61 protein-coding genes and 1 pseudogene are annotated in these 57,671 nt (G+C 45.7%); 9 read left to right on the top strand and 53 right to left on the bottom strand.

Annotation, left to right across the window (positions count from 1 at the left end; genetic code table 11):
- The first annotated feature begins 104 nt into the window (after positions 1–104).
- Complete coding sequence (locus B5E64_RS13510) at positions 105–434, top strand: helix-turn-helix domain-containing protein (RefSeq protein WP_087168992.1); 330 nt, start codon at positions 105–107, stop codon at positions 432–434.
- Between the two features lie 16 nt (positions 435–450).
- Positions 451–1,560, top strand: coding sequence for an MBL fold metallo-hydrolase (locus tag B5E64_RS13505; protein ID WP_087168991.1), 1,110 nt, complete (start codon positions 451–453; stop codon positions 1,558–1,560).
- 162 nt (positions 1,561–1,722) lie between these two features.
- Here the strand turns inward: B5E64_RS13505 and B5E64_RS13500 are convergent, their stop codons facing one another.
- From B5E64_RS13500 to B5E64_RS13375, 25 genes are all read right to left on the bottom strand, one after another.
- On the bottom strand, positions 1,723–4,965 hold the full coding sequence (locus B5E64_RS13500) for a UvrD-helicase domain-containing protein (RefSeq protein ID WP_087168990.1): 3,243 nt from the start codon (positions 4,963–4,965) through the stop codon (positions 1,723–1,725).
- A 153-nt stretch (positions 4,966–5,118) separates the two neighbouring features.
- Complete coding sequence (locus tag B5E64_RS13495; protein WP_087168989.1) at positions 5,119–5,649, bottom strand: hypothetical protein; 531 nt, start codon at positions 5,647–5,649, stop codon at positions 5,119–5,121.
- Positions 5,640–6,284 carry a DnaJ domain-containing protein gene (locus B5E64_RS13490; protein ID WP_087168988.1) on the bottom strand — a complete coding sequence of 215 codons (645 nt, stop codon included), beginning with the start codon at positions 6,282–6,284 and terminating at the stop codon, positions 5,640–5,642. Before B5E64_RS13490 ends, B5E64_RS13495 begins: the two co-directional genes overlap by 10 nt.
- Positions 6,265–7,122, bottom strand: a complete 858-nt coding sequence (locus B5E64_RS13485; protein ID WP_087168987.1) for a DUF5685 family protein — start codon at positions 7,120–7,122, stop codon at positions 6,265–6,267. Before B5E64_RS13485 ends, B5E64_RS13490 begins: the two co-directional genes overlap by 20 nt.
- A 4-nt stretch (positions 7,123–7,126) precedes the next feature.
- Positions 7,127–8,512 (bottom strand): diguanylate cyclase, encoded by a 1,386-nt coding sequence (locus B5E64_RS13480; protein WP_162610191.1) that lies wholly within the window; start codon positions 8,510–8,512, stop codon positions 7,127–7,129.
- Positions 8,502–10,787: an EAL domain-containing protein gene (locus B5E64_RS13475; RefSeq protein WP_087168985.1), complete on the bottom strand. Its 2,286-nt coding sequence runs from the start codon at positions 10,785–10,787 to the stop codon at positions 8,502–8,504. The genes B5E64_RS13480 and B5E64_RS13475 overlap by 11 nt, the downstream gene beginning before the upstream one ends.
- Before the next feature lie 132 nt (positions 10,788–10,919).
- Positions 10,920–11,276 carry a molecular chaperone Hsp90 gene (locus tag B5E64_RS13470; RefSeq protein WP_087168984.1) on the bottom strand — a complete coding sequence of 119 codons (357 nt, stop codon included), beginning with the start codon at positions 11,274–11,276 and terminating at the stop codon, positions 10,920–10,922.
- Positions 11,277–11,356: 80 nt separating this feature from the next.
- Positions 11,357–13,369: a beta-galactosidase gene (locus B5E64_RS13465; protein ID WP_087168983.1), complete on the bottom strand. Its 2,013-nt coding sequence runs from the start codon at positions 13,367–13,369 to the stop codon at positions 11,357–11,359.
- A gap of 15 nt (positions 13,370–13,384) precedes the next feature.
- Positions 13,385–16,429, bottom strand: coding sequence for a glycoside hydrolase family 2 TIM barrel-domain containing protein (locus B5E64_RS13460; RefSeq protein WP_087168982.1), 3,045 nt, complete (start codon positions 16,427–16,429; stop codon positions 13,385–13,387).
- 93 nt (positions 16,430–16,522) lie between these two features.
- On the bottom strand, positions 16,523–17,329 hold the full coding sequence (locus B5E64_RS13455) for a carbohydrate ABC transporter permease (protein WP_087168981.1): 807 nt from the start codon (positions 17,327–17,329) through the stop codon (positions 16,523–16,525).
- Between the two features lie 16 nt (positions 17,330–17,345).
- On the bottom strand, positions 17,346–18,245 hold the full coding sequence (locus B5E64_RS13450) for a sugar ABC transporter permease (RefSeq protein ID WP_330616776.1): 900 nt from the start codon (positions 18,243–18,245) through the stop codon (positions 17,346–17,348).
- 86 nt (positions 18,246–18,331) lie between these two features.
- Entirely contained in the window at positions 18,332–19,648 is a 1,317-nt protein-coding gene (locus tag B5E64_RS13445; protein ID WP_087168980.1) for an extracellular solute-binding protein, read from the bottom strand.
- Positions 19,649–19,950: 302 nt separating this feature from the next.
- Positions 19,951–20,463 (bottom strand): hypothetical protein, encoded by a 513-nt coding sequence (locus B5E64_RS13435; protein ID WP_087168978.1) that lies wholly within the window; start codon positions 20,461–20,463, stop codon positions 19,951–19,953.
- 2 nt (positions 20,464–20,465) lie between these two features.
- Positions 20,466–21,410: an AraC family transcriptional regulator gene (locus B5E64_RS13430; RefSeq protein WP_087168977.1), complete on the bottom strand. Its 945-nt coding sequence runs from the start codon at positions 21,408–21,410 to the stop codon at positions 20,466–20,468.
- Positions 21,403–21,849, bottom strand: coding sequence for an NUDIX domain-containing protein (locus B5E64_RS13425; RefSeq protein ID WP_087168976.1), 447 nt, complete (start codon positions 21,847–21,849; stop codon positions 21,403–21,405). Before B5E64_RS13425 ends, B5E64_RS13430 begins: the two co-directional genes overlap by 8 nt.
- A 48-nt stretch (positions 21,850–21,897) precedes the next feature.
- Positions 21,898–22,590 carry a Type 1 glutamine amidotransferase-like domain-containing protein gene (locus tag B5E64_RS13420; protein WP_087168975.1) on the bottom strand — a complete coding sequence of 231 codons (693 nt, stop codon included), beginning with the start codon at positions 22,588–22,590 and terminating at the stop codon, positions 21,898–21,900.
- 41 nt (positions 22,591–22,631) lie between these two features.
- A complete protein-coding gene (locus B5E64_RS13415; protein ID WP_087168974.1) occupies positions 22,632–22,850 on the bottom strand; it encodes a hypothetical protein in 219 nt (72 codons plus the stop codon).
- A gap of 294 nt (positions 22,851–23,144) precedes the next feature.
- Positions 23,145–24,257 carry an alkaline phosphatase family protein gene (locus tag B5E64_RS13410; RefSeq protein WP_087168973.1) on the bottom strand — a complete coding sequence of 371 codons (1,113 nt, stop codon included), beginning with the start codon at positions 24,255–24,257 and terminating at the stop codon, positions 23,145–23,147.
- A 21-nt stretch (positions 24,258–24,278) separates the two neighbouring features.
- Entirely contained in the window at positions 24,279–25,070 is a 792-nt protein-coding gene (locus B5E64_RS13405) for a tyrosine-protein phosphatase (protein WP_087168972.1), read from the bottom strand.
- 36 nt (positions 25,071–25,106) lie between these two features.
- Positions 25,107–25,892, bottom strand: coding sequence for an APH(3') family aminoglycoside O-phosphotransferase (locus tag B5E64_RS13400; protein WP_087168971.1), 786 nt, complete (start codon positions 25,890–25,892; stop codon positions 25,107–25,109).
- Positions 25,893–25,967: 75 nt separating this feature from the next.
- Complete coding sequence (locus B5E64_RS13395; protein ID WP_087168970.1) at positions 25,968–26,951, bottom strand: J domain-containing protein; 984 nt, start codon at positions 26,949–26,951, stop codon at positions 25,968–25,970.
- 38 nt (positions 26,952–26,989) lie between these two features.
- Entirely contained in the window at positions 26,990–27,220 is a 231-nt protein-coding gene (locus B5E64_RS13390; protein WP_087168969.1) for a hypothetical protein, read from the bottom strand.
- Positions 27,221–27,371: 151 nt separating this feature from the next.
- Positions 27,372–28,043, bottom strand: a complete 672-nt coding sequence (locus B5E64_RS13385) for a PHP domain-containing protein (RefSeq protein WP_087168968.1) — start codon at positions 28,041–28,043, stop codon at positions 27,372–27,374.
- Positions 28,044–28,062: 19 nt separating this feature from the next.
- Complete coding sequence (locus B5E64_RS13380) at positions 28,063–28,653, bottom strand: SOS response-associated peptidase family protein (protein WP_087168967.1); 591 nt, start codon at positions 28,651–28,653, stop codon at positions 28,063–28,065.
- A gap of 24 nt (positions 28,654–28,677) precedes the next feature.
- Positions 28,678–28,935 (bottom strand): hypothetical protein, encoded by a 258-nt coding sequence (locus tag B5E64_RS13375; protein ID WP_087168966.1) that lies wholly within the window; start codon positions 28,933–28,935, stop codon positions 28,678–28,680.
- A 206-nt stretch (positions 28,936–29,141) separates the two neighbouring features.
- Here B5E64_RS13375 and B5E64_RS18475 point away from each other — a divergent pair, with 206 nt between their 5' ends.
- Complete coding sequence (locus B5E64_RS18475; RefSeq protein ID WP_242960209.1) at positions 29,142–29,402, top strand: MerR family transcriptional regulator; 261 nt, start codon at positions 29,142–29,144, stop codon at positions 29,400–29,402.
- Positions 29,378–30,016: a hypothetical protein gene (locus B5E64_RS13370; RefSeq protein WP_242960208.1), complete on the top strand. Its 639-nt coding sequence runs from the start codon at positions 29,378–29,380 to the stop codon at positions 30,014–30,016. Before B5E64_RS18475 ends, B5E64_RS13370 begins: the two co-directional genes overlap by 25 nt.
- 82 nt (positions 30,017–30,098) lie before the next feature.
- Here B5E64_RS13370 and B5E64_RS13365 read toward each other — a convergent pair whose 3' ends face one another.
- The 12 genes from B5E64_RS13365 to B5E64_RS13310 all read right to left on the bottom strand — a co-directional run bounded on the left by B5E64_RS13365 (position 30,099) and on the right by B5E64_RS13310 (position 41,808).
- A complete protein-coding gene (locus tag B5E64_RS13365) occupies positions 30,099–30,416 on the bottom strand; it encodes a DUF6442 family protein (RefSeq protein ID WP_087168965.1) in 318 nt (105 codons plus the stop codon).
- Between the two features lie 134 nt (positions 30,417–30,550).
- The gene (locus tag B5E64_RS13360; protein WP_087168964.1) at positions 30,551–31,120 is read right to left on the bottom strand and encodes a hypothetical protein; all 570 of its coding nucleotides are present in this window, start codon (positions 31,118–31,120) and stop codon (positions 30,551–30,553) included.
- 13 nt (positions 31,121–31,133) lie between these two features.
- Complete coding sequence (locus B5E64_RS13355; RefSeq protein ID WP_087168963.1) at positions 31,134–31,610, bottom strand: YaiI/YqxD family protein; 477 nt, start codon at positions 31,608–31,610, stop codon at positions 31,134–31,136.
- A gap of 12 nt (positions 31,611–31,622) precedes the next feature.
- The gene (locus B5E64_RS13350; protein ID WP_087168962.1) at positions 31,623–32,384 is read right to left on the bottom strand and encodes an EFR1 family ferrodoxin; all 762 of its coding nucleotides are present in this window, start codon (positions 32,382–32,384) and stop codon (positions 31,623–31,625) included.
- Positions 32,385–32,424: 40 nt separating this feature from the next.
- A complete protein-coding gene (locus B5E64_RS13345) occupies positions 32,425–33,180 on the bottom strand; it encodes a class I SAM-dependent methyltransferase (RefSeq protein WP_087168961.1) in 756 nt (251 codons plus the stop codon).
- Positions 33,181–33,281: 101 nt separating this feature from the next.
- Positions 33,282–34,349 (bottom strand): PD-(D/E)XK nuclease family transposase, encoded by a 1,068-nt coding sequence (locus B5E64_RS13340; RefSeq protein WP_087168960.1) that lies wholly within the window; start codon positions 34,347–34,349, stop codon positions 33,282–33,284.
- Positions 34,350–34,608: 259 nt separating this feature from the next.
- The gene (locus B5E64_RS13335) at positions 34,609–35,121 is read right to left on the bottom strand and encodes a ferritin (protein WP_087168959.1); all 513 of its coding nucleotides are present in this window, start codon (positions 35,119–35,121) and stop codon (positions 34,609–34,611) included.
- A 148-nt stretch (positions 35,122–35,269) separates the two neighbouring features.
- Positions 35,270–36,244, bottom strand: a complete 975-nt coding sequence (gene hemB, locus B5E64_RS13330) for a porphobilinogen synthase (protein WP_087169014.1) — start codon at positions 36,242–36,244, stop codon at positions 35,270–35,272.
- A 114-nt stretch (positions 36,245–36,358) separates the two neighbouring features.
- The gene (locus B5E64_RS13325) at positions 36,359–38,422 is read right to left on the bottom strand and encodes a beta-galactosidase (RefSeq protein WP_087168958.1); all 2,064 of its coding nucleotides are present in this window, start codon (positions 38,420–38,422) and stop codon (positions 36,359–36,361) included.
- Between the two features lie 152 nt (positions 38,423–38,574).
- Entirely contained in the window at positions 38,575–40,281 is a 1,707-nt protein-coding gene (locus B5E64_RS13320) for a carbon starvation protein A (protein ID WP_087168957.1), read from the bottom strand.
- 567 nt (positions 40,282–40,848) lie between these two features.
- Positions 40,849–41,517, bottom strand: coding sequence for a helix-turn-helix transcriptional regulator (locus tag B5E64_RS13315; RefSeq protein ID WP_242958898.1), 669 nt, complete (start codon positions 41,515–41,517; stop codon positions 40,849–40,851).
- A 99-nt stretch (positions 41,518–41,616) separates the two neighbouring features.
- A complete protein-coding gene (locus B5E64_RS13310) occupies positions 41,617–41,808 on the bottom strand; it encodes an aminoglycoside 6-adenylyltransferase (RefSeq protein ID WP_087168956.1) in 192 nt (63 codons plus the stop codon).
- A gap of 370 nt (positions 41,809–42,178) precedes the next feature.
- Here B5E64_RS13310 and thiS point away from each other — a divergent pair, with 370 nt between their 5' ends.
- From thiS to B5E64_RS13290, 4 genes are all read left to right on the top strand, one after another.
- Positions 42,179–42,376 carry a sulfur carrier protein ThiS gene (gene thiS / locus B5E64_RS13305; protein ID WP_087168955.1) on the top strand — a complete coding sequence of 66 codons (198 nt, stop codon included), beginning with the start codon at positions 42,179–42,181 and terminating at the stop codon, positions 42,374–42,376.
- Position 42,377: 1 nt separating this feature from the next.
- A complete protein-coding gene (gene thiF, locus B5E64_RS13300; protein WP_087168954.1) occupies positions 42,378–43,022 on the top strand; it encodes a sulfur carrier protein ThiS adenylyltransferase ThiF in 645 nt (214 codons plus the stop codon).
- Between the two features lie 41 nt (positions 43,023–43,063).
- Positions 43,064–43,843, top strand: a complete 780-nt coding sequence (locus B5E64_RS13295) for a thiazole synthase (RefSeq protein WP_087168953.1) — start codon at positions 43,064–43,066, stop codon at positions 43,841–43,843.
- 104 nt (positions 43,844–43,947) lie between these two features.
- Positions 43,948–44,535, top strand: coding sequence for a thiamine phosphate synthase (locus B5E64_RS13290; RefSeq protein ID WP_087169012.1), 588 nt, complete (start codon positions 43,948–43,950; stop codon positions 44,533–44,535).
- A 28-nt stretch (positions 44,536–44,563) separates the two neighbouring features.
- Here B5E64_RS13290 and B5E64_RS13285 read toward each other — a convergent pair whose 3' ends face one another.
- The 15 genes from B5E64_RS13285 to B5E64_RS13225 all read right to left on the bottom strand — a co-directional run bounded on the left by B5E64_RS13285 (position 44,564) and on the right by B5E64_RS13225 (position 55,620).
- Complete coding sequence (locus B5E64_RS13285; RefSeq protein ID WP_191427592.1) at positions 44,564–45,037, bottom strand: hypothetical protein; 474 nt, start codon at positions 45,035–45,037, stop codon at positions 44,564–44,566.
- A gap of 106 nt (positions 45,038–45,143) precedes the next feature.
- Positions 45,144–45,863, bottom strand: a complete 720-nt coding sequence (locus tag B5E64_RS13280; protein ID WP_343284073.1) for a DUF2935 domain-containing protein — start codon at positions 45,861–45,863, stop codon at positions 45,144–45,146.
- Between the two features lie 24 nt (positions 45,864–45,887).
- Positions 45,888–46,046 (bottom strand): DUF2935 domain-containing protein, encoded by a 159-nt coding sequence (locus tag B5E64_RS18785; protein WP_330677624.1) that lies wholly within the window; start codon positions 46,044–46,046, stop codon positions 45,888–45,890.
- 149 nt (positions 46,047–46,195) lie between these two features.
- Complete coding sequence (locus B5E64_RS13275) at positions 46,196–46,945, bottom strand: 8-oxo-dGTP diphosphatase (RefSeq protein WP_087168952.1); 750 nt, start codon at positions 46,943–46,945, stop codon at positions 46,196–46,198.
- A 46-nt stretch (positions 46,946–46,991) separates the two neighbouring features.
- A complete protein-coding gene (locus B5E64_RS13270; protein WP_087168951.1) occupies positions 46,992–47,324 on the bottom strand; it encodes a hypothetical protein in 333 nt (110 codons plus the stop codon).
- 84 nt (positions 47,325–47,408) lie between these two features.
- A complete protein-coding gene (locus tag B5E64_RS13265; protein WP_087168950.1) occupies positions 47,409–47,711 on the bottom strand; it encodes a type II toxin-antitoxin system RelE/ParE family toxin in 303 nt (100 codons plus the stop codon).
- A gap of 1 nt (position 47,712) precedes the next feature.
- Positions 47,713–47,961, bottom strand: a complete 249-nt coding sequence (locus tag B5E64_RS13260; RefSeq protein WP_087168949.1) for a type II toxin-antitoxin system prevent-host-death family antitoxin — start codon at positions 47,959–47,961, stop codon at positions 47,713–47,715.
- A gap of 113 nt (positions 47,962–48,074) precedes the next feature.
- Positions 48,075–48,494, bottom strand: coding sequence for a hypothetical protein (locus B5E64_RS18200; RefSeq protein WP_204247069.1), 420 nt, complete (start codon positions 48,492–48,494; stop codon positions 48,075–48,077).
- 23 nt (positions 48,495–48,517) lie between these two features.
- The gene (locus B5E64_RS13250) at positions 48,518–49,045 is read right to left on the bottom strand and encodes a hypothetical protein (RefSeq protein WP_242960206.1); all 528 of its coding nucleotides are present in this window, start codon (positions 49,043–49,045) and stop codon (positions 48,518–48,520) included.
- Positions 49,046–49,068: 23 nt separating this feature from the next.
- Positions 49,069–49,284 (bottom strand): hypothetical protein, encoded by a 216-nt coding sequence (locus tag B5E64_RS18470; protein WP_242960204.1) that lies wholly within the window; start codon positions 49,282–49,284, stop codon positions 49,069–49,071.
- 61 nt (positions 49,285–49,345) lie between these two features.
- A complete protein-coding gene (locus B5E64_RS13245) occupies positions 49,346–50,224 on the bottom strand; it encodes a helix-turn-helix transcriptional regulator (RefSeq protein ID WP_275532818.1) in 879 nt (292 codons plus the stop codon).
- A 344-nt stretch (positions 50,225–50,568) separates the two neighbouring features.
- Positions 50,569–52,044 (bottom strand): glycoside hydrolase family 32 protein, encoded by a 1,476-nt coding sequence (locus B5E64_RS13240; protein ID WP_087168947.1) that lies wholly within the window; start codon positions 52,042–52,044, stop codon positions 50,569–50,571.
- Positions 52,044–53,747, bottom strand: coding sequence for an ABC transporter substrate-binding protein (locus B5E64_RS13235; RefSeq protein WP_087168946.1), 1,704 nt, complete (start codon positions 53,745–53,747; stop codon positions 52,044–52,046). Before B5E64_RS13235 ends, B5E64_RS13240 begins: the two co-directional genes overlap by 1 nt.
- Positions 53,748–53,761: 14 nt before the next feature.
- Positions 53,762–54,661 (bottom strand): carbohydrate ABC transporter permease, encoded by a 900-nt coding sequence (locus tag B5E64_RS13230; protein ID WP_087168945.1) that lies wholly within the window; start codon positions 54,659–54,661, stop codon positions 53,762–53,764.
- Positions 54,662–54,678: 17 nt separating this feature from the next.
- Entirely contained in the window at positions 54,679–55,620 is a 942-nt protein-coding gene (locus B5E64_RS13225) for an ABC transporter permease subunit (RefSeq protein ID WP_087168944.1), read from the bottom strand.
- Between the two features lie 290 nt (positions 55,621–55,910).
- Between B5E64_RS13225 and B5E64_RS13220 the strand changes: the two genes are divergently transcribed.
- The gene (locus B5E64_RS13220; RefSeq protein WP_087168943.1) at positions 55,911–56,948 is read left to right on the top strand and encodes a LacI family DNA-binding transcriptional regulator; all 1,038 of its coding nucleotides are present in this window, start codon (positions 55,911–55,913) and stop codon (positions 56,946–56,948) included.
- A 409-nt stretch (positions 56,949–57,357) separates the two neighbouring features.
- Here B5E64_RS13220 and B5E64_RS13210 read toward each other — a convergent pair.
- Positions 57,358–57,671: pseudogene (locus tag B5E64_RS13210) on the bottom strand (transposase); the annotation flags it as partial.

Below are 57,671 nucleotides of genomic sequence, written 5' to 3'. Positions count from 1 at the left end.
CTATTACTTAGTTACCTTTTTATAACCCCTGGATTCAACTGGCATGTTACATTCAAATCTGATATAATATTTCCAGCAAAACTATTGAGATGAGGTGACGCCAGATGATGACAAAAGAAGAAATGCCGGCCTGTCCTGTGGCAACGACAGTACAGCTGATCGGAAGCAAATGGAAACTGTTGATTCTGAGAAATCTTCGGATGCGGCCGTGGCGTTTTAATGAGCTGAGAAGAGACCTGGAAGGAGTCAGCCAGAAAGTGCTGACAGACAGTCTCCGGGCGATGGAGGATGACGGGATCATCACAAGAACAGTTTATCCGGAAGTGCCGCCGCGGGTGGAATATGCCCTTTCCCCTCTTGGTAAATCCATGGAGCCGATTCTTGATGCCATGGAACAGTGGGGCACCGCATATCAGAAAATGATGAACGAATGATACGGGAGGTACATACATGATCAGAAGTTTTTTACCTGTTGGGCAGGGTGCCTTTTATACAGAACAGTTTGACTGCGGAGTCAATGTTGTCTATGACTGCGGTTCATCCACAAGCAGGTCCGCTATCGAAAAGCAGATTGCCTGCACGTTTGAGCCCAGGGAGAAGATTCAGGCAGTTTTTATTTCCCATTTACACGAAGATCACATCAACGGACTTCCATTTCTGTTATCCCATTGCTGTGTGGAACGTCTGTACCTTCCGTTCCTGACGGAGGAAGAAATCCTTCTGACCAGGCTCATTGCCCGGCTGGAAAATACAGAATCGGAATTTTTATCCAAACTTATCGTGGATCCTTATGGGGCAGTGCAGGATTACACCCTTCCTGTCGATACGCAGACTCCGGAAATCTTTTATGTGATGCCGCAGGATTCCAGCCGCAGACCGGGCGGCAATGTCGGTGCTGTTCCTTCCGGCAAGGCAGTGGATCTGACTGTGTCCGATAGCAACCCGGACTGGGGTTATGTGCCTTACAATTTCCAGAATACCCGAAGAAACAAGGCATTTTTCCGGGGCTTGAGGAAAAATGGATATGATAAAAAGACATTGCAGGCCTACCTTGAGACATCCGATATCTTCTCCTATGACTGGGATGATATCAAACGGATTTACCAGAAATACGCACCGGGAAGTCTCAATTCCAACTCCCTTGTCGTATACTCCGGGCCGCTTACGCCGGATCACCGCCAGATCCGCCCGTACCGCTTTTTCATGCCGGATCTGACAGAACCACAGTCCGGTCGCAGGACCGGCTATCCGGACGGCTGCCTGTATCTTGGGGACTACGATGCCGGAACAAAAGAAAACTGGGACGCACTCACCGGAGAACTCTCTGCCTACATGCCGTCCGTCGGCACCGTACAGGTTCCACATCACGGCTCCATGCACAATTACAACGAAGCACTTTCCTGCGGACAGTTTGTCCTGATCATCAGCGCAGGATACCAGAATAAATACAAACACCCGCACACAAAAGTACTGAAAGATATGCTGATGAAAAAAGTCATACATTTCTGGGTAACCGAACAGGCTGGAAGCATGGTACAGTTCCAGATTGAAGAAAAATAGAGGGATTTTAACCATTTTGGGGACGTGTTCCGATGCACCGGAACACGTCCCCAAAACGCAAAAAACGCCCGAAACCCGCATAAAATAAGGGAAAACTCAAATTGTCAGATTTTTTTCATCGGGGACAGGTTCCGAAACGCCGGAACACGTCCCCAATGAATATCATTCGAACAGGCTCATCTGGTGCCAGAGTTCTTGTTGTTTTTTCCTGCCGGCTGTTTCTCGTTGGAGCAGGTCACCGGAGACTGATTTCAGAAACGGGCTTTCTTCGCCTGCGGATGTGAGGATCAGTTCTTCTTTGGCTCTTGTCATTCCGACATAAAGGAGCCGTCGTTCTTCTTCGAAATCCGTCTCGTAATATTCGTTTTCCAGAGGAATTTTTCCCTGTTCTGCTCCATATAGAATCACTGCCGGAAATTCCAGGCCTTTGGAGCCGTGGAGGGTCATCAGTGTCACTGCTTCTGCGGTGTACTGTTTCTCCCCGCAGCGTTTCAGATCGCTTTCTACTCCAAGTTCCAGCATTGTCAGAAGTTCTTCTATCGTTTCATAGCATACTGCCATCCGGGATAGTTTTTCCATGGCTTTGTTCGTCTCCATTCCCATCTCCCGGATCCATTCTTTCAGAAGTTCTGCCGGGCTCTGTTCCTGGATTTTCTTTTTCCAGACTTGTGCCGTCTCTTCAAACAGCAGACTGCCAAGGGGATTTCCTTCTCCGTCTGCAAACAGAAGGCTTCCTTCTTCTTTTGCCGCCGTCTGTTCCGGATCCAGAAGGTACCGGAAAAAGGCTGCGCTCCGGCGGACGGTCTCGTCTTTCAAAAAGGATTCTCTTCCGGATACCACGTACGGAATTCCTTCTTTTCTCAGACAGTTTTCCAGAAGTTCTCCCTGCCGGTGTGTCCGGTACAGTACTGCGATTTCGTGGAAGCTTCGGATTTTCCGTTCTTTTTCTTCGGACGTCCGCTGGGCCTCCAGCATTCCGATCCCGCCTGCCATGCGTCCGATCTCTTTTGCCACCGCGATTGCCTCTGCCATTTCTCCGCCGGTCTTTAACATCCGGACCGGCCCGACGTCTTTCTGGTTTGGATGAAGAATCCGCTCTTCCCCCGGATTTTCAGAAATCACAGCAAGGGAACTGTTTAAAATCTGCGGTGTACTCCGGTAGTTTTCTTCCAGCCGGATCATGCTCAGATCCGGAAATTCCCGATGCAGTCTTTCAAAACAGCGGGCATCCGACCCGCGGAATCCGTAAATCGCCTGATCCGGGTCTCCGATCACAAACAGGCTTTCTCCGCCCCGGTTCCACTCTTTCATCAGTTCATACTGCACCGGGCTGATATCCTGGAATTCATCGATCAGCAGATGCCCGAACGGCTTCCGCCATCCTTTCTCTTCCGGATGTTCCTTTAACATCCGGACCGTCTCCAGGAGCAGATCTTCAAAGCTAAAGAGTCCCCGGCCTGCCATTTCCTCGCCATAAGCCTCATAAGTTGCTGTACGGTCTGGTTCCTTTTCTCCCTTCTCCCCGGCCTCTTCCGGATGCAGAATCTGCATTTCCTTCCATTTGGCCGCCTGTTCCAGAAACTCCTTCGGCTCTTCGTCGATTCCAAATCGTGCCAGAATCTCTTCTGCCAGACGGATGCACCGGGTTTCATCCGCCAGAAGAACCCGGACTCCACGCTCCTTCAGGAAACGCAGACAGATGGCGTGGAATGTTCCCGTCTGAAGTCCGGCAAAACTGCTGCCCTGCTCTCCAGCCTGCTGCAGCCGGTCCCGGATTTCTCCCGCTGCCTGGTTTGTAAAGGTCACTGCCGTAATCCGATCCGGGTTTATCTTCTGGTCATTCACCAGATACAGAAGTCTCGCAATCAATGTCTTGGTTTTTCCGGTTCCCGGTCCTGCAATGACAGCCGTCCTTCTGGCCGGCGAATGTGCCGCCTTCTGCTGCTTCTCATTAAGTCTGCCCGGATTCTTTCCGGCATTTTCCGCCTGCCGTTTTCCTGTTACTTCTATAGCTTCTTCCTGCTTTTCGTCCGGCTCTTTTCGCTTCGCCGTCACAGCCTCCGAAGCCTTCTCTTTTTTCTCCCGTGTTTTCTCGGATTTTGCCTGCTTTCCTACCTCTTCTTTCACTCCCAGCATACTGAAAAAATCCATCTGCCCGTCTGTCTCATTACGCTCTTCCTCATCGAAAATCCGGACTTTTCCGTATTCTCCGTCAAATCCCGGGCTCCATGTCACTTTCCCTGCCCGGAGCCGTTTGATTCCTTCTGCAATCAGTCTGCCGGACACATGCCGGATCTCTTCCACAGGAATATTCCGCAGAATCTCAAACTCGGCCCCGAGTCTTGCCGTCAGCTTCTGGTACTCCCTCTGCACGCCCTTGCTTGCGGAACTGTGTCCCAGAGCCGCCCCGATGATTTCCGGAAGGGGAATCAGGCTTTCAAACCGCTTTGCTCCCGGTCTTTGATACTGTTCCGGCCGGTCCGCCATCTGCTCAATCCGGTGGGACACTCCGATCGTGATCTTGCGCCCGCACACCGGGCAGATCCCGCCGTACTTTTCAGTCTCTTTCGGGCTCAGGCAAAGCCCGCACTTGCGGTGCCCGTCCATATGATATTTTCCTTCCTCCGGGAAGAATTCGATGGTTCCCAGAAGTCCCGCTCCTGTCTCCACCGCGGTTTTCAGTCCCTGATAGGAAAGCTCCGTATCCAGAAGATTCGCCTCCCGCCCGAGTTTTGCAGGAGAATGGGCATCCGAATTGGAGATCAGCTGGAACCGGTCCAGAGCCGACACTCTCCAGTTCATCGGCGGGTCGGAGGAAAGCCCGGTTTCCACCGCCTGCACGTAGCCGGCGAGATCTCCAAAACACTCTTCCACGGAATCAAACCCTGAGAACGCACCGAACATGGAAAAATGCGGCGTCCAGATATGAGCCGGCACATAGACGGCCTCCGGGCACAGTTCCAGAATGATTTCCAGCAGATCATGGCAGCTGATGCCAAGGATCGGCCTTCCATCCGAATGGATGTTGCCGATTTCTTCCAGCTTTCTGGATATGATCTCCGCTTTCTGAATATCCGGAAGCAGGATCAGGCTGTGTACTTTCCGCACCCTTCCGCCCTGCTTGTAAATCGAACTGATCTCCCCGGTAATCACAAAGCGCGGAATCCTGTCATCCGGCACCGAGTCCTCATGGAGCCGGTATTCCTCTTTCAGGACATAGAGACCGTTTTCATCCTGCCGAAGTTTCTCCTTTAACTCTTCCCGCCATGCCGGATGGGTGAAATCCCCGCTTCCGACGAGGTGGATTCCCTTTCTTCTTGCCCACAGATCCAGATGTTCCGGTGTGCAGTCTTTGCTGGTGGCTCTGGAATATCTGGAGTGGATATGTAAATCCGCAATATACATCGCACAAAACTCCTCATTTGTAAAAATAGAACTACCGAAATTGTAACGCGGTCTGAAGATCCGGTCAAGCCGGACACGGGAAAACAAACTCCCGGGCATTATAAAAAGGCCCCGGTACACTACTGTATACCGAGACCTAAAAATAGCATCCCTCTAAAACATTCTTCCTCTGATTTTCGTCCAGACATGGGCCTGTACATACTCATATGCGCGGTCATAGATAAACAGTGCAATCTGGCCTGCAATCCAGATTCCGGCCGTCATAATCGGGGAAAGTTTCTGCCCGCCCAGAATCAGTTCTTCAAAAAATATCAGCATCGGAATATACATGACATTGAACGCCATATATTTGACTGCCCAGAAAATAGTCTGCCGCTGTGTCCGGCTGGAACGTCCCAGAAATCTCCATGCCGCTTCGATGATCACGATATAAAGCCCCATCGCCGCAAAGGAGAAAACATAAAACTTGTTCGGTGCAATCAGAAGACCGAGCAGAACATCAGCCACATAAAAGGCTCCTCCTGTCCTCATTCCGAACTCCCTGATTACAATACCTACAAAAAATGAAGCAGCTGCAAGCAGGAAGAGCGTATTCGTCTCAATCACGCTTCCGAGAGACATACAAACGACCGACAGTGCAATGAACAGACCGCAGAACGCCATCATTTTCCCTTTTACATGCATGAACAAAGATCTCCTCCCATACATTCACACAGCGTATCCGCCAGCCACAAATCACAGCACATATTTCCCGTACCGCAGGATGAGTTTCCACCGTATCCGCCTCCGTACGGATTATTCTGATATCTTCTGCTGTTCCAGTCAATCTGATTTAGCAGCTGACGGTACTGCACATTATTCGGCTCCATATTCACTGCCTGTGCGGCATGTTCTCTTGCTACAACCAGATTTCCGATCCCCGCATTTGCCGCACCGCTTGCGTAATACCACATCGCGGTCCGGTTCGGCATCCTGTCCAGAAGATTGAGCGCCTCACGGTAGCGTCTGTTGTTAATATAGTTAAAGACTGCCTGCATCTCAACGTCGTTGCTGTTTCCGCCGTAGGAAGAGCCTCCGCCATAGGATGAACCGCCCCCGTAGGAGTAACCGCCGGAGCTTCCGCCCGATGCACGCTCTTTCATAATCTCATCATATGCTTCCTGTACTTCCTTAAACTTCTCCTCTGCAAGATCTGCCAGCGGATTGTTTACATTCGCATCAGGATGATATTTTCTTGTTAACTCTCTATATGCTTTTTTTACTTCTTCGTCAGATGCGTTTGGGGATACACCCAATACATCATACGGATTCTTTGACATGATCCTGTTCCTTTCCTTCCTGCTTTTTCATCTGAATTAATCTATAACGATTCCACACTCCATCATACAGGATATTTCTCAAAATGTCTACATCCAAAAGGCACGGAAGCTTTTCAAATTCTGCGCTGCACTCCGCAATCATCATGCAGAGAATCCCCCGGATCCGCTCTTCAAAATCCTCTTCTTCACAAATTCTGATGAGCGGATTGTAGCAGTGTTTTTTCCTGTCTTCCTCCAGATCATCGTACGCGTCCATCAGATAGATAAACTTTCCGAGAAAAAATCCGATTCTTCGAAGCGTTTTTTCCCATACATCCTTTTTGTAAACAAAAAGCTCTGCCATCATCCGCCCGAAGTACCCGGAGACCCGGTCCAGATCCATACAGTTTTCTTTTTCACACTTTCGGATACCCCGCAGCGCCTTTTTGATCACCCGGCTCTGGCGTGGATATTTTCGAATGATCCTGTCTGCCTTTTTCCGGAGTACTCCCTTTCCGGCGAGGGCCGCCGGTTTCTTCTCGTCCGCCCAGTCATCCTCCAGATGATAATAGGCGAGCAGCAGGTTCATATCCGCCGCATATTCTGTAATTTCATTTCTTCTCATCGTCTGCTTTTTCACCGGATGCACCTTACAGCGCCTCTGTTCTGTCTTTGTCTCAGTCTCATACAGCGAAGTCAGAAGAATAATCGCAAACGTCATATCATAGGTCAATGTCATCTGCCCCGAAAATCCATATTTTTCCTTCAACTCCTGACACAGCCCGCAGTAATACGACCTGTACTTTCGAAAATCTTTCATTTTCAGTTCCGGTTCACAGACTGTCACATATCCAAACATCAAACTACTCCTGTTCTGCTGTTTTTTCTTCCTCTGCATTTACGATGCGAAAGGTTCCTTTACACTGCTGTTTTACCTCGTATAAAATCTGATCCGCTTTTTTGTATAATTCCACGAACGGAATTCCGTGATCTGCATAAATCCCTCCAAAAGATAGGGAGGATTTGCTTTTCGGGTACTCCTGATCAATTTTTTCCTGATATACCGTGCTGATTCCTGCCAGTTTATTCTCGATTGCCGGAATGCTGGTACATGGATGCACAAAAATCACAAACTCATCGCCTCCAAGCCGGATGATCACATCATCCCGCCGGAAGCAGTGCTTCAGTTCCTCCGCAACATACTTCAAGACATTGTCTCCTTCGTGATGGCCGTAGAAGTCATTGACTTCCTTGAATCTGTCGATATCCAGCATCAGAAAAATATAAGGCTTGCCGCTTCCAAGTTTCTGTGTCACCATCACTTCACCGCCTCTGCGGTTGTAAAGTCCGGTCAGCGGATCTGTCACGGATTCTACAAACAGATTGTTTTTTATACGCACATTTTCAGAAATATCGACGATCAGGCTGATTACCGCCCTTCGACCGTCCTGCGTAGTGATCACTCTTCCCCGGTCATAAACCCACACAAAATTCCCGTCTTTTTTCATCATTCGATATTCAATCTCGTATTCCCCATGTTCCTGACATTCTTTTTCTGCTGCGGCAATTGCTTCTTCCTGATCTTTTTTCCAGATCCGGTTCAGCACATTTCCCCCTGTGACCTGCATGAATTCCTCATATGTATATCCAAGCAGGTCCAGAAGCTTATCATTCACCATATAAATCGGAAAGCCATCCTCCATGTACCCTCCTATTACACCACTTGGCATTGTCTCGCAGATAATGTCCAGAAGTTCCCGCCTGGAAATCTGATCCAGTTTTCCAAGGCGGTTTGACAGAATACGGAACGGGAATCTCTCCTCCTTTTGGATATATCCTTCCAACAGTGTCCTGTGAAGAACTGCAATCTTGTATTCCCCGTTTTCCTCCACGACGGAAGCAGTTACTCTGGCAATACTTTCATGTTCATGATGTTCTTTCCCCTGCATGGCAATCTCAATCTGGCAGTAGCAGTCCCAGGAATGGCTTCCCCTCTCCTTTTCCCTGTAGTCCGTAATCTGATAAAGAATCGGCATTTTGACGCTGTTCAGTTCCCCTTCCAGAAACTGACGGAATACCTCCCGCCCGAACACCACCTCGGAGGCACCGAGGAAATAGACATCTTCTGTCACCAGTGCCGCCGCCTTTTGTGCGTCACGCCTGGTCAATGCATTGTTATAAAACTGATTTAAAGTCTGAAAGACCGGATTGTATTCCCACGTCTTTCCTCCTTTTTCCTTACACTTCATGATTTCCGTTCCCCTTTTCCATATACTTCCTGTCGAATTCATCCTCATCAATCGGCCTGCTGTAGTAATATCCCTGACCGTAGCCGCATCCCAGTGTCCGGATCAATGTTTCATTTTCTTTTGTTTCCACACCTTCCGCTACAGTAGAAATCCGAAGCTTCTTTGCCAGATCCACTACCTGTGCCATAATAATCTCCTGTCGTTCATCTTCTTTTCCCGTAATTGCCGACAAAAATACCCGGTCCATCTTCAGCTCATCGATATGGAGTTTTCCAAGTGTATTAAAAGAAGAATATCCGCTTCCGAAATCATCCATGGAAATGCGGAAGCCTTTCTCCTTTAACTGATCGATCTTCTCATTGAGTTCATCAATATTTCCTGCGGCAAGTCCCTCCAGAATCTCAAGCGTAATCAGATCGCCCGGAATCCGGTACCGTTCCAGAACAGCACATAGATTCTCCACATAGTCTTCCTCGTAAAAGAGGATCTTTGACTGATTCACGGAAATCGGAACCGGTGTGATCCCGGCATCTATCCACTCCCGGATTTTCCTGCAGACATTTTCCACCATATACATATCCAGGCTGGAACAGAACCCATTGCTTTCAAACAGCGGGATAAACTGGTTCGGATAGATGATTGTCCCGTCTTTTGGAATCCATCTGACAAGCGCTTCTGCGCCTCCAAGCTTTCCCGTCCTCATATCCATCTTCGGCTGTAAAAACATCCGGAACTCTTTGTCCTTCAGCGCCTGATGCATATGACTTTCGATGTAGTTCTGCAACGTTTCCTGCTTGTGAAGCTCCACGTCATAAAACCAGACATTATTCCGGTCCGTTCCTTTGGCCGTCTGAAGTGCGAACATTGCATGCGTCATCATCATTTCTGCGGAACTGTCATCCCGCCGCACAGCCACTCCACAATAGATCATAATCTGATAGTTGTGATGCTGGCTCAATGAAAAACGGCTGATCTTTTCCATCATTTCATAGAGACGCTCTCTGATCGCTTCTTCATTCTGCCCTTTTAAAATCATCCAGAAAAAGTCACCGGTATCTCTGCAGAAATACTCTCCCGGATTCACACTTTCCTTCAATACCTGACTGATATGACAGAGAAGTTTATCCCCCTGCGCGCGCCCAAATATTTCATTGATAAATTTAAACTGATGAATATTCAGAACGCAGACACTGTACTTTTCCGGTCCTGACAGCGCATCCTTCATTTCCTGCATAAAGCGGACCGTATTATATGCTCCTGTCAAAGAGTCATAGTAAGCAAGCTCAATCAGCTGTTTATGATTCTTTCTCAGCATCTGGTACCCATAAATCAGCAGAAATACGCTCAGACAAAGGACTCCGATAAAAATTGCCCTTGTAACATTGATCATCTGATAAATGGGCGCATTCACCCCCTGCATTGTATCAACACAGAAAAGGTACCAGCCATTCAGGCCGATCGGATTCAGATAAATCTGATACGCCGTTCCCTGATACCGGAATTTACTGAACACGCTCTCATCATTATCGATCGCTTCCCGGATTTTCTCCTTTTCTGCCTCTGTGATATAGTTCCCGTCAAAAATACTCTCCACTCTTCTATTGACGACTTTATTTTTAGAACGAATCAGAAACTTCCCTTCCTTTCCGATCATATGGACATAACCATAACCGTTCATAGCCGTCTTATCATCCAGAATATCTTCAAATGCTTCAATGCTGTCTTTCGCAGTCAGCACACCTGTGATCTCGTCTCCCTGATAGACAGGAACAGCATAGGAAAAAACCTTTTCCCCGGTCCGGGCATCCTCATAGACTCTGGACACCGCGCTCTCCCCCTGCCACGCCTCTCCGATACTCGCCTGCAGTTCCTCTTCCAGATCTTCCATACGGACATTTTTCTTAATCTCTCTATCAACTGTCACCCGGATTCCATCGCCGTCTTCCGTAAAATAACCCATCTGGATAAAACTGTTATGCCGGTTCGATTCATAAAGACCGTTCGCGAAGGCATCCGTATCAATCATGCTGATCGTATTGCTGAACCGGAAGAAACTCGCCAGCGTCTGGAGTGTCTGTTGATCCATCTTGATTTTACGCAGTACATTTGCCTTGTATTCTTCCGCCTCTGAAATCATCTGCGTTGTCATGGTATCTTTCTGCACCCGGCCAAGCGAGGATGTAATAAAGCCTCCCCCGAGGAACAATAGAATGCTGATCACCACAACTACCGCTGTGATTTTCCTCAGCCTTCTCATCAACTGTTTTTCGCTCATATTTCCACATCCTTTAACATGCTTTTATCATAAAATAGAGAAGTATGAGGTGTCAAGGAGTGCAAAAAAATATCTCCAACCATCTTATAATGGTTGAAGATATTTTTCTACACTCTCCGTTGCACTATAAAATTATAAAAGCTCGTCCTTCTTCGCGAGGATTGCTTCTACAGCTGCGCATGCAGGGCAGTCACAGTACTGTTTGCCTGCAGCTTTTAATTCTTTTCCATGAGCAGCGACTTCTTTTGTCTTTTCTGCTCCGAATACCTGAGCACCCATTTCGGACTCTGCAAATGCGATCAGTCCGTCCAGCGTCATGATATCTTCTTCGAGTTCGGCAATATATTTTTTCGTCTCTTCTGCCTCGTTCTCGGTTCCTACAGCGTCAAGCCATGCCTGTGCTGCATCTTTTGCCTCCTGACTGCATGACGGAGCTGCCATCAGCTCTTTTGTCTTCTCTACTACATAATTTAATGTTTCCTGAGTCATACTGTACACACCCTTTCTGAAAATTTTCTCTCCTACTATTGTAGCACAATCCGGTCCGGATCGGACCATCTATTTTCTAATTAAATCAGAATCATACACTGAAACGGTTTCATTTCCAGTGTGCCTTCGTACACTTCCTTTGTTTCCGCATCGGTCCATTTTCCGATTCCTTCTACGCAGACCGGCTCATTTTTGAAGTTCATAACAAACACAACCCGTTTTCCATTGTCACCGACACGTTCTGTCACGGTCACACCGTACGGCAGCTTTGTCTGAAGCGCGTTTTCCAGAGCGGCTTCCCGAAAGAGATCCTGATAAAACGCCCGCAGGAAATCGAGGCTGGATTCTGCCGCCAGATAGTATGCCTCTCCTTTTCCGAAGCTGTTGCGTGTCACAACCGGAGAGCCGGCGTAGAAATCTTTTTCGTAAACTGCAAGCACTTCTGTGTTTTCTTTCGCATGTACGATCTCGCAAAGGTACTGTGCCGGATAAACAGATCCGCCATAGGTAAACTGATTCTCAAATTCCTCAGACGGCGCGTCAATCTCTTCCTGAATGATTCCCAGCACATCTTCCAGCGGGGACTGTCCGGTAAAGCAAAGATCTGTGTCATCCACCATACCGCTGAAGCAGGTGTTAACGAAAATACCTCCGTTCTCCACGAACTTTCTTACGTGCTCCGGATATCCTTCCTTGTACATATAGTTCAACGGCGCCGCCACAAGGCTGTATCCTTCCAGAGAATCGTTCATATCCACCAGATCGGCCTCAATGCCGTTTTCCCAGAACACACGGTAGTGTTTGAGGATCGTTTTCACATAATTAAAGTCAAGACGCGGTCCCTGCGTATCTTCCACTGCCCACCAGTTGTCCCAGTCAAAAATGATGGCGGCTTTCGGCCTGTTTACTGTATGATCAATGAGCTCGCCAAGACCTGATAGTCTCTCGCCCAGTTCGGTCACCTCCCGGAATACCCGGGTATCCGATCCGTTTCTGTGATCCAGCACGGCACCGTGGAACTTTTCAAAGCCTCCCCGTCCTTTCCGCCACTGGAAATACAGTACGGAATCCGATCCATGTGCTACCGCCTGCATGCTGGAAAGCATGTGCATACCCGGCCGCTTCAGCGGATTGGCCTCGCGCCAGCTGATGGCGGACGGAGAGCTTTCCATCAAAAGGAACGGCTCTTTCCGAAGGGAGCGCATCAGGCTGTGATTTGCTGCTGCCTTCACCGCCGTCGGAACCTCATCTTTCTGTTTGTGCCAGTACGGATAGTTGTCCCATGAAATAATATCCACGCCTTCTTTCAATCGGTTGTAGTCCATCCCTTTAAAGAAGTACATAAAGTTCGCTGTAGCCGGAAGATCTGAATATTCTTTTACCGTCCGTGCTTCCAGCTGGTAAAAGGCATTCATCTGTTCCGTGGAGAACCGTCTCCAGTCCAGCACAAGGGCTGTACTTGTTGTCTCCCCGTTCGGAACCGGACTGTGAATCTGATCCCAGTCCGTATAGGTGTGGCTCCAGAAGTAATTCCACCATGCCCGGTTCAGTTTCTCCAGTGTACCGTATTTTTTCTTCAGCCAGATACGGAATGCCGCCTGGCAGTGTTCACAATGACAAACGGAATCCGCGAAGTTTCCTCCAAGCTCATTGGAAATATGCCAGAGAATCACATTGCTTCTTTTTCCGAACCGCTTTGCCAGTTCCCGGTCAATTGCCGTGATTTTCTCACGCATCACCGGTGAGGTATAGCAGAAATTGTGGCGCTTTCCAGGCAGATTTCTTCTGCCGTCCGCCTGCACCTGCATCACTTCCGGATATTTCTGAGTGAGCCAGTGCGGCATTGCCCCGGAAGGGGTTGCCAGGATAACCTGAATCCCTTCCGTTTCAAGCCTTGTGATGATCCGGTCCATCCAGTCAAACTGATAGACCCCCTCTTCCGGTTCCAGCGAAGCCCAGGCAAAAATGCCGAGGCTTACGCAGTTCACGTTCGCTTTTTTCATCAGCGCTACATCTTCTTCAAAAATCTCCGGGTGGTCCAGCCACTGATCCGGATTGTAATCTCCTCCATGGAGAATCCTTTCTCCTAACATTGTTACTCCTCCTGTTTAGATTCCGCGGAAACGGAATGTAAACTCCATCTTTTTGTCTGCGTTTAACAGATATTCCGGATGCGTAACAGACAGCCAGCTGTCGTCTCCTGCAATTCCCATCTGTCCAAGAGCCGCACGTACAACCGTGTAATGAACCTGCGGAAGTTCATACGGATGCTTTGCATTTTCCAGTTCGTGCGGTGTATAAGGAAGCGCGGAGAACATCATCGGTCCACTCTTTTCATCCATTTCAAACAGCATTCCTCTTCCGCTTCTGTCGGTCACTTTTGCGTAGCGTACTTCTTCTTTGGCTCCACATTCCTGCGGCACAATGTATCTTGCCAAATTGTCTTTCACCAGATTCTGGTAGATTCCAAGTTTCGCGCCTTTCTTCCTGTCCGCATAAGTCTCTGCCGGTCCGAGTCCGTACCATGTCACATGATCGTAGTCCGCATCCAGCTTGAGCATCACGCCGAATTCCGGCATATCGCCCAGTTCTTTCACCGGATCATAGGAAAGTGTTACCTGCACCGTGCCGTCACCGGTTACCACATAGGTCATCTTACACTCGCTGACCGGATTCGTCGGCAGAAGGTAGGTATATGTCACTTTGACAGAATCTTCCGCCGCCTCTACTTCCGGCAGAAGAACTTTGCAAAGGTCGTCCCCCCGGTAATCCTTGTGTGACGCGTACATGCTGGCGATCTTCCACTGTGCGTACCGTTTCGGCATCTGGTTGCCCTGGTCGTTGTCCACCGGAGCTCTCCAGAAATTCGGCTTTGGAATTTCCTTGATCATTTCCTTTCCTGCATAACGGTAGGAGACAAGTCCTCCTTCCGGCCCGGAAAAAATCGCTTCAAAAGATTCTCCCCTGACACCGATGTTATGCTTGCTGCGGATTACCTTTACCGGACGCCTGCATGCTTTCTTCTCTTCCCTGATCGCATAGACATACTGTCCGAATGCCACTTCATGTCCTGCTTTCGCCCAGATCGTGTTTTCTTTCAGCCGGAAGGAAACCGTGATCGTATATTCTCCCGGAATCGTCTCTTTTGGAAGCGGCAGATCGTACACCTTCTCGGAGAGCGGTTCCACATCGGTTGCCATAACAAGTTCTCTGACTGTCTTTCCGTTCCGGGCCGCTGTTACCACGCATTCATACACACCGGTGTTCAGGAAGAGGTTCTTGTTGATGACTTTTACCTGATCCTTTGTCACTTCGGCTGTAATATTCTGGTAGTTGAATTTTACCTCCTGCATCTTCGGGGACGGCTCTCTGTCACCGCCGTATACAATCCCGTTGGCGCTGAAATTGTAGTCGGTCGGTCTTTCATTAAAATCGCCGCCGTATGCCTGGAATTCATTTCCATAACGGTCTTTCTTATAAATCGTCTGGTCAATGTAATCCCAGATAAATCCTCCCTGATAGAGCGGTTCTGTATCTGTCAGATCGGTATACTTGTGCATTGCCCCGCAGGAATTTCCCATGGCGTGGGTATACTCACAGCAGATAAATGGTTTGCTTCTGTCTTTTGCAAGGAATTCCTTGATCTTTTCCACCGGTGTGTACATCTGGCTCTCCATATCGCTGGTATCATTGTAGCGGCGATCCTGGAAGACGCCTTCGTAATGTACCAGTCTCGTCGGATCTTCCTTGCGGAAAAACTGAGACATTTCATAAATATCTTTTCCTCCGAAAGACTCATTTCCGCAGGACCAGATCAGGATGGACGGATGATTTTTGTCCCTCTGGTACATGGAATTCACACGGTCCAGCATCATCGCAAGCCATTCCGGTTTGTCATTTGGCACAATGAAATCTTCATCCCCGTCCATAGGATAGGTATCCCAGCTTCCGTGGCTCTCCAGGTTCGCCTCATCAATCAGATACAGACCGTATTCATCACAGAGTCTGTAGATCAAAGAGGAGTTCGGATAATGGCATGTCCGCACTGCATTGATGTTGTTCTGCTTCATGATGGTCAGGTCTTTTCGAAGCTCCTCTTCCGATACATGTCTTCCGCTCACAGAGCTGAATTCATGCCGGTTAACCCCTTTGAAGACAATTCTCTTACCGTTCAGTGTCATGATGCGGTCTTTCATCTCAAATCTGCGGAATCCCACTTTCTCCGGAATGATTTCCATCAAAGTGCCGGAGGCGTCTGTCACGGTAATCGACAGGTCATAAAGATTCGGCTTTTCCGCACTCCAGAGCGCCGGATGATCGATCTCCCAGGTAAAGACATTCTCTCCATTCAGTTCCTTCTCTTCCTCGAAGCAAACTTCTCCGTGGTAAGAAAGCACGAACTTTGCTTTTCCGCTTCCCCATGTCCGGGTGCAGATTTCCAGCTCCGCCTTTTCCAGCGTCTCATCCGGAACTGCGCGGATTCTGAGATCACGGATATGGACTTCCGGCACCGTGTACAGGTAGACATCCCGGTAAAGCCCGGAGAAGCGGTAGAAGTCCTGATCCTCACACCAGCTTCCGGACGTCCATTTGAATACCTGCACAGCCAGCTTGTTTTCGCCTTCTCTTACATAGTCAGTAAGTTCAAAGTCGGACGGTGTAAAGGTATCCTCGCTGTATCCCACAAAGGTACCGTTTACCCAGACAGCCATGCCGCTTTCTGCCCCCTGGAAGGAGATAAAAAGACGTTTGCCTTTCATTCTCTCCGGCACGCGGAAATATTTCACATAGCTTGCGACCGGATTGAAGTGCTCCGGAATCTCTCCCGGACGGATGTCCTCACGTCCTTCCCACGGATACTGTGTATTCGCGTACTGCGGCGCATCATAGCCCTCCATCTGGATATGGGCCGGCACCCGGATATCATCCCAGGAAGCACAGCAGTATTCATCTTTCTCAAATCCTGGCACAGCTGCGTCATAATTTTTCGCATAATGGAATTTCCAGATTCCATTCAGGCTCTCCTGAAACAGACTGCATCCTGTTTCTCTGTCCGCTTCGGACGCATAGTACGCATGATCGGAGTGAGCCTCTGCTCTTCCATCACAGAAATACTCCGGATTCTTTACGTTTTCATAATTAAATGTTCTCATAGTTTCCTCCTCTTTTTCCCTGAATCTTTGTATGAAAAAAGGAGTCCGCCGCATTTGCGGCAGACTCCTGCTCTTATGCGGGCTCTCTGTCTATTATTTTACGGCTCCTGTAATACCTTCTGCAAACTGTTTCTGAAGTACGAAGAAGACGATCATAGTAGGAATGGAACAGAAGAGAACTCCCACCATTAATACACCATAGTCTGTTGTATATCCACCTGAAAGGTTGGCAATCAACATCGGCATTGTCTGTGACTCCGGAAGGGTCATAATTACCTTCGGCCACAGGTATGAATTCCATGCATTCATAAATGTGATAACCGCTGCTGCTGCATAGGTTGCTTTCATCATCGGCATGTACATTCTTACGAAGATTCCGATTTCGCTCAGTCCGTCGATACGCGCTGCTTCCATAACGTCAACCGGGAAGTTACGTGAATTCTGACGGAACATCATAATCAGGAACGGCGTCGAAAGAGACGGGAGGATAAAACCTAACGCCGAGTTCAAAAGCTTTGCTGATGAAAGCAGTCTGAACAGAGGAATCATCGTCGCTACCTGAGGAATCATCATGGCAAGAAGAATAATGGAAAACAGAACATCCTTTTTCTTGTCATGATACAGCTCAAATCCAAATCCTGCAAGAGAACAGATCAAAATCGCAAGAACTGTCTGCAAAATAGAATACAGGAAAGAATTGCCCATTGCTCTCCAGAGATCATTGCCGTTTACAAGATTCTGGAAGTTTTCGATAAAATGTCCGCCGAGCGTCAGCTTTCCGTTTGCCACCTCGAAGGAAGTGTTTGTTGCTGCTGAAATCATCCAGTAGAACGGGAATACGGAAAGGAACGCTACGATAATCAAAAATATGTATGTAGGAATCAACCGGCGCTGAATCATACTTCTATTTCTTTTCTTAGTCACGCGTATCACCTACTTTCATATTGATAAATGCCAGGATCGCAACAATAATAAATACGAAGAATGACATTGCCGTCGCGTATCCGAAGTTTGCAACACCCTGTCCAAGTGAGTTGTTGTAAATATAATGTGACATGGTGATCGTCGCATTTGCCGGTCCACCGTTTGTCAGGTTGACAGACTCATCGAACAACTGAAGCGTTCCGTTGATGGACATGATAAATGTCATGATAATCGTTGGTTTCAAAAGCGGAACCGTAATACCCCAGAATGTCTTCCATCCGTTCGCACCGTCAATCTTGGCCGCCTCGTAAACGGAATATTCAATATTCTGCAATCCTGCAAGATAGAATACCATGTTGTATCCTGTCCATCTCCAGATCAGGGCGATGATAATAACCGCCTTTGCGCTGGCTGCATTTCCAAGGAAATTGTAATTGGACTCCAGAATACCAAGATGAACAAGAACGGAGTTGATCAGTCCGTCTGTTGCAAACAAGGATTTAAAAATCAAAGAGTAGGATACAAGGGATGTCGCACAAGGAAGAAAGATACATGTACGGAAAAATCCCTTTAATCTCAGATGCTTGTTATTCAGAAGCTGCGCCAGCAAGATTGCAAGAATCAGCATGATCGGCACCTGAATAATCAGGTACAAAAATGTATTTCCGACTGATCTCAGGAACAGCTTATCCTGAAACATTCTGGTATAATTGTTAAAGATCGGTTCGGACCACTGCATGTTTGCGCTGGAACCGGTCTGCAGTGACATGATAAAAGCCTGAATCATCGGCCAGAATGCCATGACCGCAATCAACAAAGCCGCCGGAGTTAAAAATATCCAGCCGGCCGCTGACTGCTTGGCAAGTAAGCTCATCTTTTTTTTCTGTTTCACTTGAGCCCCTCCCTTACACTAATTTCGAATAACGAGGAACGAAAACTCGTTCCCCGTTACTGTTCACTCTCTTTCAATTAAGAAGATTAGTTGCCCATCTCGAAGTTCAACTGATCTTCTGCTTCCTGCAGTGCATCCATCGTGTCTGCACCATTGATGATATTTACGATCGCAGATCCGATGTAGTTACGTGCGGAGTAGTGATAGTCACTCTGTTCAACAGTCTGTACGTGTGTTCCCATTTCAACGATGTCAGCGTAGATCGGCTGGTTGTTGAAGTATTCTACACCTTCGTTGTAAACTTCTGTCTCACCTGCCGGTGCGTATGTAGAAATCACACCGCCCTTTTTCAGTGCATTGTCATATGTTGTTGTGCTTCCTCCGAATGTGTAGGAAAGGAAGTCCTTGGCAAGGTCAACATTCTGGCAGTTGGATGTGATGTACAGAGAAGAGCCTCCGTTACTTGCATATCCCTCGCCGCCTTCCAGTGTCGGCATGCTTGTGATCGCCCACTTACCACTGTTTGCTGCTACTTTTTCGATGGTAGGAATGATCCAGTTACCATTCATAACACCGGCAACCTGGTCACCCTGGATTGCTTTGTCTGTATAGTCAGACCAGCTGTTCGGCATAAGAAGCACGTTTTCTTTTGCCATCTCAACAAGTTTCTCAACAATTGTTACAAGTGTTTCATTTTCTGTGATGTACGGTTTTCCGTCTTTAAACTGGGAAACACCTTCAGCCTGCATCATGATGTATGGAAGGTCGTTTCCATCGCTGTTCATGCAAAGAAGGGCTTTTCCTGTTTTTTCGTATACGGCTTTACCGATTTCGATAAATTTGTCCCATGTGCATCCTGTCAGGTCATCGATTGTGTATCCTGCCTGCTCCAGAAGGTCTGTACGGTATGCCGCAACAACGGTACCATTGTCTACAGGTACTCCATAGTGCTCTCCGTCGATTGTGGAGTAGTCCAGTTTCTCAGCTGCAAAATCATCCCAGTTAATGTCAACATCTCCGAGCGGTGTCCATGCATCCGGATAGTCAGCTACATATCTCTGAATGTAGTGATCCTGGAAAAGCACGATATCAGGAAGGTTGGAGTAGTCTCCTGAAGATCCTGCTGTTGTAATTGCTGTCTCCACATCTTCGGAAGAAGCCTGTTCCAAAATCTCAAGTTCGAATTCAGAATCTACATTTTCCTTATAGTCGTCTGCCGCCGCCTGAATAGCCGGAATATTGAATGCCGGGTCCCATGCGTATACAGTCAGTTTGTGGCCGCCTTCTGAAGAACCGGATCCACCGCCTTCTCCTCCGTCTGAAGATCCTCCGCCAGTACCACATGCTGCAAGAGAAATTGTCATGGCACTAACCAGTAATGCTGAAATCAACTTTCTTTTCATAATAAATACCTCCTCCTTTTTCATGTCCGTCCAGTCTTTCGAACATCTTCTGAAAGTATTATATCAAGACATCTCCATGAAATGTTTGCAGATTCGTATATAAATTATGCATTTTCGATCATTTTTGTGCCATTCGCCCCGTTTTTTTTGTTTTTCCGTTATTTTTTTGTTCGATCGGTACACCCTTTTCTCTGTTTTTTTCAGCATCAGCTCCATTTCATTTGTCCATTCTGCCAAAAATGCACTTTTTTTTTGCATATTTACCTTCTGTTTTTGTCTCTTTTATCCTCTGAACCCCCTTTTTATGCAAAAAAGACCCTGTCAGGAAACATGTTTTTCATAGTACGGAGCATTTCCTCGTTCAAGTCCAGAAGAATCTTGATCTTTTCTCTCCCATCACCAATGATCATGGTGTAGTACGGAATTTCATCATCATAAGAGGTATAGTCATACTTTGCCAGACGTTCCGTTCCTCCTTTAATACGGTACTTTGCCACCTTTTCATGCCAGTTCGGCGCCACCACTTCCAGTTGATTTAAATCAAGCTCATGGGCATTTTTCCGGTGTTTTTTCCCTACAATCACATCGATTGTAAAATGATTTCCTTCCATAACATATTCATATTCCTTCTGGCTGAACATATCAAAAGCAAAATAAAGGCAAATCAGAAGGAAGCCCGGAAGCATGAACCCTCTTGAAAAAACAATGCCCATCAGGATAAACAGGACTCCAAACACAATCATCAATATTTTCAGCACCCCGGCTCCCGGTTTTTTCTTTCTTTTCACCTGTTTTATGATTTTTGTACTATACATTTTTACCACCCTTCCTCTGACCGCACATTAAACTGCAGAATCTGCTGTTCGTAATTTTCCGGTCTCTTTTTCCACTCCTCCGGCGCCATCCCCATAATCTTCTGAAAGTTCCGGTTAAAGGTCGAACTTGTGAAATATCCGCATTTTCCCGCAATCGTCGCAATCGGTTCATCCGTCTTTCTCAGGTACTCGCATGCCGACTGGATTCTGACCATATTGATATATTCCAGAGGACTCATCCCCATACACTGGGAAAACACACGGCGGAAATGTGTTTCGCTGATATGAATCTGCGCTGCAATATCACTGACTTTCATCCGCTCATGGTAGTGATCGCTGATATAATCCAAGGACCGGTAAATGAGATTGTTCATCCTTGCTTCCTCACGGACTCCTCCGCCCGGCTGATCAAAAAAGGCGATATTTTTTCTGGCAATCTCCGATAGAAATGCCAGCATCATCCCTTCCGCCTCCTCGAGATAGAACATCTTCCCTTCCCGCATCGTATCCAGAATACGCTTCAAGAGCTCCGCAAGATAAGGCATTTCGTTTCCCTTTGCAAAAACTGCTTTCTGATTAATCGCCTGAATCATCTGGTCTACATATCCCGGCGCTCCCGAAACCAGCTTTCTCAACAATTGTTCCACATCGACAAACAGATATTCCCACGTACTGATATTTCCCGGCTCGCTGTTCGTTGTATGCAGATAATTTTTCGGGATCACAGTAAATTCTCCTCCTCTGAACAGATATTCTTCTGTTCCCAGTATCATCGATCCTCTGCCTTCGTAACAGTAACCTATCTCCAGGAAATTATGAAAGTGCAGATAATCAATATTCCTTCCGTAATTCTGCTGCCATTTTTCTCCTAGAAGCGCTATAATTGTCCTCTTTTCCGGCATCCGGTAGTATCTGAATTCGGCTGTCTTTTTTCTCTTCCTACTCATCGTGATACCCTCCCCGCCGTATTTTTGCTTCTCTCATCAAAACCGGCTGAATTTCCGGATAGGTCCATTTTTCCGGCAGATCCTTTGTAATCAGGATCTTTTCAATCTCGCTGTGAAGCTCCTTCTCAAACTTCCTGATTTCTGCCGTGTAGAGCATCCCGTATGTTTCTTCCCCTTCTTTTCCCTCCTCGTCCACTGAGGTTACCGAATACACACAGACCCGGTCAAGATCGAAATCCAACGCTCCGGTCTCCTCATAAAGCTCTCTTCCTGCCGTTTCGTCTATCTTCTCTCCGGGCTCCCGGTGTCCTCCCGGCACCTCGTATGTTTCCCGTTTCCGGTGTTTGCAAAACACCCATTTTCCATCATGCCGCGCAATCATCACAGCAAATTTTAAAAGGGAATCTTCCACCTCATCATAAAAACGAACTTTTACCATGGCTGTTACCTCCTGCTGTTATATTTCTTGTCTGGTCTCGCATCCTGTCTACGGAATCATTTCCCTTCTTTTTCCCCCTTCAAAACAATAATACGGCCTGCTTCCGATCATTTCAAAATGATCTCCATTCAGAAACAGGGTATCTTCTTCCGGCATGGCAATGACCGGACCACGTTCCTGCGAATACCGGAGCAGTTTTTCTGTATATCTTTCTGTCCGCTCCCGGTTCTCCTGCTCTGTCAGTCTTGAACTTCCATTCGTATAATGCGCAAACACCGAATATCCGCTCAGGACATCAAATCCTTTCGTATCTTTCAGCCCCACTTTATTCTGATCCATAGCCGCACAGCTTTCGATATCATATCCAAAGATAATCGCGCCTGCGCTTCCTCCGAAGACAATGCCGTCCTGTTCGATATATGCTTTGATTTTCTCAAAACTTCCGCTTGCTTTCAAATCGTTCAATAATTTATATGTGTTTCCACCGCCAATAAAAATCGCGCTGTAGTTTTCCACATTTGTCCCGTCCAGTTCCTCCGCGCTTTTAACCATCTCGATATCCGGCACATCCACACACCGAAGCTCGCCCCGAACCCACTCGTGGCAGCTGTCATAGTCCGCATTTTCCATGGCAAACGGAAGATACAATATCGGTTTTGTATGATCGATCACATCGTTTAGACGCCGGCAGGCGTCTTTTGTCTGATCGCCGTCTCCGCCACCGCACAAAAATATTCTCATGGTCTGTTCCTCCTTGCTTCTATAATCGTTCTTTGATTATATCATTTTTTTCTTCCGAAGGAAATCAGATGACACTTTGCTGAGACGACAGAATGTTTTCCATCGTTTTCTGACGTTGTTTCTCCAAACGCTGCCAGATGTTCTGCATACTCCTCACCGTCCTGACTCGGACTGATAAATTCAACATAATCTTCATTCCACATATGCTTCCTTGTCAGTTGCAAATACTTCTTTTGTTCCTTCCAATAAGCACTGTCCATTCTTTTCCCTCCATATTCTGTAAGTCCTATGCCAGAATTTTCGGACTGTTTATAGCGCGATTCTATAATTTTCAGATCTGTTCATCTCCTGCCTTACGAGCCGATTCAGGTTCCTTTCTCTCCGGCTCAAATAGTTTGTAAGAATCTCTTTCGTCTCTTCAACTCCCACTTTTTATCGGAAAATACCATTGAAATCCGATTTTGTCAATATAAAACACGAAAAGGACATCTCCGGAATCCATTTTCCGAAAGATGTCCTTTCTGTTTCTTCTCTCTTCCATCTATCTGCAAATACTACGCATTTTCCATCACAATCAGCGGAATCAGCATCTCTTCTTCCCGCAGTCCTGCATGGACTCCGACAAAAAAGTCTGCTTCTTCCCGGGAGGAAAAGATTGTCAGCTCCCCGGTTCCGACTGCCAGATAGTCTCCCAGCATTTCCCGGAAATCCGGATGTTCGGCTTCAACCCCAAAAAGTCTTTTTTCTATCACCTTTTCTTTTGTCAGCAGCAAAAAGCTCCCGTCAAAAGCTTTCCGAAATGCTTTTTCAAACTGCTCTTTTTTCTCCTTTTTTACAAACAAATTCAGTGCCCGCGGCTCGATAGAAGGCATCCGCACCAGACATTCCATGATATCCGGATAATCGGTAATGGAAACATTTTGTGTATCCACCAGTCCATGGTCTGCCGTCACGATCAGAAGCGTTTTCTCCAGCTTATCACTTAAAGCCTGGACCTGCTGTTCCAGTTTCCGCATAATCTGTTTTGTCTGGCTGCTGTAGCATCCGGTCTCATGCATGGTGCTGTCCGGTTCGTTCCAGTACGCATAAATATATTTCTTTCCAGGCTTTCTACACAGCATTTCAACCTGTCCGCAGATTTCTTCCATGGTCTTTGGAAACGGCTCTGCAAACGGCATAACTTCATAAGCATCCCTGCCGCGGCGGTTAATTTTCTCCACGACTGTCTCGTATCCGCAATACTTCTCAGCCACATTATAATCTGCTGCCGGAATACTGGTTCCTGTCTTCATGTTGGTGAAAACCGTAACATTCTGATCAATCCGCGGATAATAACAGTCCCAGCCAAGCCATCCGTGCTCACACGGCTTCAGTCCGCTTCTAATAGATGTGGTCGCCGCCACCGTAGTCGGCGGAAATACCGAGCTGTAGGAACATTTCATGTGGCTCCTAAAAAATCCGGTCTCCTCCAGATTTTTCTCCATGATCCTGCTTCCCATTCCATCCAGAAGAAATACGACAATATTTTCGTACTCCTTTTCCAGAAACGTATCCACACACGCAAGTGTCTTTTGCCCTTTTTCACGGATTCCAAAATTCTTTAAGACTGACTGCGCCAGATTGGCCAGTCCGTTTTCATAATCTGGAAATTTCAATTTCTGATCCATCTTTTCCCCCTCACATATGATCTAAAGCGCACACGTTCTAACCAAATACAATTCCTTTAAGCGTTTCTGTTCTTCCTGTCCTATTCCAAGTCCGGTTTCGATGTAATTCTCAAAGGAACCATATTCCCGGTGCGCGGTTTCAAAACTTGTGCAAAGATAGTCCTGGTCCACGCTCAACGCTGTCTCCACTGCTTTAAGCATCTCTTCAGATGCACATTTTTGTCTCAGGCCGTCCAGAATCACCTGATTGGCTGCCGCCCGCATATGGTTTGTTTCCATATAATCTTCCATGATCGTATCCCGAGGCACTCCCAGAATCGTCAGAATCACTGCTGCGGAAATGCCTGTCCGGTCTTTTCCGGCAAAGCAGTGAAAGACAGTCGCTCCTTCTTCTGTCTCAAGCAGGATCTGCACAAAACTGCGGATCGCGTCTCTGGCGGTCCGGGTCGTAATAAATTCCCCATACAGCTTTTTCATATAGTCATGGAGCAGCTGTGCGTTCTGCATGTTCATCAACTGTTCCCTGCTTCCTGTCGCCTGTCCTCTTCCCATCAGCTTCTCTCCCGGGAAGAAATCAAGTACATACGCCCTGGCTCCCGGTACTTCGCAGTCCGGTGCCTTTCCCCGCTCTTCTGCTGTCCGAAGATCAACCACATTGACCACGTGATACTCTTCCTGCAAGCTACGGATCGTCTCCCCGGTCAGTTCAGACATATCTCCGCACCGCAGCAGCCGCTTTGGCGCAACTTCTCTTCCATCCTTTGTCCGGAGTCCTCCCAGATCCCGGAAATTTGCCAATTCTGCTCCAATCATATGCAGCCTCCTCCTTCGATTCCGCTTTTCTCTATACTAAAACAATTCATCCAGCAAAATATAATACCGGATCTTCTCCCAGTCCGGTGCAATTCCAAGTTCCTTGAACAACAAAAGATCGTCATAACCGGAATACGCTTTCCCGTGAAATCTTCCGCTGTAATTCTGGGAAAGGCTCCGGTAACAAAGTGCGATGTCGCACCATTTATCTGCAATCCCTGCCCGTCCAAGATCAAGATAGCCTGTCAAACGGTCTCCTTTTCCAAATACATTTGGCAGGCAGTAATCGCCGTGGGAGAGAACTGCTTCTTCCTCCGGCCGGTTTCCGAAAAGCCAGTCCAGAAGTTCTTTCGGACCGCGAAATCCCTCCGGGCCAAATGTATCCGGCTCTACATTGTCAAGATCTACCAGCCCCTGTTCGACCTGCTCTGCCGCCCGCATCAGCTTGTGATCGAGCCGGCAGTCGGCCGGGCATCCGGAAAGATCCACTGCCCACAGTCTTTTTAATCCTTCTGCCAGCACCTTTGTCTGAAGAACAGGATTTCCCATGTAAGTCTCCTCACACATCATCTCCCCTTCCAGCCTGCTCATCAGCAGAAACTGTTCCTCTCCGGCCTCTTCTTTTGCGAGAATCCCTGGAACCGGAAGTCTGTCCTGCAGCCACTCCATCATACACAGTTCCTGCTCCGTTTCCCTGCTTTTCCTTTGCACTTTCAGCACCATATCGGAAAACAGCAAAATCCGGGAGCCGGACATACCGGTTTCATCGATCTGGTACTCTTTTCCTTCTATTTGATTTCTAATACTTTGTGGTAATTCCATACTCCATTTCCTCAAACTTTTCCATTGGTTCGTACTTCTTATTTTACTCAATGGCAGGATAGAAGTCCAGTCTCTCTATCTCTGCATCAGTTTTGTTTCATAAGCCAGAAGTAACTCCCGGATCTCTTCATTCAGATCTCCAGTCCGGTCTTTTGGCGGCTCCTGTTCCAGCCGGAAATAAAAGTCCACGTCCACTTTCGCCTTGTGAGGCCAGCCTCTCCTATTCTCTTTCACATCCCGTACATGCATCCGGACCTTGGCGCATTTCTCTTTCAGAAGAGGAATCAGGCAGAAGTACAGGTAGTCCTCGTCAAAGGACAGATGCCCCAGTACCTTCCCTTCCCGGTTCTTTACGAGAATCCGGTGTCCCTGAAATGCTTTTGGATAAATGGGAGCTCCTTTTTTCAGTTCTCCCGTTGCCCGGAAAGCTTCGCCCGAGCCTTCTGCGCCGACCCACGCCCGGAACTGATAAACCGCCCTTCCCTCCGAATCGATCATCTTCGGCTTTGCCGCTTTTCTCAGCGCCGCCAACGGATCAATGAACTGCCGGGTGAGAAGATGAAAGAGCTTTGCCTGCACCTGAAAGCGATGGTCGCTTTGCAGGGTATCCTCTTCCCGGAACGTCCCCTGTCTTCTCTCCACCTGTTCCAGCAGCTCTTTCGCAGCATGACGGAGGCTTATAAGAAACAGACTGAATTCTTCTTCCTCCGGGTCCCACATATACTTCCCCCGGGCCGCCTGATAATACAAAGGCTCCCCTTCCACATCCATACTGTAATGCAGGTAGACATTTCGTTCGCAGAAGGCATCCGCATTGACTGTGCCCGTCCATTCCCATTTCCGCCTTTTTCGTGCAGACCGCAGGATCGGGACTTCCTGTTTCATCAAAAGGTGATAGGCTTCATTCATCTGCTGCACCCGCCTGATCTGTTCCGGCCGGTCCGATCCCAGGGCGTCCGGATGATACCTCCGCATCAGGCTGCGGTACTTCTTCCTGATCTTAGCTTTATCCTCGCCCTGCACCACATCCAGTATCTCCATCGCTTCTTCCAGATTCATGCCTCTTCTCACCTCATTTCCTCTGCTGCCGTTTTCCGTCAGATCCGGACAGCCAGTTCTAGTGCAATCATGGCAATCCGGTCTTTTTCCATCAGTTTTGCGTCATTGCCAAGACTTCTTATATCCCATTGTTCCGCGTCCAGATTATCCGCCGCATAGAAAAACTGAAACAGTTCTCTTCCCCGGAATCTGGCTGCAGCTGCATTGGCGGAACATTCCATATCCACACAAATGCATCCCTGCAATCGGATCCACAAAATCTTCAGCATTGATTACCGCCTTTTGCGATGGATCAAATTTCTTTAGAACCATACTCATTCTCCTCATTCCTTTAAAATAGTACTGCTAATTTTTCATAATTTTATCTATTTTTGATATTATAGCAGAAAAAGAGACAAAAATGCCTCTTTTTTCGTTCTATCAATTTGAATCTGTGCTGACAATCAGCCGGATTTTTTCTTCCTTCATCAATGCGACAACTTCCTTGATATTATGGACATCCTTCTCTGTCTCGATTCCACCGAATCCCACCTGATCCAGATCATGGCAGTCGCTGCCGGAAACCAGTTTCAATTCCGGATATGCCTTTCTCCATTCATCCAGCTTTTCATTATGATTCCCGCTGTTCGGACGCTGATTGTATTCCACTCCATCTAAAAATTCCGGCTCACGAGGTACACATAGTTCCCGGAACGGATGTGCCTGATAAAATAACGCACCGCAGGAATGGCAGAGATGATAGATTTCTTCCTGGCTTAGGAAACAAAGATCCGGATGTTGGAATAAAAAGTCCTCGTCGATCCCGTAAATCAGGAAATCTTCCTCGTTCGGTTCCAGTCGGATTTCCACACCAAGCATAACCTGAATTCCATACTTTTCTTCTGCCGCTTTAGCTTTTCTGTATCCCAGAAGATACCGTTCTATTTTCTCCTCGTCCGTCTTTCCAAACTCGTTCAGCAAAACGGAGTCAAAGTGATTCGTAATCACAAGCGCATCATATCCCGCTTCAGCGTATGCTTTCATGATTGACTCTGCATCTGCTTTTGCGCAGGGACTTCCCTCACTTGTATGGACGTGCATCTCAATTTTCATAACATTTCTCCTTCCTGTCTCACATCGGAAACAATGTCATCTGCTCGTAATCCGCCTGTCGTTTCAGTTCTTCCGGCGTCTGGCACAGCATTGCTTCAGTCGCTTTTTCGTCCCAGAGCCAGTCCTCGATCTGATCCTGTCTTAGAATCAGCGGCATCCGGTCATGAACCGGTTTCATCGATGCATTTGCCTCTGTCGTCAGAATCACAAAGCGTTCTTCATTCTCCATGATATCGAAAAATCCTGCCAGATAAAGGATCTCTCCATCCTTGCTCTTAAAGGTATTTTTCTCTTTCCTCTGATTCCACTCGTAAAAATGACTTGCTGGAATAACTGCCCGGTGATACCGGATTCCGTCCGCGAAAATCTTTTTCTCCAGAACGGATTCAGCCCTTGCATTGATCAGCACGCCGCTCTTTTGAATCCCCGGATAGCCCCATTTTACACCGGAAAGACAGATTCCTTTTCCATTCCACTTCAGAATCAGCGCACGTTCTGTCGGACGGATATCACGCCCGAGGCATACGTTTTTGGCTTCGCTGTCCATCTCTGTCGCGAACGCTTTTAGTTTCTCCAGGATTGTCTCATCGATATAAAACAGGCTGCACATCTTTTGTCCCTTTCCGGCTGTTTTTTATTTCATCGCTTTTTTGATCCACTGATTCACCTTGTTCTTCGCGTCCTGAATTCCGTTACGGATCGGGTACACAAGATCAAGCTCTGATACGATCTCATTTCCTTCCAGCGCCTTATGGAAGTTCTTCCATGTATTTCTCATATTACCACCATTGCACACCAGAAGATAGATCTTCTTTCCTTTTATTTGATTTTCACTCAGAAATGCGTTGACCGCCGGCGCATAGGTGCCAAATCTGCATGTCTCCCCACACAAAGCGGAACATACTTTTCATCGGTTTTCATCCGCCACGGTAAGTTTCAGCACGTCGGCGTCAATTGCCTCCTTCATTTCTCCTACAAGTGCCTCTGCATTTCTTTCATAAGAATAATAAACAATTAAAAATCTGTGCTTTTTTTGCTTCGATTCTTGACTCTCACGCTGCGTGATACGGTATGATAGGGATAGAAGGAGTGGAGCACATGAAGACAATAAGTCAAATCGCAAAATTGAGTGGAATCAGTGTACGAACACTGCAATATTATGATGAAATCGGACTGCTGAAACCGTCCAGTCTCTCGGAATCCGGATACCGCCTGTACGACGAAGAGGCCCTTGGAAAACTCCAGCAGATCCTGACGTTGAAAGAACTTGACTTTTCACTGAAAGAAATTCAGCACCTTCTGAGCGGGGCAAATTCTGACCGCGCTACGGCATTTTGCAGGAAAAACATCAATTTTTAATTGAACGAGGGCATCTTGACCGGCAGATCGAACTTCTGACCCGCTTGGAAGAGCGCGATACGATTGATAATCTCCAAGAATATGATCTTTCTGAATATTTCCGCGCACTGGAAGAGTTCAAAACCAGTCACAAAGATGAGGTTATTACCTACTGGGGAAGTGAAGAAAATTTCGACCTGTTTATTCAGCAAATCCGTAAAAGCGAGGCACAGGCTGCCCGCCTCGCCGTCCAGGAATTCGGCAGTGTCGAGGCGTACACTGAGGCAATGAAATACAATCTGGAACATTTTTCAGAAATCATGAAGAAGTGGCAGGCCCAGATTCCAGAAGAGTTGAAAGCGAAAGATCCGTTTGTCAAACTCGCCTCTCATAAAGGAGAACCCGTTTCCTCAGATGTTGTTCAGCAGCTTGTCCGGGATGCAATTTCCCGGGCCAGAGACACCGCATCTTCGGAGCTGTTCTGCGATCATGCATCTTACTGCGATCTGATCATCGAACTTTACTCCGGTGACTACATTCACGCTGTCACAGACACAAAACACGGAACCGGGTCCGCTGAATATATTGTCAGCGCATTTCAGTATTATCTGGATCATTTCCGGGAGCGAGGATAAGATACCGGAAATAAAAAATAGAAAGAAAAAACCGGGAGGATCGCAAACATACTGCCTCTCCCGGTAGTTTTTGAAATTAAAATCAGAACAGTTCCTTCAAATAGGCTATAAAAAACAGTATTCCCCCGCCAATCTCTATGACTGCCAAAATCAAATCCCACTTGTTTCTCAACTTTAGAAACATCATCAGTTCCATTGAACCGTAAATCGTACAGAAAATAATCCATGCACTGTAATTTTCTCCTTTGTCTGCCCATGATGCCAATATAGAAAGTACCGCGCACATAAAGATACCAAATCCGGCCGCCATTCTTCCGGCCCACATCTGAACATTGCGTTCCCTTTCATCCACAATCTTGTTTTCTTTTCTGCTTTTTAATAAAACTTCTTCTTTTTCCATACTGATTCCCTCCAAATAAGGCCAGGTCTGCTTGTGGCCCTCAGCATATCATCGACAAGTAAACTTGTCAACAGATTTAAAATTACTTTCTTTCTGGAAAGAATCGATGTAACTTCTACTTTTAAAAAGAACGTTTATTCGTTCCTCGCGGAAAATTCACGAATATAGTCTTCCGTCTTTTCCATGATCTCTCTCATAATCTCCAGATCCCGTAGCGTTTCCCCGGTCTCCATGGAATGATTGGCATGCTCCGTCAGATAAAGAGGAATCTTTCTTTTCTCACATTCACTGACAATAACTTCCGTCTTCGCCCAGTCATCTCCGGTTCCGTGAAAAACAATTCCTTCCGTCCCGATGGCCTGAAATGACGCCTCCACCGGGGTATAATAGACATGTCCGGCTCCGATCCGGTTCATTGCATCATAGGACGCCGCCAAAGCGGTCCCGATACTCTTGGACAAAAACAGTATTTTATCATAAGAACCAAAGTCAATTTCAGAAAGCTGTTCTGCTACCTTTGCAAGTGCCTGTTCGTAGGCGGCATACATTTTCTTTGCGTCTCCCTTGATGCCCGATGGAAGTTTCCCGTAATCTGCGCAGACAATCTCATATCCGTACCGTCCGACAATCTTTCTGCTGTAATATAAAAGCGGCTTGTCCGCATGATATCCGACTCCTGGAAATACTACTGCTATCTTCTTCATCGTTTCCTCTCCTTTATTCCAATTTTCCTGTTTCTCTCTCATGTTCTACGAACGCTTTTTGTATCAGTTCTTCCAGAGACTTCACAAACCGTTCATCATCCTCTGCCGTTCTTTTCTTCGGCCCCTTCAGGTGATTCTTTTTGGAAGCTCTTCTTGCTTTTCCGGCAAGATGCCGTTCCATCAACATCTGGTCAATATTATCATTCGTGTACCACCTGCCGGACTGATGGATGCAAAAAGCCCCTTTTCCAAGAGCCATTGCCGCCACTCCATAGTCCTGCGTCACCACCAGATCCCCTTTTTTGCACAATCCGATCAGTGCAAAATCCACAGCATCCGCTCCGGAACCAATCACCTTCACTTCACTATACTCTGACTTCAATACATGATTCGTATCGCAAAGCAACGTCACAGACACACTGTATTTCTTTGCGGTCTCTTCCACTATCCTGACTACAGGGCAGGCATCCGCATCTACATAAATCCGCATCCATTCATCCTCCTATAAAGGAAACTGTTCTTTCGGGAACGTATAACGCGGAAGTCCCTTGCTGTGTTTCCCATATTCAATCGCTTCCGCCGGACATTTGCAGATGCAGGCCATGCAGTGCGTACATTGATCTCCCCATACCGGACGCCCATGATGGAACCGGATATTATTCATCGGACAGACTTTTGCACATTTTTCACAGGAAATGCAGTCTCCCGTTACATAAAACTTTTTAGCATGTACAAACAGTGGATAAAACACCTGATTGACCGGACCGCTGCTCAGTCTGTCCACCGGAGTGATTTTAGCCGGAGGAAACGGAAGCTTTTTCTGAATCCGCGAAACCGCCTCATCAATCCTTTTCTCCGCACGGCGGATAATTTTCACCGCCTCCTCTTTGTGCGGTGTCTGAAACAAGGCTATATAATTTTCCGGCATCACGATTTGCATACACCCCAAATACTGCATCTGTTTTCCCGCGCAAAGCTCCTGCAGATATTTCCCGGCATTTCCTGCATTTAATCCGCACGTCATAACAAAATAGATCTTCTTATTTCCTGAAAGTTCTGTTCTCTTTATCCATGCTTCCAGAATCCGCGGGATTCTCCACGCATAAGTAGGCGATACAATCACCCAGGGCCTGTCCGAATATACCTCTCTGCTGTCTCTGTTTTTCAGTCTGGAAAACAAATCCAGTACTTCATCCCCAACAGCCTTTCCAATTCTCTTTGCCACATACTCACTGTTTCCTGTTCCCGAAAAATATAAAATCACGTTTCTTTCCTCCTTCCATTCGTTGCTTCTTCCAACACGATTACAACTTTCCTGCAACGATCAGATACCGGTGAATGGTACCTTCTATTTTTCCGTCCCGTTCCAGATTATTCTGCATTTCAAGAAGATTTCCCATGCATTTTTCAACCGAAAAGCCCGGGAATTCCCATTCTATCACATGCGCAAACCATACAAACGCGCCTACGTCATAGAACACAATCGGACGGTATGCCTCTTCTGCCCGAAGAATCTGGAATCCTGCATCCTCAAAAGCCTTTCTCTGCTCTTTCAGGTTCAAATGCGGAAACGGTTTCGGCGTCCCCGGAAGTACCTGCTCTACCAGATCCCGGTCATTGTCACCGCCTACCTGTTCTGTAATAAAAACGCCTCCGCTCTTTAAAAGCCGGTAAAGTTCCGGTGCATCAAAGTTGCCGTGACGGTTGATAATCAAATCAAAGCTCTCATCCGGATAAGGGATTTTTGCCGGATCCTGACACTCTTTAAAATGAATTCCCAAAGGCAGCAATGTTTCCCGGCACAGTTCCACATTCGGAGGATATCCCTCCGTTGCGGATGTCTTCTGCCACGGATGTCCAAGCGAGAGCAGAAATTCTCCCCCGCCGGTGTCATAATCCAGAAGTTCTGCATCCCCGGTAAGATACTGATTTACAATCTCCCTGTAATTCCAGGGAAGATCCTTCTCTTCCTCGTACCGCCCCTCAATATGCGAAAAATCCCACCCATGAATGTGCGCAAGATCTTCTTCCCGCTTCCAGATTGATTTCCAGTTCTCCATCAGCTTTTCCCTCCCTTGAAATATCGTTTCTTACTTTGCATACACAAAAGCGCCCATACAGGCGCTTTTGTATTCCAGACAGCGTTGCTGCTATCTCACTTCTATTTCTCCAGCTTCTCCATCAATTCCCGAATCTGATTCTGGAGCCTTGCATTTTCTTCTTCTTTTTCTTTTAAGGATGCTTCTGTCTCCCGCAGTCTGCTGTCTTTTTCCTGTAGCACAGTTTCTTTCTCCTGTAGCACAGTTTCCTTTTTCTGCAGATCTCCTTTAAGTCCGTCAATTTCTTCCTGCATCTCATCAATCATATACTGTACCGTGTTCCGATCCAGCTGCAACAATTCTTTTGAGAACATCTCCATCACCTTCTCTACATTCTGGCACAGTTCGTAGATCTCCTGATACATCTGTTTGAACTCCGGATATTCCTTCAAAAGTCCTGCAATCCTCCGCGGTTCATCTGTACTGAAAAACTCAAGCCATGCCTCCAGTCTGTTTCCTATACCTTTATTTTGCACAACATTCTGAAATACGTCAAGCGGAATGTATACATATTCCTGCAATAATTCCAGCTTGATTCCTGTATCTGATTTCTGGGAAAATTTATGAATATAATCATCCGGATATTCTTTAAATTCTTTTGGACTTTTCTCGTAGAGAACGATCGTGTACACCTTTTTCATATTTTTGTAACTGAAAGATTTTCCTCGTTCTCCTTTCACTCTCTTATACTGCCTGAGGAGCAGATCTGCTGAGTAGCAGGCACTTCTCTGACCTGAAAACAGATAGCCGAGTTTCTGTACCTCCACGTTTGCGATACTTTGATCTTCCAGCTCCACTACAATATCCATAATCACAAGAGAATGTTCGTCAGCAATCCGCACCGTATCATTGGGAAGTACTTTTAAAATCTTTACTTTCTTTTTCAGCACAAGTGATAGAAAATCCTCCAGCCGCTCCGGGGCTGTCTCGGGATTCAGAATCTCTTTAAAAAAGGAATCATAGAGAATCCGAAGCCCCCGGTTTCCTGTACAGACATCCAGAAATTCTTCCTGCTGCCCTTCGTTCCACTGCCGGAACATCTCAGAGAGTTTTTCGCTTTCGGAAATCTCCTCTAATACTTCTTTGCGCGTGCGTATGGTTGGAAAATACGTCTTTAAAATCGTTGCCATAACCATGTTCCTCCTTTTCTTTTTTCAGTTGTCATTTCGTTCATTTGCGGGTTTTATGACTCCGATGTGGAGCTTCCGAAAATGAGAATGCCTTTCGGCAAAAGAGATCTTCTTCTCTGATAGAAGAAGACAGAAACGGCAGTCAGAATGCCGCCAATATAGATAGTTTTACTGTAGCACAACGAGCTTCCGCAATCAAGAAAAAAAGCCTGCACAGAACAACCATTCTGCGCAGGCTTTTTTCATCCAGGATAAAATTCTATAAGACGAGAGATGGTGCTGCATATACGCGGGCGCCAAGTTCTCCATCCAGCATGTAAAGGGCTCTCGGATCGGATCCGAACAATTCATACTTCTTGATCAGATTTTCCGCATTGGTCTCTTCTTCTCCCTGTTCTTTTACAAACCAGTCAAGGAACTGCATCGTACGGAAGTCTTTTACCTGATTTGCCGCATCGTAAACATTGTGAATCAGTCCTGTTACATACTGTTCATGCTCATATCCTGCCCGAAGTGGATCTGCAAATGACTCGTATTTCTGATCCGGCTTGTCAATGGCCTCCAGAGTCACCTTGCATCCATTATTCTGTAAATATTTCAGAATCAGCATCGCATGGTCGCGCTCCTCCTGAGCCTGAATATTGTACCAGTTGGCAAAGCCGTCCAGTCCCTCTTCTGTATAATAATTTGCAAAATCCAGATATAAATAAGCGGAATAAAACTCCTTATTAATCTGAGTGTTCAGCAATTCTGCTACTTTTGCATCTAACATCTTCATTCCTCCTGCATTTTCCTTTTTTCGTACGGCAACATATACCTAAATCGAGTTATAGCACCTTCCTGCCGCCATGTCAAGCGCACACTCTCCCCGATCTGCTAACGTCCACAGCCTGATCCTGTTTGTCCGGCCAGCATCGGGATTACCCCTCCCTGATCCATCTCGCCGCCTGAGGTGCATAGTAGGTAATTAACATTCCCGCACCGGCACGTTTCATGGCTGTCAGGCTTTCCATCACTACTGCTTTTTCATCAACCCAGCCATTCAGGGCCGCCGCCTTTATCATGGAATACTCTCCGCTGACACTGTAGGTGCATATCGGAAATTCAAATCTGTCACTGACTGTTTTTACGATATCCAGATAGGCCATCGCCGGTTTCACCATGATGATATCGGCCCCTTCTTCGATATCCAGCTGTGTCTCCACAATGACCTCTTTTTTATTCCTCCAGTCCATCTGATATGTCTTTCTGTCCCCAAATGCCGGCGCAGAATCCGCCGCCTCCCGAAACGGTCCGTAAAAAGCCGACGCATACTTTACAGAGTAAGCCATGATGAGCGTATCCTCATATCCTGCCTCATCCAGTGAGCGGCGCATATGTCCGATCCGGCCGTCCATCATGTCAGACGGCGCTACGATATCCGCCCCTGCTCCTGCACAGGATACTGCCGCTTTTGATAAATATGCAAGTGTCTCGTCATTGAGGATTTTTCCATCCCGCACAATCCCGCAATGGCCGTGATCCGTATACTCGCACAGGCAAATGTCTGCAATACAGATCAGATCCGGGAAACATTCCTTTGCCATGCGAAGTGCGCTCTGAACCGCCCCATGTTCATCCCATGCGCCGCTGCCGCACGCATCCTTGTGATCCGGCACGCCGAAAAAGATCACCGAACGGATTCCGGTTTCCCACACTTCTTTCAAATGAATTTTCAGCATATCCACTGAATAACGGTAAATTCCCGGCATGGATGGAACCGGCTCCTTCACCTTTTCTCCTTCCACAACAAATACCGGGTAAATCAAATCTGTCACTCTAACATCTGTCTCATGAACCAGTTCACGGACAGCCGAAGATCTTCTTAATCTTCTTGGTCTTCTTATCAATTCCATCATTTAGCCTTTCTTTTTCCTGTCAAGTTCATTTTCCTACTTACATCTGCCGCCATAAATGCGCGGTCCTGGTTTGATGCGGCAGTCTCCAGGGAATTATATAAACTTTTTTCTCTATTCCAAAGTTCCAAGAGAAATCCGGTACTCGGTCTGCACATGGATCTTTCGTATCCCGCATCTTTGCTCCGGTTTCTTTTCGACATACACATGCTCTCTCACCGGATAAATCCGAATCGTCATCTGCTTTGGCCAGTCAAAATATTTCAGTCCGATCTGCCAGTCATTCCCTGTATAAAACCAGTCACCGCACAGTTCTCCGTCCATCCAGAGTTCGGCCCTGTCTCCGTCAAATCCTATAATAAGCCAGTAGTTTTCCGGAAAGTCTTTATCCGGATATTGAATGTTCATTTCATACTCCGTATAGTTCTGTCCTTCTGTTATCCTGCTGATTTCTGCTCCCGAATGTTTTTCTTCACATCGATACGATATTTTTTCTTCCGACGGCAGACAGCAGATCTGTCCATCCGGACTGTATGTGAGCAGATCGTACTTGTCTCCCGCCCGGCAGATACAACCTTCCGCCAGATACAATTTCCCGTTTATTTTCCAGGCATGTTCCGCCTGCTCCCGGGACAACGTTATGATTTTCGACTCATCTCCCCGTATCTGATGCCGAACCTTGCTTACATCATCTGCAAAGAATACCAGCCTCTCTCCCAACGTACAAAGAAGCTGTGCATTGGAAGTCTCGACAAGCAGACTGCCCCATGACAGATGATAAGGACAGCATCCATATGTTCCATTCTCCAGATCCATTGCCGGGAATGAAATTTTCTTTCCTTCTGTCTCCACTACGATTTTTTCTCCCGGATGTTCTTCCAGGACAGCATGTCTCTGATACTGGTTCCAGAACAGAAAACCGGATCCTGTTTTCTCATCATGGCGCAGCGCAGCGCGGACACTTGTCAGATCCTCAGGACGTCCGGCACTCCACTCCGGCAGAATGAACTCTGTTTCCGCCATCATGCTTCCGAACTCTTTCAGCATCAGATGATACGGCCGAAGGTGATAAAACACATCATGAATCCTTCCATACTCTCCGACCGGTGCCTGGAAATCATAGGAATATACCGGAAGATCATTTAAATAACCAGTATCTTTTGACTCCTGAAGCGTACTGTACCTTCCCTTTGGATTTGTCCCTCCATGGTACATATAATATCCCAGAAGATTAGCTCCGCTTCCAAGCTTGCAGATCACCATTGCACACGTGTCTTTTTTGTCCACCACAGGACGCCGGTGCATCGTTACCTGCACGCCTCCGCCCAGCTCTGCTGTAAAATATGGATATTTCTCCGTGTCATAAGTAAATTCCTGTTCCCGCTCCTTTTGCAGGTCACTGCCAATACTTCCATCATCCTTATTGTGAGAAAACAGATAATTCGCATTCAACGGCATCTCATGTATGTGCTGTTCCCATGGTGCATCGCAGTATCCTCCCAGGACAGGAAGCATCTCCCCTTCCGGGACAATCGCTCCGCCCCATCCTGTAGCCGTATAATACGGCACACGGAACCCGGCTTCTTTTGCCAGCTGTTTGATCGTCTTCATATGCCGGACTCCAGCCTCTCCGGTCAGACCTCCACAGTGTCCGTATTCATTTTCCACCTGAATACCAAGCACCGGCCCTCCCTGTTTCCAGAGAAAACCGTCCGTCTGCCCGTAAATTTTCTCGAAAAACCGCTTCACATAAGACAGGTAAAGCGGCTGATCTGTCCGCACTTCGATTCCCTCTTTCTGAATCAGCCAGTCCGGGAATCCTCCATTCCTGCACTCGCCATGACTCCATGGACCAATCCGCAGAAACACCGGCATTTCACACTTCCGGCAGATTCCCAGAAATTCCCGAAGGTTCCTTTGCCCTTCAAAATTCCATTCTCCTTCCTTTTCCTCATGGTGAATCCAGAACACATATGTAGCCAGAATCTGTACTTCTCCGGCTTTCATTTTTTCAATTTCTTCTTCCCAGAATTCGCTTCGGAACCTGGAAAAATGAAACTCTCCCATTACAGGAATCCACGGCCTTCCGTTCCTTGTCAGGTACCGGTCCGTCGCCCCCAAAGTCCTTTCCGGACAGGAAGGATCATCATAGCCAAACGGAAGCTTTTTCCTTTTCATATTCTTCCTCTCCTTATCACAAAATGTTATGAACTCCTCATTCTGTCCAGTATATCACATTTCAGGCGAATAAAGCGGCGTTCTTTCTGTTTCTTTCCAGAAAAAAAGATCGGAATCCTCTTTCATTGATGATTCCGACCTTTTTTCTGGATTTAAGCCGATACGGCCGATGATTTTGATGCTCTCTTTCTGAGCAGTTCCTTTCCCGAAGTTACAACGATGGTCACGCCAAGGATCATCAGGAGAACCGCAACGATCAGCTGTAGTCCCTCGACCATAAATACGCCTTTTCCGTCAGAAAATGCCTTGACCAGCGAGATGAATCTCTGCACAAGGGCGGTAAATGTGACAACCAGCATAATCACAAATGGAGGTACCAGTGTCCTGAGTTCTCGACCTGTCACTTTCAGAAATACACACAGTGTAATCAGTACGAGAGCGCTCAGCAGCTGATTGGCGCTTCCAAACAACGGCCAGATATTCGAATAGCCGACCCGAGTCAGAATATAGCCAAATACCAGGGTAATCACCGTTGCGAAATATTTATTGCAGAGTACCTTTCTCCATCCCTCCGCATGCTCCATATCATCCACACTGAACAGCTCCTGGAACGACATCCGTCCGATCCGCGCAACAGAATCCAGCGTTGTAAACGCAAGCGCTGATACACACATAGTCATGAAACTCTGCGCCACATAGACCGGAATGCCGAACATCTCAAGGAATCCGGCCACTCCTGAGGAAAAAATCTGGAACGGCGTGCCGGCCGCTGCTGTCCCGTCTGCTCCTGCCGCCGCACCGGCAACACAAAGAGCGATAACTGCCAGCAGACTTTCCAGGACCATTGCCCCGTATCCGACTTTCAGCATATCCTTCTCATTGGAAACCGTCTTGGATGAGGTACCGGAAGAAACCAGGCTGTGAAATCCGGATACTGCACCGCAGGCAACCGTTACAAACAGAATCGGGAACAGCGTTCCGAGATTCTCATTCTGAAACCCGGTAAATGCCGGAAGATTCATGGACGGATGAGCAAACACCAGACCCAGCACCGCTCCGGCGATCATTCCGATAAACATAAAGGTGGACATGTAGTCTCTTGGCTGCATGACAAACCACATCGGAAGCACTGCCGCCAGAAAGATGTAAAGGAATGCGATATATACCCACATTTCTTTCCCAAGAATCACCGGGAAATTCATTCCAAATACAAATGCAAGCACTGTGCAGACCAGTCCAAAGACCACTTCTTTCCATCCGGTCAGTTTCAGCTTATGCTGGCTCACTCCAAAGATCACCGCAAACAGGATGAAAAACAGAGAAATACTTCCCGCCGCTCCGTTTACAGTGGCATTCTCAGAAAGTGTCCTCACTCCGTCCGTCACAACATAGGCATTGAATGTATCCGCTACCATGTCCGCAAATGCCGCGATCACGATCAAACAGAACAGCCAGCAGAATCCAAGAAACAGCTTCCGTCCCGTCTTTCCAATATACTTCTCAATCAGCAGCCCCATGGATTTTCCATCATTTTTTACGCTCGCATAAAGTGCACCAAAGTCCGTGACAGCTCCAAAGAAGATTCCTCCGATGAGAATCCAGAGCAGCACCGGAAGCCACCCAAATGCTGCAGCCTGAATGGCCCCGGTTACAGGTCCTGCACCTGCGATGGAAGAAAACTGATGGGCAAAGACGGTCCACCCATCTGTCGGAACATAGTCCTGCCCGTCATTATGCAGAACCGCCGGGGTCTTCGCCTTCGGGTCGATTCCCCATTTCCTGGCAAGCCAGCGTCCGTACAGCGCATATGCCGCAATCAGACAGACCGCCGCCGCTAAAACAATTACCAATGAGTTCATGATTTTCCACTCTCCTTTTCTATCAGGCCAAACGACCGGTTCCTTCCCTTTTGGAGGGTTCCGACCTGCGAATCAAGCGCAGCGGTAAAGAACAAAGTTTCCTGTCAAATAAAAAAACGCCCTCTGACAGATTGCTCTGTCAGAAGACGAAACTTCTCTTCTCCGCGTTACCACTTCTGCTTACCGGACAACGTCCGGTCACTCTGTACTGTCGTCCGGACTGATCGTACGGATTAACAGCTTTCCCTCTAACGGTGGAACTCCGGTCCGGGCTACTCACTCACTTTTCACCCCGACTGCTTGCAGGGGATGGCTTCCTCGTCATGCTGTTTCCTCACACCAGCCGGAAACTCTCTGAAAGCATTGGTACACAGGAAGTCCTGTCCTGTTCTTCGCATTGGCTTTTTAATTTTGTTTTATTATAGCTCTTTTAAACAGATTGTCAATAGGAAAACCGAGTGCATTCTGTTTTTTTGTCAAACATGAATAAAATATTTTCTCTTCATCCTTGCAATTTGTGCATGATTTCATCACTTTAAAGTATTTTCTCAGAAAAGTGCAGACTCCTTATTTATCTTTTCTTTCAGATCCAGCTGCGGCCCAAAAAAACACTGTAAAAACGAATCCCACAATGAAAAAGAGAATGAGAAAAATCTGTTCCCCTGATTCCATTCCCTCTAATCCCCCGTAACTCTGATAATCAAACAGCGTTAACAAAAGAAAATAAACGCCTCCCACAATCCCCTGTATAACCGGACTGGACATCCGAAACATTCTCTCTGGAATCTTCTTGTCCAGATAGACCGCACAGGCAAACGTACCCACACAGACCAGCCCGCATAAAATCATCTCTCTCGTCGGCGGCAGCCACTCGCCGTCACCTTTCAGGACAAGGAGTAGCTGGAAGGCTGTAATAAAAGAAAACATTAAAATGTAAATGATAATCTGAAATCCATACAGCTGAGACCTGCCGACCGCCGTCATCAGCAGTTTCTCCGTCTCTTTCTGATACTGCTCCGTTTCGATCCGCTTGCCCGCCAGCAGCTCGCTCACACTGATATCCAGCTCCCTGCACAGGTCTTCCATAATATGGACGTCCGGAAACGCCTTTCCATTTTCCCATTTGGAAACAGCACGGTCCGTTACATGGAGTTTCTCTCCCAGCTGCTTCTGTGTCAGCTGCTTTTTCTTTCTACATTCTGCTATAAATTTTCCAGTTTGATTCAGGTTCACCATAACTTCTGCCCCCTCTCTCTGAAGAAAGGATAACACAAAACCGCTATTTTTGCACTCTACCATCGGTTGAATGCCCTGATTTCCTGTATAAAACGATTTCTACATAATCCGTTCCTTGTTTTCGCGGTATGGCCTGGTTGTTTCCACGATGTATACCACATCGTAATCCTGAAATAAATCTTTGGTAACATTTGGATTCACCCTGGATCCTTCTAAATAAGCTGCCCGGATATTCTCATCCTCCAGTGCAATTTCTTCAATCAATGAGAGCATTTCTTTTTCAGAACGCATATAAGTTTTCCCCTTTTTATGATTTATAAATTTAGTTTTTTCACATATGCCGGCTGCAGCCGGTAATACATTTCTTTCGACTGTTGATTTTATTATATCCGGCTGCTTTGATCCTGTAAATGAGAGTAAATGAAAAAATTCTCTGAATAATTGACAGAGAATTTTTTCATGGTATACTATTTAGTGTAATTATAAAAAGAATACGGATAACGATAGAGTGAACAGGAGTTCATGAAGGGGTGCACCACCACGGGTGTAATTCTTTGTGGACTCCTTTTTTATTGCAGAATGACATTTGATTCCTTCCGTGTCTTTATCCATACAGATTCTGCAGCGCACTCTATCCTGTTCATCCGGGAAGGAGGAAGCGATGGTCCGGATAAATGGAGAGGACAAACCGTTAGAAGAACCAACCACACTGCTGGTTTATCTGGAGCAGGAAGGCTACCAGACAAACCGGATCGCTGTTGAAAAAAACGGTGAGATCATTCCCAAAAGCTGTTATAAGGAAACTTTACTCCACAGCGGGGATGTACTCGAGATTGTAAGTTTTGTAGGAGGGGGCTGATATGAGATTTACCGAAAGAGAGATACAGGAGGCACTTTGTGAACGCCACACAGCAGCTATACAGGAAAAGCTGAACCGTGGAAGAGTCGCCATAGCAGGTCTTGGCGGCCTGGGTTCCAATATTGCTTTTTCCCTTGCAAGAATCGGAACAGGGCACCTTCATCTGATCGATTTTGACCGGGTAGATCTGACCAATCTGAACCGGCAGCAGTACCTGATGCGTCATGTAGGTATGTTCAAAACGGATGCTTTAAAAGAACAGCTGCTGGAGATCAATCCTTATCTGGATATCCGGACAGACTGCGTCCGGGTCTCTGATGAAAATGTCGCTTCACTTTTTAAAGAAGACACCATCCTGTGCGAAGCCTTTGATGTCCCGGAAAATAAGGCCATGCTTGTAAACGGTATTCTGGAAAATTACCGGGATCTGATCATAATCAGCGCTTCCGGAATGGCCGGATACGGAAACAGCAATACGATTCTTTCAAAGAAAATCACCAGCCGTTTCTACTTGTGCGGGGACGGGGTCAGCGATTCACGCAAAGGCCCGGGCCTGATGGCCCCCAGGGTGGCACTTTGCGCCGCTCACCAGGCGAATCTGGCTGCAGATCTGATCATAAACGGAACAGCCGGAGACCGTCTATGAGAAAACAGATTTCAAACACTATTTTATAAAGGAGAAAAACAATGATCGATTTAACAAAAGACACATTTTGTCTGGGAGGACATGAATTCCAGTCACGTTTCATACTTGGATCAGGGAAATATTCCCTTGAACTGATTAAGGCAGCTGTTGAGAACGCAGGGGCCCAGATCATCACACTTGCACTGCGCCGTACAAATCAGGACAGTTCGGCAAATATACTTGACTATATTCCGGAAGGTGTGACACTTCTTCCAAATACATCCGGATCAAAAACCGCAGAAGAAGCAATCCGCATTGCCCGGCTGTCGCGGGAAATCTGCCATAGTGATTTTGTCAAACTTGAAGTGATTCCGGATTCCAAATACCTTCTTCCGGACAACTATGAGACGATCAAGGCAACCGAGATTCTTGCAAACGAAGGATTTATCGTTATGCCGTATATGTATCCGGATCTCAATGCCGCCAGAGATCTGGTCAATGCCGGCGCCGCATGTGTTATGCCTCTCGGTGCCCCGATTGGATCCAATAAAGGAATCTGCACAAAAGAATTTATCCAGATTCTCATCGATGAAATCGATCTGCCTATTATCGTCGATGCCGGTATCGGCCGACCTTCCCATGCATGTGAAGCCATGGAAATGGGTGCCGCCGCAGTCATGTCCAATACCGCTATCGCTACAGCAGGGGACATTCCCGCAATGGCAGGCGCTTTCCGCAAAGCAATCGAAGCAGGACGTACTGCATACCTTTCCGGCATGGGACGGGTAATCGAAAAAGGGTCCAGCGCCTCCTCCCCGGTTACAGGAGTGAGTCAAAAATAGAGCCTTTGAATGAGGCATGACCGCTGCCCGGTCAAATGTGGTTTCAGCTTTGTTTTACGCTGAAAAACAAGATATCAGATACAAAAGGAACAGGAAATAAAATCATGTACAACGAAATTGATTTTTCAAAAGTGATTGCCGTCTCTAACCGCCATCTGACACGGCTTCCATATCTGGATCAGGTAGAACGAATCTGCAGTTTTCAGCCTCGTGCTTTTCTTCTCAGAGAAAAAGATCTTCCGGTCAAAGACTACCTGAATCTTTCCCTGGCTGTAAAAAAAATCTGTGACCGGCATCAGGTCACGATGATCCCTCACTTCTATCCTGAAGCTGCAGACGCTGCAGACACGGATATCCTTCATTTACCGCTCTGGAAACTGAAGGAGCTGAAAGAAAAAGGCGCCGGCCGTCTTACGGGGATGCGGATCGGCGTTTCGATCCATTCTACAGAAGAGGCAGAAGAAGCTACCGCTCTTGGAGCATCCTATGCAACGGCAGGACATATTTTTGCTACCGACTGCAAAAAAGGACTTCCACCGCGAGGTCTCGATTTTCTGAAACAGATCTGTGACCGCTCGCCGATCCCGATATACGCCATCGGCGGGATCCGTCTGGATCCGGAACAAATACAAACTGTGTTGAAGCACGGAGCATCAGGAGTATGTATCATGTCTCAGATGATGGGCATGTAAAAAAATAGTTAACAAAGATAGGGGCATGTTATCTGCCCCTATGCTTTTCTTTCTTTTTCTGCTTTTTTATTGACTGTATCATAAGAGATGTTTTATTCCCACCGAAATGAAATGGCAGTTTTCCGCCTACTTCTTTGCATTTGCACCGAAGCGACTGTTTCATTACCCTAAAGATTCCCCACATCCCGGATTCCACATCCCATCCAAAACTTCCTGACCGGTACAGATAGTCGCCCGGACAGGAAGCTCCGTCTTTCAGTTCCATATCAAACCGGTTCCCGATGCTGATTCCTCCCTGAATCGGAATCTCTCTGGATAAGGCATCGTCAGGCTGTTCCCTCCACAAATGTCCGTGAATGGCAAGTGATACATTTCGCGGCTTATCCGCCGGCATCATCGTCTGGAAAATGACCCTGTCCCCGGAATATGCTTTCCATACGGGTGTTGCAGGATCGCCGTGAATTTTGCTGCTGAATACTTTCCAGCACGTATAACAGTCCATTCGGGTCATAATCGCCGTACGAATTGTATACGATTGGAATCTGAATCGCTTCCAGCGTAAAACGGCGAACCTGGTTCTGACAAGGGTACTGGCACAGCTGCATGGATTACTCTCCCTTCTGCTTCAAAAGCCGGAGATAGTGGTTTGCCTCCCGGAGCACATGGTCTGCCAACAGCGGAAGAATGATGGAGCGAATCTCGCATCCGGTTATTCCCTTTGTCCCCGCTGCCTTAAAATCACGGTACTTCTTTGTCGTTTCCAGTGTTTTCCTCGTCGGCCCGTTCATGGCTCTGCAATCCTTCTGCCTTGCCTCCTCCAGAAGTCTCTGATAATCACCGGCAAAGGAATCTGCCGTTTCGATCAGTTCGCCCTCCGTCGGATCAAGCAGGCCGCGGATAAACAACGCATGTTCCATCATGATCTGATTCCAGAACCGCTCTGTCTCAGCCATCCGTTCCACCGATTTGCAGGTTCCATCCTCCAGGGAAGCAATCATCTTCTGATATAATTCCGCCTCCCGGATGATATGCTCGATCAGCAACGGATAGTTGGCCGTGAACAATCTGCAGCAGGTCACTTCCTGCAATATCTGCTTTTTAAACTCAATCAGCCCGCCAAGCAGGTGCAGAACATGATGATTCAGCTGGCGGATCCGCCTGGCCATTCTTTCGTCCTTGCATGCTTCTCTTCCCGCCTGCAGATTTTCTTCCGCCTGTGTGATCCGGACATCGATCGGAATCTTCGTAAGTCTTCCTGTCTGCTGCTCCGCCATAACCGTGTATTCCGTAAACACTTCTCCTGAACAAAGCACATCCTTTCCTACCATGCCGTCCGAAAACCGTACGGTCTGCTACAGTACCTTTTCAAATTCGTCCCGGTACCAGCTTGCTTTGCTTCTGTATCCCGTTTCCCCGGCCGGGAAGCCCGCCTGAAGAAACAACGCATGTTCCTTCATGATTCTTCCGAAAAATAAATGCGTTTCCAGTGATGCTCTTACATAGTTTTCCATATTCATTCACATCCTGATATTTTCCTATTCTTTATAATGTATGACGGGATTGGGAATTGGATATTATAGAGAAATGGCGGTACGGCCCTTAATACCGGGCCATACCGCCTGATTACTGTTTATATTCCTGACTGCGTCGCAGACTTCTTTTAACACAACGTTCCCTGATACACTCCCTTTTCCAGACGCATATAACATTCCTGCAGGTTCGGATTCATCATGATCTCCATTACTTCTTTCATTCCTTTGGCAAGTTCTTTTTCCATAAACTCCTCCATAGAAATCCAATATACCTGGCCCTCATCTGAACTTTGCAGTTCCCCGGAAAACTCTTTCGTCTGATACAGAAAAATCATATTGTGTGTGTGCGCTTTATTCCAGTGATAGATGCCGCAAAGCTCGGGATTTTGGATCACAAGGCCTGTTTCCTCCCGGACTTCCCGGATCACTGCTTCGCGAAAAGGTTCTCCCGGCTCTACATGCCCGCCCGGAAACGTCGTCCCGGTATAGCTGTCATTCATCTTGTCAAGAGCCAGAACATTTCCCTGCTCATCCTGAATCATGCACAGATTCATAAAGCAGGCTTTCTCTTTGTACTTTTCTTCACCAACATTCAGCTCCCTCCGCACCCGGCTGTTCAGATCCGAACGCTTCTTTTTGTAATGATGCCGCACCTCTTCATATGGAATCCAGATTTCCGCCTGCTCAATTCTATCGTAAACCTTCTTCACGACATCATCCAGATGTGCTTCATCTGGAAACACATACTGCTTTTCATAATACTCCTTCGTTTCCTGATACATCCATTCCGCAATCCGGTTCTTTTGCTTCAGCTTCAGATGGGAATATTTCTTATTGGTTTGAAGGAGATGGCCGTCGACAACTTTATGATTTTTCATAAGTACCTCCACACCAAAATCTTATCACTTCTTTCTGTGCCTCGATCTATTCTTCCATAATCTGTCTGTTCAGGATCAACTTTACTTCCTGCTGTAAGTCTTCACTGAAATCTGCCAGATCATCGAAAGAAATCACTCCAAATCTAACAAGACTGATAATATCATATATGGCTTTGGATTGTTCCATATTCAGAATTACTCCCGGGTGACGTCTGTCGGTTTTAATCTTCTTCTCAAGCTCCCAAAATTTATCGGACGCATTTTTATCCTCTGCGCTTAGCAAGCTAATATATTCCTTGATCAGACGGGCCATATAATTCTCCTGCCAGCCAGGTAATTTTTCTCGAAAAAGTTTCCAGTCTCTTTTGGACATTTCCATTTCTACTCCTTCCTTTAGTACAATGATTGAAGCTCAATAATCTCACTCACTGATGTCATACTCATCTCGCACAACTCTATTAGTTTATGAATCAAAGATACTTGTAATGTCCTGATATCGGTTAATTACACGATAAATCTCTACATATTCGCTACTTACTTTATAGATAATCACATAATCTTCCCATATCGCATATTTATAATCTGTCCGAAAGCTGACTCGTTTAGAAAGATTTGTACCTATTCCCGGAAACATCTGGAGATTCTCAAATTTACCATAAATCTCGTTTATAGTCTTTGCAGCATACTCTTCATTATCTTCTGCAATATAATCCCGGATATCTTTCAAATCCTTTGCAACAATCGGATTAATCCGCAACTTTAACATCTTACTCCCCCATATGTGCTTTTAGTTCATCCAGATCAAGCCATCCTTCTCCATCTTTCACTGCTTCTTCCGCTTCCTGCAGCTTCATCCAGAGCTTCTTCTCTGCATGATCACGCTCAAAATCTTCAATATCCATGACCACATAGCGCCCCCTGCCATTCTTAGTAAGATATACAGGCTCTCCTTTACGACAATTCTTCAGAACTTCATTATAATTTCTCAAATCAGATACCGGCAAAATGTTTGGCATATCGTTCAGCTCCTTCCTTCGATTTCTATTGTTTCTGTTATCTTTATTATACGAAAAAAGCCGTAAAATTCAACGTAAAATTTTACAGCTTTTTCTTCTGTTTGTTCCCGTAATCAGTGATTCTCCAACTGAATCCGCATATCACAGGAATCACAACCGATCACTGTGTGTGAACTTTCCTGTTCCAGCAGAGTCACATTGCCGCCACAGAAAGGACAGATCCAATTTACTTTCTTTCCCGCTTTCAGGGCTTCCATTTTTGAGACAAATTCCTCTGTATTCACATTCGCTTTCTTGCATCTTTCAGTCCAGTCACCTCGAATCCGCTTCTGCAGTTTTCCATTTTCATCAAAGATCACCTGATCTCCCTCATTGATTTCACGATCATACAAAAGCTGATCCGGCATCTTGACTCTCTTTTCTGCTCCTGCCTCATCCTGCAATGTCACAACAGCCATAACAGGCTCATCATCCATTCGCTCTTCACAGCCAAAATCTATATCTTCCTCTATTTTCTGTACTTTGAATATCATTGAGGTCCCTCCAATACTGTCTGCTAATCCGGTTTCATCAAATCATCCGGATAAATATTTCTGGCACGTCCTAAATCAGGAAAAGCATTGATTTTTGATTTTGATGTTTTAAATCTGACCCGATCCCCTGCCTCCAAAGGCGGAAATTGGTCGATCCTGTAAAAAAGCCAGTCGCTTTTTGCATTCTCCCCATCCGGCGGATCCGCAATATGTCCTTTGATTCCATAGCATCGAAACTGCTTCTGGGCTACTTTTCTCACGCAAGAAATCTCTGTTTCATAATACCCTTCTTCGTCTTTCTCGATCTGGTAGTCGCCCTCCACTATCTTTTTCGCCTGTTTAACATAATCTTTCGCCTGCTTATGAAACTCTGCTGTCTGATATTCCTCCAGCACACCACATCGATGCAGTTCATCATATATCACACTTAAATCGTCTATATTGATCAATTTGCGCATCTGCATTCCCATAAGAGGAGTTTTATTTAATCGGTCATATGGCACTGTTACCAGAGGGAAGTAATGCTTGCTCATTGCCCATGCTGCACCCATTTCCACAAGACAGAATGCACTTTCTAAATATTCTTCTGTAATAATAGAAATAACTGTTTCACACTCCTGCAGATTTTTCCGAATTTTTCAATAAAACTGTATCCGGTTTCCAGCATATCCGGGTAAGCTGTGCAGAAAATATCGCTTTTATTCATCCCCATTCCAAGTTGAAGGAACTTTGTAAAAGCTTCGACAAGCCTTTGATTTTCGGAACTGTAACTAATAAATATCTTTTTCATCTCGCGTAACTTCCTCCGATTATTTATTATTTGCTGTAGGTCTTACTGTCTTTTGAGTCTACTATGACATTTCTACCGATTGCTCCAATGCCTCCTCCATTTTTACAAGAGAAACTTCGATCATAGAAATGTTTTCAATATTAAAAAAGCACTCTGCTCCATTTAAGTCCTCACCATAGAAAAATTTTTCGTCAACCACATCTCCTCCAAAGGCATAAATATGAAAGATATTAGTGCTTATATTTTCATTTTCACCTAAACAGATATCTCTTTGTTTTACCTTTCCGTTTGGGCAATAAATCTGAAGTTCATCACGATAATAAATTTCATCGTCTCCCCATTTCTTCCGAAAGTTTTCCAGGCAGATCTTCAATTTTCCGGATATGATGTCTTCAGGCGGCTCTTCACCCATTTCTTGATACATTAAATAATCATCCAGTGCTTCATAAAATACAAGAGGGGTTCCCCCACAATCCACTTGCGGATCCCAGTTTGCAAATGAAGGCTGATCACTTGCATCGTCCAGTAAAACAATTTCTGCGATTTTATCCATATTTAACAGCAGTACTTTGTTATTCATGCATGGAATGACCTGATACTTTTCTTCCATTTCCTGCCAAATGATTTTTCTTGTGTCTGCTGTGATTGGATACCAGAGGAATCTATCTGATTCCAACGGTTGGATTCCAACATGACCCCAGAATGTATTTTGTAATGGGAAATAATTCTTTTCCAGAATATTTCTGACACTGGTATCCAGAACAACCGCAATATCGCGAAGCTCCGCCAGTGTTGCCTCTTCTCCTGCCTCAATCTCTCTAATCCGCTCTATCGGCACCCCAATATATTCTGCCAGCTCCTTTTCCTTCATTCTCATCTGGTTTCTCAAAGTCCTCACCTGATTATGAACTCTTTGAGTTTGGATCCTTCCTATCAGCATGTCCGGAGTCATGTTCAAAGTTTCGAGGACTTTCGTCATATGCTTTTCATAATTCGTCCGGCTCGTGATACTACCTGATAATAGTTTATCCAGGGTCGGACGAGAGATCTTTGCTGTACTGCAGAATTTTACTTTTGTGTATCCTCTTTCCTCAAGTACGGCCTCCAGCCTGGCGCCAACCGTGCTTTGTTTGTCAAACAGATCTCCGATATCATACATGTCTTCTTCCTCCTTCTCATATTTCTTCGATGTCAATTATATTAAATTGTCTGAAAGAATACAATCTCAAATAAAAAATCGAAATGATGACCCAGCAACATCATTTCGATTTTTTTTAACTTATTTTATAAAACAATATCATATTTATTGACATCAAACCGTACAGTTCCTTCCGAACAAAATGTAATACACTCTGCTGAAACTTCTGTCATAATCAAAGAACTGCACGCCTGTTCCCCATCATTTACAAAAATTTCCGCTGAATATAAATCCAACAAAATCCTGATTCGAAGTTTACCGCCCTGATCTTTCACCTTCAGATTTCTGCTGCTGATATAATCTCTGCAATTTCCCGAATATGTACGGTCAAAAGTCAGGATAGAATGCTTTTTGTCATATCTGATAGAACTGTAACAGCGATCATTCTGTGCAAGACGGATTTCAAAACTTTCATAATCTCCTGATCTGACATCAACAGTCATATCAAGCGTTCTTCCTTTTACCCCAGGTAATTCCATACTTTCCTCATCATCCGTCAATACTACATCTTTATGGACAACTTGATTTTGTCTGTAATTTTCCAGTTCCTTCACCGGATTTTGTACGACCCAACCGTCTCTCATCTGTAATTCTCTCGGGAATGTCATCATGCCATTCCATTTTTCACCTTCTACATGTAGAGGAACGTCCCAGGATTTCATCCAGGCAATCATTACTCTGCGTCCATCCGGTGTTTCCATTGTCTGTGGTGCATAGAAATCCAGCCCATAATCAACTGCTCTTACACATTCTCTTGAAAACTTTCCAGACTCTTTGGCAAATGTTCCCGTAAGCATCACCGTGCCATTTCCATTATGAAATTCCAGCCCTTCTGCTGTCATATCCTGAGGAGAAACAATCAGAACATACTTGTCTTCTACCGGGAACAAATCCGGACACTCCCACATTTTTCCATATCTGTTTTCGCAACGATCCACAACACTTTTAAATTTCCAATGTTCAACATCATCTGAAACAAATAACAGAATCTGACCACTTCCATCTTCATGACGATTACCGACTATACAGTAAAACTTTCCATCTTCTTCCCAGATCTTCGGATCACGGAAATCCACCCTGCTACATTCAGGTGGAAGATCATTTCCTTTAATCACCGGATTATGCGCAGACTTGACATAATTCTCTCCATCTCCCACTGCGATACTCTGCGTCTGACGTACCGCTTTGGTCCCGTCCGGAAGCTCTGTCTCCTGCACAGAGGTATACATAAGAATATGCTTTCCATCCTTTTCCAACGCACTTCCGGAAAACACTCCATCTCCATCGTACTCTTCATCCGGTGCTAATGCAGCCGGAAGATACTCCCACTTTACAAAATCTTTTGTCTGAGCGTGTCCCCAGTGCATGGAGTCCCATTTAATATCATATGGATTATACTGATAAAACAAATGATATTTCCCATTATAAGCAGATAATCCATTTGGATCATTCATCCATCCGGTAAGAGGTGCCAGATGAAATATCGGCTTATGGATCATTTCATTTTTCTGTAAAGCTTCTTCTTCGTATAGTCTTGCAAGTTTCAGTTTTTCACTGTACATTAGTTTCCTCCTGTCTGCCCGTCTTCTGTCTCCTGCTGCGCCAGACTCTCCTGATAGCTGTCAAAGTATTTCTGTTTAATCTTCAGATATTCGGATAAACCATAATCTTCCAACTTTTTCAGATACCCTTCCCACTCTTCTTCAATTCCACCATTCAGTATCCAGTCAGCCTTTTTCTGCTCCACATATTTTTTAATATCTGTATCCAATTGAGATACTCTGTTTGTATCGTCTATACTCATAAATACATTTGGATAAACATATTTACTGTTCATATCTTTCAGGTATGTTTCATGCATATTATCAAGACGCCATTTTGCATCAGCCGGCTGCGTTACATATACATCATAGTAATCATTCAGTACCGCCAGAGGTCCGTTCACTGACTGTGCCTGCCTTACTTCCACCGGTGAAGCATCACCCAGATCAAGATGTTTCAACATTTTTTCGCCTTCTAAGTTCGTACTCATTTCAAAAATATTATCGGCATCCTTTTCGCCATATGTTCCCCAGTTATTCTGAGGTGACTGTAAAGGCGCATACATCTGATCAATCCAGGCAGCCGCAAGCGCCGTATCTCTGCAGCTTGTAGTCAACACACACCGTCCCCGGTCAAAACCACTTGTTTCACTGTTGTTCTGTCTTGTAATATTAACCAGTCCATCTGGTCCGGCAAGTGCCGGAAGCATCACATAATCTTCATAATTATCTACATTTGCAATATCCCATGTAAAGCAAAGTCCGTATCTGTGGTTCTTTCCTTTTGCTACATAAGTTGACCATTCCTGTGTAAATGCCTCCGGATCAACCAGATTTTCTTCTACAAGCGAATGGAGCCATTCAATTCCTTCCTTGTACCCTTCCTGGACTGTCGTATAGATGACTTCGCCTTCATCTGTCACAGCAAAATGATCTCCTGTGTCTCCATACCCTTCTCCAAAACCGTTAATCAAGATAGCCGGATCCTGATCTCCATTATTGATGATAAAGGACATGGGGATAACATCTCCTTCAATTTCAAATTCTTTCTTCAGGTCATCTGCATTATCTCTGAAAGCAATTAATGTCTTTTCCAGCTCGTCAACAGTTGTCGGTATTTCAAGCCCAAGAAAATCAAGCCATTTTTTATTAATATATGGAATATCACCGATGGCCTGAATGGCTTCCTTGCCCTCTCCCAGCTGCTCTATCCATGGAAATGCATAAATGTGTCCGTCCGGCGCCGTGCACATGGTCCGGTATTCCGGATATTTTTCAAATACCGCCTGAAGATTCGGCATATACTTGTCTATCAGATTTTCAAGCGGAATAATAATTCCCTGCTTCGCATAACGGAGCAGATCATAATCGTTCATTCCGGCTGTAAACAATCCGTCCGGCAGATTTCCGAACTGAGCCAAAGCCAGATTCTTTTTATCTGCAAACTGATCTTCCACAAAACATGTCCAGTCTATATGAACGTTCGTCTGTTTTTCCAGTCTCTTGAAGATAAGCTTATCATTTGGTTCCTGTGTTGTAGTTGCCGGTGCACTGGTAATAAATGACAACTCCTTTTCTTCTTTTAGCGGAAACGTCACATCTTCTACAGGTGTATCCGGATTTACTTCTGCCCGCTGTGCACTGCCATTGCTGCAGCCAATTAAAGAAAATGTTAACACCACGGACAAACCTGCTCCTATCAGTTTTCTTATGTTCATTTTCATCACTTTCTGGCCTCCTAACCCTTTACAGAACCAACCATGATTCCTTTATCAAAATATTTTTGAAAAAACGGATACATAATCAACAATGGAAGACTGGATACAACGATCGTTGCGTATTTCAGCAACTCTGCTACTTTTGCCATTTCTGCCGTACTCTGAATATCCGCAATCATACCAGGCTGAGGTGTATTCTGTACAAGAATAGATCTCAGTACCAGCTGTAACGGCTGCATATCCGCATCGTTCAAATAAATCATTGCATCAAAATAACTGTTCCACATTCCTACAAAGGACCACAATGCCAATACGGCAATGATTGGCTTGCATACCGGCATCATGATTTTAAAGAAATGCTGGATCTCATTTGCCCCGTCCAAAGAAGACGCTTCTCTTAATTCTGTCGGAATGGACTGGAAATATGTACGTGCAAGAATCATATTCCATACACTGAATGCACCCGGAAGCAGAATAGACCAGACTGTATTCACCATATGCAGATTATTAATCAGAATAAAAGTCGGAATCATCCCACCACCGAAAAACATGGTAATGACAAAAATCGCATTAAAAAACTTTCTTCCTACAAATTCTTTCCTTGACATAGGATAAGCTGCAAGGAGAGTAACAAACACGGAAATTATGGTAAAGGCCAATGAATAGAAAAAGGAATTTGCGAACCCTCTCCAAATCATATTATTTTCCAAGACTCTTCTGTAGGCATCCATTGTCCAATCTTTAAAATTGAAACTGATTCCCTGGTTATTCAATACGTTCGGATCCATAAAAGATGCAAGCACCACATATACTAAAGGAACAAACACCGCAAGTACAAACAGACCAAGCAAGGTATAACCGACGCCAAGAATAATACGATCGGATGTTCCCAGTTTCATTTTTCTTCTTGTCTCTTCCATTATAAAACTCTCCTTTCCTATAATCCTTCGCCGTCATTTAATTTCTTTACAACTGAATTCACAAAGATCAGCAGGATTACATTGATAATCGAATTGAAAAGACCGACTGCTGTAGAATATCCATAATCGCCATTTAACAGACCAAGTCTATATACATAAGTAGAAAGAATTTCTGAAGCCGGAAGATTCATATCCGTCTGAAGTGCATAGGCTTTTTCAAATCCGATACTCATAATATTTCCCGCCTGCAAAATAAACTGGATTACGATAATATTTTTAATTGCCGGAAGCTGTACATAACGGATCTGCTGCAGAATATTCGCGCCGTCCACAATCGCTGCTTCCTCAAGATCCTTGCTTGCATTTGCCAATGCCGCTGTATACATAATGGAAGCCCATCCTGCTGTCTGCCAGATACCACTTGCAATATAAATGGTACGAAACGCTTCTGGCATCGTCATCCAGTTTGTGCTGATTCCAAGCAGAGAGTTGATCGGTCCTACCGGCGAAAGAAACATCCGAACCATACCACAAAGTACGATAACAGAAATAAAGTTAGGAGCGTAAATTAAAAGCTGTATTTTTTTTCGAATTCCTGCTCTTCGAATCTGATTCAATAGAAGGGCAAGAATAATCGGAATCGGGAAGCCCCATAACAAACCATACACACTTAGTTTCAATGTATTCATCAGATAATTCATGAAATCAGGCGAGGATAGAAACCTTCGAAAATACTCAAAGCCCACCCACGGACTTCCAATTACTCCTTCGATGACATTGTAGTCTTCAAAAGCAATCAGAATCCCTCCCATGGGACCATACTTGAAAATTAAAGTGAGCAATAATCCTGGCAAAAGAAAAAACACATACAATTGCCAGTTCTTTTTTACGTATCTTAGCTTTTCCTGCGGTGACTGCTTCGCAACAGATACCGTCTTCGTTTTACGAAAAATAGTCATTTTACCAACTCCTCCTTGTTTACATTTGCACTCTTTGCAATTTTCGATTGACTTTTTTATGCATTGCCTCTCTAAACCTTACACTAAAAGTAGCACTATTTGTACATATTGTCAACATTATTTTTACATTTGCATGTTTTTATCGTTTTACATTTGCACACTTTTATGAAGCAGTTTCATCATTTAAGCTAAATGTATTATTTTCATGCAACAATTTTACATTTGACAAATTATGCACAGTCCTTTACAGTAAATGTAACAACATAATTGATTCAAACGGAGTATTTATTATGGGAAAGAAAATCACAATTCAAAACATCGCGGATAGTTTAGGCCTTTCCAGGAACACAGTTTCGAAAGCTTTGAATAACACGGGCGTTCTTGCCGAAGAAACACGCCAGCGAATTCTTGAAAAAGCAGCCGAAATGGGTTATAAACGCTTTGTTTATATTCCTCAGGATAGTACGTCCAGAAATACAGTACCGGGGGAACTTGCCTTAATCACCCAAAACATGCCTTATGGTTCTCACTTTGGAACCTATGCTATGAATACATTTCAGGAAAAAATCAGTCAAAATAATTATCGTCTTACTATGTTCCCTGTCAGAGAAGAAGAGGTAACTACCTTGCAGCTTCCTCTTGGTTTTGACAAAACAAAAGTAGCCGGAATTGTTTGTATGGAAATGTTTGATCCTGAATATACAAAAATGTTGAGTGCCCTTCACCTTCCTCTGCTCTTTATTGATACTACCTATGACATGGATTTTACCCGGATTGATGCAGATTTTTTATTAATGGAAAATCGTCTGAGTGTATTTAATCTGACAGACGCACTGATTAAAAAAGGCTTTCAAAGATTTGCATTTGCTGGCAACCATCGCCATTGTCGTTCCTTTTTCGAACGATATCAGGGATTTATGGATGCACTTTCGCAGAATCAGATCGTTCCATGTACCACACAATTTTGTGGAAACAATGTCTTTTCAGATGCCTTTATTCTTGATGAAACAATACGCAGAACCCTCCAGCTACCGGAAGTATTCGTATGTGCAAATGATTTTACAGCCATTGATCTTATTCGTGCATTGCGTAGACACAGCATAAAAGTCCCGGATGATGTATGCATTACAGGTTTTGACAACTCTACGGAATCCAAAATCATAGAACCACATTTGACCACGATTGATATTCCAAGCGCCAAAATGGGGTATATCGCTGCTGATCTTCTTCTCTCCCGCATCCGTGAGCCGGAAATCCCTTACCGAATCACGCATGTCCGTACGGACATAAAATTCCGTTCTTCTACAGAAAAAGCATATCTTCGTTAATGTTCAGAGAGTTAAAATGAGCTGTTATCACACATGAATAGCAGTTCATTTTCTTATTTCAAAAACATTTCTAAAATACTTTCACATCTTTATTTATGTTTGCCCATCTTACAGAAACATGGCATAATATTTCTATGTTTATCAAGCAGAATCAGTTCATAGTGGAAGGAAGAGACTACATGACAGAAAAGAAAATCGTATCCAGTGAAATAGAAGTAACTTTAAAAGTGATTGGGGAAAATGGAAACCTTTAATCCTTCATTATCTCCAATACGAAGGACCTAAACGCTATAATGAAATTTTCCGATATCTTGGCTCCGCACCGAAAAAAACACTTACTAAGACTTCCCATACTTAAAATGGGCTTTGCACCTTGAAAATTCAATATTTCAGCTAACAAAATAGCGATTTATGCTCCTATAGACTCTGGATGGAGTGCGTTACGCAGATATTTCGGTAGTCTTGCTTCAAAATCAGCAGTAAAAGCTGTCAATTGCTCATCGCTGAGCTTTAAGATTTCCTGAAGACTTGCCATTAAGGCATCCATCAGGATGCCTAGTGATCTGCTAAAAGTAATGTCTGCCATTTCATCAACAAGGAAAAAGAACAATTCGCCAAGCGTCCTCTGATCTTCATTTTGGCGCTGTTCCATTGCGAGTAACATGTATCTGGTAAACACGATAGCTACGTGAGCTGTCAGTGCATCATAGGATAAGCTGCGGC

This window comes from Drancourtella sp. An12 (assembly GCF_002160935.1).
GTDB lineage: Bacteria > Bacillota > Clostridia > Lachnospirales > Lachnospiraceae > Sellimonas > Sellimonas catena.
The sequence above is the reverse complement of the archived record's forward strand: the minus strand, read 5'-3'. Positions and strand labels throughout refer to the sequence as shown.

Bases quoted from the DNA above. Each gene is read 5' to 3' on its own strand.
- B5E64_RS13470 (WP_087168984.1), bottom strand. From the start codon at position 11,276: ATGACTCAGGAAACATTAAATTATGTAGTAGAGAAGACAAAAGAGCTG.
- B5E64_RS13295 (WP_087168953.1), top strand. From the start codon at position 43,064: ATGATCGATTTAACAAAAGACACATTTTGTCTGGGAGGACATGAATTC.
- B5E64_RS13415 (WP_087168974.1), bottom strand. From the start codon at position 22,850: ATGGACAGTGCTTATTGGAAGGAACAAAAGAAGTATTTGCAACTGACA.
- B5E64_RS13395 (WP_087168970.1), bottom strand. From the start codon at position 26,951: ATGAATCTGGAAGAAGCGATGGAGATACTGGATGTGGTGCAGGGCGAG.
- B5E64_RS13410 (WP_087168973.1), bottom strand. From the start codon at position 24,257: ATGGATCAGAAATTGAAATTTCCAGATTATGAAAACGGACTGGCCAAT.
- B5E64_RS13355 (WP_087168963.1), bottom strand. From the start codon at position 31,610: ATGCGGATTTATGTAGATGCGGATGCCTGCCCTGTAGTCAGGATAGTG.
- B5E64_RS13445 (WP_087168980.1), bottom strand. From the start codon at position 19,648: ATGAAAAGAAAGTTGATTTCAGCATTACTGGTTAGTGCCATGACAATT.
- B5E64_RS13280 (WP_343284073.1), bottom strand. From the start codon at position 45,863: ATGGTAGGAAAGGATGTGCTTTGTTCAGGAGAAGTGTTTACGGAATAC.
- B5E64_RS13505 (WP_087168991.1), top strand. From the start codon at position 451: ATGATCAGAAGTTTTTTACCTGTTGGGCAGGGTGCCTTTTATACAGAA.
- B5E64_RS13365 (WP_087168965.1), bottom strand. From the start codon at position 30,416: ATGGAAAAAGAAGAAGTTTTATTAAAAAGCAGAAAAGAAAACAAGATT.
- B5E64_RS13250 (WP_242960206.1), bottom strand. From the start codon at position 49,045: ATGGGTGCAGCATGGGCAATGAGCAAGCATTACTTCCCTCTGGTAACA.
- B5E64_RS13285 (WP_191427592.1), bottom strand. From the start codon at position 45,037: ATGGACTGTTATACGTGCTGGAAAGTATTCAGCAGCAAAATTCACGGC.
- B5E64_RS13325 (WP_087168958.1), bottom strand. From the start codon at position 38,422: ATGAAAAGGAAAAAGCTTCCGTTTGGCTATGATGATCCTTCCTGTCCG.
- B5E64_RS13275 (WP_087168952.1), bottom strand. From the start codon at position 46,945: ATGAAAAATCATAAAGTTGTCGACGGCCATCTCCTTCAAACCAATAAG.
- B5E64_RS18200 (WP_204247069.1), bottom strand. From the start codon at position 48,494: ATGATATTCAAAGTACAGAAAATAGAGGAAGATATAGATTTTGGCTGT.
- B5E64_RS13315 (WP_242958898.1), bottom strand. From the start codon at position 41,517: ATGGTGAACCTGAATCAAACTGGAAAATTTATAGCAGAATGTAGAAAG.
- B5E64_RS13225 (WP_087168944.1), bottom strand. From the start codon at position 55,620: ATGACTATTTTTCGTAAAACGAAGACGGTATCTGTTGCGAAGCAGTCA.
- B5E64_RS13475 (WP_087168985.1), bottom strand. From the start codon at position 10,787: ATGAGCGAAAAACAGTTGATGAGAAGGCTGAGGAAAATCACAGCGGTA.
- B5E64_RS13360 (WP_087168964.1), bottom strand. From the start codon at position 31,120: ATGAAGAAGATAGCAGTAGTATTTCCAGGAGTCGGATATCATGCGGAC.
- B5E64_RS13405 (WP_087168972.1), bottom strand. From the start codon at position 25,070: ATGATTGGAGCAGAATTGGCAAATTTCCGGGATCTGGGAGGACTCCGG.
- B5E64_RS13390 (WP_087168969.1), bottom strand. From the start codon at position 27,220: ATGCTGAAGATTTTGTGGATCCGATTGCAGGGATGCATTTGTGTGGAT.
- B5E64_RS13480 (WP_162610191.1), bottom strand. From the start codon at position 8,512: ATGAAGTGTAAGGAAAAAGGAGGAAAGACGTGGGAATACAATCCGGTC.
- B5E64_RS13425 (WP_087168976.1), bottom strand. From the start codon at position 21,849: ATGGTAAAAGTTCGTTTTTATGATGAGGTGGAAGATTCCCTTTTAAAA.
- B5E64_RS13500 (WP_087168990.1), bottom strand. From the start codon at position 4,965: ATGTATATTGCGGATTTACATATCCACTCCAGATATTCCAGAGCCACC.
- B5E64_RS18475 (WP_242960209.1), top strand. From the start codon at position 29,142: ATGAAGACAATAAGTCAAATCGCAAAATTGAGTGGAATCAGTGTACGA.
- B5E64_RS13420 (WP_087168975.1), bottom strand. From the start codon at position 22,590: ATGAGAATATTTTTGTGCGGTGGCGGAGACGGCGATCAGACAAAAGAC.
- hemB (WP_087169014.1), bottom strand. From the start codon at position 36,244: ATGGAATTGATAAGAAGACCAAGAAGATTAAGAAGATCTTCGGCTGTC.
- B5E64_RS13335 (WP_087168959.1), bottom strand. From the start codon at position 35,121: ATGTTAGATGCAAAAGTAGCAGAATTGCTGAACACTCAGATTAATAAG.
- B5E64_RS13340 (WP_087168960.1), bottom strand. From the start codon at position 34,349: ATGGCAACGATTTTAAAGACGTATTTTCCAACCATACGCACGCGCAAA.
- B5E64_RS18470 (WP_242960204.1), bottom strand. From the start codon at position 49,284: ATGAAAAAGATATTTATTAGTTACAGTTCCGAAAATCAAAGGCTTGTC.
- B5E64_RS13320 (WP_087168957.1), bottom strand. From the start codon at position 40,281: ATGAACTCATTGGTAATTGTTTTAGCGGCGGCGGTCTGTCTGATTGCG.
- B5E64_RS13240 (WP_087168947.1), bottom strand. From the start codon at position 52,044: ATGTACAGTGAAAAACTGAAACTTGCAAGACTATACGAAGAAGAAGCT.
- B5E64_RS13310 (WP_087168956.1), bottom strand. From the start codon at position 41,808: ATGCGTTCTGAAAAAGAAATGCTCTCATTGATTGAAGAAATTGCACTG.
- B5E64_RS13385 (WP_087168968.1), bottom strand. From the start codon at position 28,043: ATGAAAATTGAGATGCACGTCCATACAAGTGAGGGAAGTCCCTGCGCA.
- B5E64_RS13260 (WP_087168949.1), bottom strand. From the start codon at position 47,961: ATGCCAAACATTTTGCCGGTATCTGATTTGAGAAATTATAATGAAGTT.
- B5E64_RS13380 (WP_087168967.1), bottom strand. From the start codon at position 28,653: ATGTGCAGCCTGTTTTATATCGATGAGACAATCCTGGAGAAACTAAAA.
- B5E64_RS13345 (WP_087168961.1), bottom strand. From the start codon at position 33,180: ATGGAGAACTGGAAATCAATCTGGAAGCGGGAAGAAGATCTTGCGCAC.
- B5E64_RS13230 (WP_087168945.1), bottom strand. From the start codon at position 54,661: ATGGAAGAGACAAGAAGAAAAATGAAACTGGGAACATCCGATCGTATT.
- B5E64_RS13495 (WP_087168989.1), bottom strand. From the start codon at position 5,649: ATGCATGTAAAAGGGAAAATGATGGCGTTCTGCGGTCTGTTCATTGCA.
- B5E64_RS13460 (WP_087168982.1), bottom strand. From the start codon at position 16,429: ATGAGAACATTTAATTATGAAAACGTAAAGAATCCGGAGTATTTCTGT.
- B5E64_RS13400 (WP_087168971.1), bottom strand. From the start codon at position 25,892: ATGGAATTACCACAAAGTATTAGAAATCAAATAGAAGGAAAAGAGTAC.
- B5E64_RS13430 (WP_087168977.1), bottom strand. From the start codon at position 21,410: ATGAGTAGGAAGAGAAAAAAGACAGCCGAATTCAGATACTACCGGATG.
- B5E64_RS13245 (WP_275532818.1), bottom strand. From the start codon at position 50,224: ATGCTGATAGGAAGGATCCAAACTCAAAGAGTTCATAATCAGGTGAGG.
- B5E64_RS13220 (WP_087168943.1), top strand. From the start codon at position 55,911: ATGGGAAAGAAAATCACAATTCAAAACATCGCGGATAGTTTAGGCCTT.
- B5E64_RS13465 (WP_087168983.1), bottom strand. From the start codon at position 13,369: ATGTTAGGAGAAAGGATTCTCCATGGAGGAGATTACAATCCGGATCAG.
- B5E64_RS13290 (WP_087169012.1), top strand. From the start codon at position 43,948: ATGTACAACGAAATTGATTTTTCAAAAGTGATTGCCGTCTCTAACCGC.
- B5E64_RS13490 (WP_087168988.1), bottom strand. From the start codon at position 6,284: ATGTCAAAGAATCCGTATGATGTATTGGGTGTATCCCCAAACGCATCT.
- B5E64_RS13485 (WP_087168987.1), bottom strand. From the start codon at position 7,122: ATGTTTGGATATGTGACAGTCTGTGAACCGGAACTGAAAATGAAAGAT.
- thiS (WP_087168955.1), top strand. From the start codon at position 42,179: ATGGTCCGGATAAATGGAGAGGACAAACCGTTAGAAGAACCAACCACA.
- B5E64_RS13270 (WP_087168951.1), bottom strand. From the start codon at position 47,324: ATGGAAATGTCCAAAAGAGACTGGAAACTTTTTCGAGAAAAATTACCT.
- B5E64_RS13510 (WP_087168992.1), top strand. From the start codon at position 105: ATGATGACAAAAGAAGAAATGCCGGCCTGTCCTGTGGCAACGACAGTA.
- thiF (WP_087168954.1), top strand. From the start codon at position 42,378: ATGAGATTTACCGAAAGAGAGATACAGGAGGCACTTTGTGAACGCCAC.
- B5E64_RS13265 (WP_087168950.1), bottom strand. From the start codon at position 47,711: ATGTTAAAGTTGCGGATTAATCCGATTGTTGCAAAGGATTTGAAAGAT.
- B5E64_RS13455 (WP_087168981.1), bottom strand. From the start codon at position 17,329: ATGATTCAGCGCCGGTTGATTCCTACATACATATTTTTGATTATCGTA.
- B5E64_RS18785 (WP_330677624.1), bottom strand. From the start codon at position 46,046: ATGGAAAACTATGTAAGAGCATCACTGGAAACGCATTTATTTTTCGGA.
- B5E64_RS13435 (WP_087168978.1), bottom strand. From the start codon at position 20,463: ATGTATAGTACAAAAATCATAAAACAGGTGAAAAGAAAGAAAAAACCG.
- B5E64_RS13235 (WP_087168946.1), bottom strand. From the start codon at position 53,747: ATGAAAATGAACATAAGAAAACTGATAGGAGCAGGTTTGTCCGTGGTG.